Source organism: Bacteroides finegoldii DSM 17565, assembly GCF_000156195.1.
In the GTDB taxonomy this organism is placed as follows: Bacteria; Bacteroidota; Bacteroidia; order Bacteroidales; family Bacteroidaceae; genus Bacteroides; species Bacteroides finegoldii.
This window is the reverse complement of the sequence record NZ_GG688324.1, coordinates 119,030-176,700: the sequence shown is the minus strand read 5'-3', so window position 1 is coordinate 176,700 and position 57,671 is coordinate 119,030. Positions and strand designations below refer to the sequence as shown.

The following is a 57,671-nucleotide window of genomic DNA, read 5'->3' as shown; positions in this document are numbered from 1 at the left end:
GCGCCAGCCTGCCGCATCAGTCAGATGCAGATGAAGCCGGTTTATTTTATAAAAAGCCAATGCGTCTATCTGCTTCTTCACAAATTCTTTGGAGAAGAAATGGCGGGAAACATCGAGCATAAAACCACGATAAGCAAAACGAGGAGTATCCTCTATTTCAACGGATGCGACGGAATAGCCCGTGCCCGAAGGGGTAAGCAACTGTAATAGCGTCTGCATTCCGTAGAATAATCCGGCTCCGGAAGTTGAACAGATAATGATTCGTCGGGGAGTGACGGACAGTGTGTAACTTTCCGGAGAGGGCAACCGGTCATTCTTTTCGGTTATCAGCAGTGAAAGTACTTGGCGTACGTCCTTTTTCGAACCTTTCTTCAACGAAACAGGAAGTGCTTGCAGACAGTTCTCCCAAAGTCTCGCTTCTTCCCCCTCTAAGTTTGTATAAAGCTTTGTCTTTTCTGATAGAAAAAAGTAGTCCGCACCCTGCTCCATTTTCAATGGAACAGGAATTACGGACTGTGCTTTGATGGGATGCACCGCAAGGCACATCCCTAATATCCATAAGAAAAGACAAACTTTAGCGTATCTATTTCTTATATTCATTAATCAATACTGATTTCGTCTACAAACAAGAAACTGTTTTTACCTTTTCCACCATGCCATGCCGGCATTGATTTCTCCGGTGATGCAATAACTCTTACATACTGCGTTTTCACCGGAGTAAAGGTCAACTTATGATCATAGACACCGTCTTTATCATCTTCTTTCATTTCCGGATATTCTTCGGAAGCAACTTTAGTAAAGTTCTTTCCGTCATCCGAAACTTCTACGGTCACAGTTCTCGCATCGAATACCCAATCGCCTTTGGCCACACAAGTAGAGATGGACACGCTTGAAATCTCTACGGGTTGTTGGAGATCAATCGTCATATCCATGTCATTCCCGTTGAAAGCAATCCAACGGCCGGATTTGTAACTACTGTTTCCTTTCAGACCGTCTATCAATGTAGCAGCTCCCTTGAACATGTATTGTTCATTGATTTTCTGATTGGCAACAATCGGCTTCATGCTAGATTTGCTGAAATCAATTTTCTCGGTAAGCACCTTGCTGTCTCCTAAAGGACGAATAGCTTTGGCAGACAAAGTTGCATTTTCCTTGACTTTCAACACGCCTTCATACAAAGGAGAAGCAACGGTAGGTTCCGTACCGTCCAAAGTATAATGAATAGGGGACTTATCAATAGTAGATAACATAATATCCAATGCCCCTTCTGTCGGATTCGGTTCAAATTGGACCTGCACCTCAAAGACGTGTTTAGCATAATTATATCCTTCGGCTTCATACCATTTGATTAACTGAGGAAGCCGAGACAGGAAGTCTGCATAATTCTTCTTATCGGGATTCGTCCACTGAACTTCACACAAAGCAGCCCAACGGGGCAATACCATATATTGCGCATGCGGGAATGTAGCGATATATTCGGTCCAAAGATTAGCTTGTACCCCTTTTATACATTGCTGTTCCTCCGGAGTAAGAGAAGCTGGCATAGGCTCGTAGCTGTATACTCTTTCCATCGGCAGATAACCTCCGATACCGAAAGGTTCATTTTCGATATCTTTAGACTGATAGTAGTCGAAATATAAATAAGTATTCGGAGTCATGATGACATCGTGTTTCTGCTTGGCGGCTTCAATACCTCCTTTTTCGCCGCGCCATGACATCACAGTGGCATTCGGAGCAAGTCCGCCTTCAAGGATTTCATCCCAACCGATAATCTGGCGTCCGTGAGCATTGAGGAATTTCTCGATATGATTGATAATGAAACTCTGCAAACGTTCTTCTTTAGAGTGTTCCTTATCCGATTTCAAGCCCAATGCCTTGGCACGTGCCTGGCACTTCAGACATTGTTCCCATCTTACTTTCGGACATTCGTCACCACCCACATGGATATATTCCGACGGGAAGATTTCAATCAATTCTCCATATACATCCTCGAGGAATTTCAATACCTGATCATTTCCGGCACAAAGCACGTCTTCGGATACTCCCCACTGTCTCCATACTTCGTACGGACCACCGGTACAACCCAGTTCAGGGTAAGCGGCAAGGGCAGCTTGCATATGTCCCGGAAGATCTATTTCAGGAACAACGGTTATGTAACGTTCTGCAGCATATTCTACAATTTCTTTTGCCTGTTTCTGCGTATAAAATCCACCGTAAGGTTTACCGTCATACTCACCGGAGTTGCGTCCGATGACGGTTTCCGTTCTATTGGAACCGATTTCTGTCAGCTTCGGGTATTTCTTGATTTCCAGACGCCACCCCTGGTCGTCCGTGATATGCCAATGCAAACGATTCATGTTGTGCAATGCCTGCATATCGATGTAAGTCTTTATTTCATCTACCGTGAAAAAATGACGGCTGGTATCAAAATGGGCGCCACGATAACCAAAACGGGGAGCGTCTTTGATTTCTACGGCCGGGAGGGCTATATTTGCTCCCACAGCAATAGGCAAAGATTTACGCAAAGACTGGATACCATAAAATACTCCGGCTTCCGTAGAACCGGTAATGGTTACTCCGTCACCGGCAACTTTCAGCTGATAGGCTTCCGGATTCTCATTTTCTGTTCCCAAAGCCAGGATAATGACATTTTTTCCTTCTGTTCCGGCCTCAATGGTAAAGTCTTCTCCCGTAGCCGTCTTCAGATAGTCGGCCAGGAATTTCGCATTGCGCTGCATCTTCTCGTTTCCTTCCGGATAGAGAATCTTTACTCCGCTTTTCAGGATAAAGGGGGCTCCCTGCTCTACAACGATTTCCTGAGGCAAAGGAATTACCTGATAATTAGCTTCTTGCTGAACTGACTGGCAAGAAGCAAAAAGCCCTGCCACCGCCAAGCATCTGGTTAAATTCAACAGTTGTTTCATAAATTAAAAAATTAAGTGTTAAGTTATTAATAAATTTATGGAGTCAAAGATATTATTTTTCTGCCATATTTCACATTTTCCATCATATTCCACGGATAATTTAACAAAATATATTAATCAGGTAAAACACAATAACCCACCAAAAATAGCTTTCTTCATAATATAATTATCTTATTCTTTAATAATATCTGTAAGCTTCACTGCTTGAAATGTCATGTGTGCTACACTACTTTCGTATAAAATGCCTATAGTTTCTTTATCAATCATAGTCAGACAGCTATACCCCCATCCCGAATCTTCATCCAATAAAAGTTGATGTTCCGGCAGCCAAGTAAGTCCTTTATCCAAACTTGCCTTTATTGTAATATGGTCACGTCCTTTTACTGTATTCGGATTTGAAAATAGAAGGATGTCTTTGTTCAACACATTATCCAGTGCTTTGACATTCAGCAAGCTGGCCATACATACGGGCTCATTAAGTGCTTTACGTGAAGAAGCGTGTTCGGTCCAGCTCTTGCCCAAATCTTTTGTAATGGATACCGCCCGGCTACCTCCTCTGTTATCACGCATATTCAACATCAAAACTCCTGGTTCTATTTCTACAACTTGGGCTTCTGTGGTATTGGTACGGGCCATGTTATGCATCTTCCATGTCTTACCTTGATCCTTACTATACATAATTCCGGCATTAGGGATACGTGTCGAATCTATAAACTGGGTCGGAAAAACCAATGTACCGTCACTCATCGTTATTCCCCGTCCCGGTCCTTGAAGTAGAAAGTACCAGGATGGATCTTTCACCTGCTCCGTTATATTGATTGGTTCCGACCACGTTTTACCATCGTCAGTACTCTTTACCATCATCAATTGTGCTGTATGATTCATATCCATTCCCGGATGTGAACTCCACCACGCACGCTGATTACCCATACCATGTGTCCATGCAGCAACTATCCATACAGTATTTGTCTTTGTGTCTACCAGAATAGAAGGATCCCCTACCCCATTTTGGGCTTTTGGCAAACCACCATACTCACCAAATGAAAGAGGAAGACGCATTTTTTCCCATGTCTTTCCTCCATCTGTACTACGGCTCAACCCAACATCAACATATTCTTGCAAATCAACGCTACTATTATAACGAACATCATATACTCCTAACAAAGTTCCTTTATTCGTAGTCACCAATCCCGGAATACGGAAAGCTGCCGATCCGTCATCTCCTGCGTGACGTACGCCGATAGCCATTCGATGAGAGATGTTCTTAGGAGAAAGATATTTACAAGTCAAATCTCTGCCATCTACTTTTACCGCACATAGTTCAGAGTTTATTCGGGTATATAAAGAAGTCCCTTTTTTCATCTGCAAGCTAATCCAAAAAAAATTTACGCCTGGAAATAATTTATAATTACTCTTAAGTACTACTTTATTGGAAGGTCTCACTACTTCCGCACATTTCACCGAATACGACGGATTGGCAGATAAGGTAGTTCCCGGATGAAAACTGGATATATATTCTACAGGAGCCATACACTTTTTATTTCTATGCTGCAATGCCTCCGTGCCTCCATAATAGAGTTTTACTGACTGGATATCGTGCTGTGGCGTGCTTTTGCTGAAATCTAATACGACTTCATTCAGAAACTTACTTTCTTCAGCATCCAAACGAATATAAAACAAAACATTGTCTTGCCGTTCTATCAGAATGGGGATTTGTGTTTCACGGATAAAAACTGTATCTGAAGCTCGGACAGTATCTGAAGCTTGAACACTAAAGAAAAATCCTAATAAAATAAAGAGGAGAAAATAATGATTTCTTTTCATAATGGGGTTATTAGTTAGTTTAACGCGGTAAAGATAGGATTTTTCTTATACAAATTAAGCTTTTTCTTTAAAATACAATATGAGAGCCACAAACTTTCTCTCTATTACCAAGTTCTGGTAGGACTTGTTAATACTTTGACCACCATTTTGGCTCTTGTCATCATTGATAAAGTTGGTCGTAAGAAGCTGGTTTATTACGGAGTTTCGGGAATGGTTGTCTCTTTGATTCTCATCGGCCTTTATTTCCTCTTTGGAGATTCCCTGAATGTCTCAAGCCTCTTCCTTCTTGTTTTCTTCCTGTTCTATGTATTCTGTTGTGCCGTGTCTATCTGCGCTGTAGTGTTCGTGCTTCTCTCGGAGATGTATCCCACCAAAGTTCGCGGGCTGGCCATGTCAATAGCAGGATTCGCTCTCTGGATCGGAACGTACCTGATCGGACAGTTAACCCCCTGGATGCTCCAAAACCTTACCCCCGCCGGAACATTCTTCCTGTTCGCCGTCATGTGCGTACCGTATATGCTGATTGTCTGGAAACTCGTGCCGGAGACCACCGGGAAGTCGCTGGAGGAGATTGAAAGATATTGGACCCGTTCGGAATAGTAAAACAAAAAAGACCTTAATAACTTAATAATAAAAGATGTATGGATTTTAAGAAACTGGCAAATCAATACAAGGATGAACTCTTGGATAATGTTCTTCCTTTCTGGCTTGAAAACTCTCAAGACAAAGAGTTTGGCGGCTATTTCACCTGTTTGGACCGTGAAGGAAAAGTTTTCGATACGGATAAGTTTATCTGGTTGCAAGGCCGCGAGGTGTGGATGTTTTCCATGCTTTACAATAAAGTGGAAAAACGTAAGGAATGGCTGGATTGTGCCGTTCAAGGTGGTGAATTTTTAAAAAAATATGGACATAATGGAGACTATAACTGGTATTTTTCCCTTGACCGTTCGGGTAGACCATTGGTAGAACCATACAATATCTTTTCATATACATTCGCTGCCATGGCTTTCGGTCAGCTAAGTCTTGCTACCGGCAATCAGGAATATGCAGACATTGCCAGGAAAACCTTCGATATCATCCTGTCTAAAGTGGATAATCCGAAAGGCAAATGGAACAAACTTCACCTGGGAACCCGCAATTTGAAGAACTTTGCCCTGCCGATGATTCTTTGCAATCTTGCTATGGAAATAGAGCATATTTTAGGGAAAGATTACCTAGAACAGGCTATGGATACCTGCATCCATGAAGTGATGGACGTCTTTTTTCGCCCCGAACTTGGTGGAATCATTGTTGAGAATGTAGATGTGAATGGTAATCTAATAGATTGCTTTGAAGGACGGCAGATTACCCCTGGTCACGCGATTGAAGCCATGTGGTTTATCATGGATTTGGGGAAACGCCTAAACCGTCCGGAGTTAATCGAAAAGGCTAAGAACATCACTCTTACGATGCTTGAATATGGTTGGGATAAAGAATATGGAGGTATCTATTATTTCATGGATCGTGATGGCTATCCACCACAACAGTTGGAATGGGACCAGAAACTTTGGTGGGTGCATATCGAGACGCTTATTTCTTTATTAAAAGGATATCAATTTGCAGGAGACAAACAGTGCCTGGAATGGTTCGAAAAGGTGCACAACTATACTTGGGAACACTTCAAGGATCAGGAACACCCTGAATGGTTTGGTTATCTGAACCGCCGCGGTGAAGTGTTACTTTCATTAAAAGGAGGAAAATGGAAAGGCTGTTTCCACGTACCTAGAGGCTTGTATCAGTGCTGGAAAACATTGGAAGCAATTAGTCAAAAATAAAGAATAATGAATAAATTAAGAATTATATCAATCCTATTTTTTTGTCTGTTCTTATTCTCTTGTGGAGTGAAGAAGGAGAAGATTGTGTGTTATGGCGATGCACATAGCAATCTGGCTCAGTTGTTGACAGATGAGGGATATCAATTACATTTCTGTACTTCTGTAACAGAGGCTCTTCGGATAGCTTCAGAGCAGGCTCCGGTTTTATTGCTTTGTCCTTCTTATCCAGAACAGGGTACAGTGGTGACAAGCGAGGATTTAGCCTTGATTCAATCGAAGTCTCTGCGTGTTTTCATGGACTTTCCTCAGCAGATCGGTGAACATTTGTGTGTAAAGACGGATACCATGGAACTGGAGCGGATAGTGGTTTGTGATTCACTAACTCCTCAACTTCCTTCTATGGCTTTGATGGCTTTTCACCGATGCGTGTTGAAGGAATTGGATTTAACACCTGATAGTACGTATTTGGTAGCTGCTAGGGTAGCAGGTTTTGATAAAGCGGTATATGGCTTGGCCAATACACCGGTCCATCCATTGTTGTATCAGCAGAATAATCAGTTGATGGTAGCTGCTACTAGTATCAGTAATTTTGCAGTTTGTCGTTATCTTCCTGAGCAGCGTGTGCAGTCTATGTTTGAATATATTATGAACTGGTTGCTGCATAAAGAAGGTGTAACATTTTCTTCTTGGTTGACATATGTGTCACCATCCTATACTGCTACCGAGCCGTTACCAGAGGAGGCTGGAAAACAAAGTATTGCTAAGGGAGTGGAATGGTATTATAATGGTCACTTCTTGGTGCATCCTTCTTGGAAAAAAGATTGGGCAGATCAGTATATGGGTGATGGTTTGATGCCGGTTGGTCCTGAATTGCCAGCTGACATGCCTGATGGTGATGGTTCGTTGGGTGTATTGGAAGGGCATATGTCAGGTATTAAATATGACGGTGCGCAGATGTATCGTTACTGGATGCGTGATGATGTTCAAGGAGAAACTTCGTTCGCTTTTGCTGCTGCCGGTACATTACTGGATAATTCACAATATACAAAGGTAGCTGCCAATTTACTCGACTATTCATTCACTGAATATAGAGATTCAGTACGCAATGATCCAAAATCCCCATCATATGGTCTATTAGGATGGGCTTATACACATAAAGGCACTTATTATGGCGATGATAATGCCCGTTCATTATTAGGTTCTATCGCTTCATCAGCATTGATGAATAACCCTAAATGGGATAAGCAAATTGTTGAGGGCATTGTAGGTAATTTCCGTACTACGGGATTAAATGGATTTAGAGGACAAAATATTCTTGAGTCTGATTTACAGAAACGCGGATGGAAATCATACTATAATGCTAACCTGGTAAATCTGCATGCTCACTTTGAGGCTTGGAATTGGGCTTGCTATCTTTGGCTTTATAATCAAACACATTATCAGCCACTGCTTGAACGTGTGAAACGTGGAATAACTATGATGATGGAAGGATATCCGGAACAGTGGTCGTGGACTAATGGAATTCAACAAGAACGTGCCCGTATGATTCTGCCGCTAGCATGGCTCTATCGGGTGGAACCAACAGAGGAACACTTGGATTGGCTGCATTTTATGACAAATGAACTTCTTAGAAATCAAGTGCCTTGTGGAGGTATTCGCGAAGAACTGGGTGATGAGTCAAAAAGTCTTTTTGGACGTACTCCTTCCAATGCGGAATATGGCAACAACGAAGCACCACTAATTTTTGACAATGGCGATCCGGTTGCTGATATGCTTTATACAACAAACTTTGCCTTTGTGGGTCTGTGTGAAGCAGCTAAGGCAACTCAGGATGCTACTTACATAAAGGCTGTAAATCAAATGCGCGATTTTTTGATTCGTATTCAAGTACGTAGTGATAAATTCAAGAGCATAGATGGTGCATGGTTCAGGGCTTTCAATTACGAAGATTGGAATTATTGGGCTTCGAATGCTGATGCCGGATGGGGGGTATGGAGCACTCTTACCGGATGGATTCAGAGTTGGATTGTGGGTACACAGTTTGTTCTTGAAGAAGATTCATCATTATGGGATATTGCTAACCAAAAAGATGTTTCTACTGTTGCCACTAAAGTAATTGAGGAAATGATAACACGCCAACTTTAAATAAAATATATACATATTATTAATAAACTTCTAACTTATGAAACACAAAGCTATGCAAAAAGGTCGTTTTTGTTCTATGAGAATATTATTCTTCTCATTAACAATACTTTTTGTATGCGCATCGAATAGTTATGCGCAAAGTACAGTCAATGGAGTCGTCATAGATGCGACAGGGTTGCCGTTACCCGGAGTCAGTGTGACCGTAAAGGGGAGCGCAACGGGCACAACTACTGATCTTAATGGTCATTTTACCTTGAATGCACCCAGGTCTGCTACATTAGTACTATCATATATAGGTATGATAACACAAGAGGTAAAAGTTAACAGCCGTTCTATGATCAATGTTACCCTTCAAGAAGACATTAATAGCCTCGACGAGGTGGTAGTAGTCGGTTATGGTACTCAGAAAAAGATCCATCTTACAGGATCAATATCTTCGGTATCTTCTAAAGAATTATTGAAGTCAACAACAAGCAACGTTTCGCAAGCCTTGGTCGGCAAGTTGCCGGGATTGATATCTCAACAAGCCACCGGAGCCCCGGGAGCTGATGATGTTTCATTGTTGGTTCGTGGACATTCTACATATAATGGAGGTGATGGCCCCCTTATTCTGGTAGATGGTGTAGAACGAAGCATGGCGTATATCAATCCCAATGAAGTGGAATCAGTTACTATATTAAAAGATGCCGCCTCGTGTGCTGTGTATGGAATGAAAGCTGCTGCAGGTGTAATATTGGTCACTACCAAACGAGGAACAGAGGGCAAAACTGCCATTAATTATAAAGGGTCGCTCACTTTGTCACATGCTACTACGCTACCCAAGTTTATGAATGGTACACACTATATGCAGTGGTATAACTATGCTCGTCGCATGGATGGTGAGAAAGCCTACTTTACCGATGAAGAAATTGCCATGACTACCAATGGAGATCCTACCGATGGCTTTGAAAATACCGATTGGCAGGAACCTATTTATCGTACTACTTTAATGCATCAGCACAATCTTTCTATCAGTGGTGGCAACGAGAAAACCCGTTACTTCCTCAGTGGCGGATTTATGAAACAGAATGGCTTCATTAAAGGTTTTGAGCTGGAACGTGGTAACTTTCGTTCGAATATCGATACGCAAGTAACCAAAGATATCAGTGTGTCACTTAACGTGGCCGGTAAAATTAACGACTATTATCAGCCAGGTGGCGACAGTTATGAGAATCAAACGACGAATAATGTGGTGGGGGTATTGCTTTATGCCGCTCCGTTTGTTCCACTCGAATATGAAGGGATGCCGACATCTGGTTATCGTGGTGCTTCCAATCCTGAGTATGCAGCTGGACATTCGGGCTATAGTAAAACGCGCACCATGCGTCTGGAGACATCGGCCAAGATAGAATACTCTTTCCCCTTCCTCAAAGGTTTGAAAGCTGGTATGTTTGTGGGTTGGGACTGGCAAGATCGTGATTCACGCAGCTTCAAATACTCTTACGAATTAATGCTTTATAAACCCGAGTCCAAGAAATATGTACGTCAATATGCTTCTAATCTGCAGCCAACAGGGGGGATGTCAGTCGGTGACGAGAAAGAACAGCAAGTAGTATTACGCCCTTCTATCTCATACAACCAAAAGTTTGGTTTACATGATGTAGGTGCACTATTCCTTTATGAACAGACTGAGCGTAAAGGAAATACGCTGACAGGCTATCGCTCCGATTTCGCACTTCTCGATATTGACGAGTTACCCTTTGGCTCTACTATTCATCCCACCGATGGTAACTTTTCCAGCAGCATCCGCCAGGGCTATGCCGGTTATGTTGGTCGTTTCAACTATGCTTATAATAACCGTTATTTGGCTGAATTTACTTTCCGGTACGATGGCTCTTATCACTTTAAAAAGGGTAATCGCTGGGGATTCTTCCCATCGGCTTCATTGGGCTGGGTTGCTTCTGAAGAGGATTTTTTCAAAGAACTCTTTCCTCAAGTGGAACGCTTCAAGTTAAGAGCCTCTTTCGGTATCTTAGGTAGCGACAATGTTGATCCTTTCCTCTATCGCAAACAGTACGCATGGGCCAAAAACAGTACAGTTTTCGGTACTACTCCACAAGCGGTGAATACTCTGTATAATAAAGTATCTTACCCGATGGAGAATCTTACTTGGGAAAAATGTCGTTCTATCAACGTTGGTTTCGAACTTTCGGCATGGAATGGTCTTTTGGGCATTGAGTTCGATGTTTTCTACAAATATACTTACGATATCCTTCGTTCCATTGGCGGTGTATATCCTCCTTCGCTGGGAGGCCATTATCCGAGTATTGAAAACAGTGGTACATTTGATAACCGTGGATTCGAGATGACAGTAAAACACCGTAATCACATTGGCAAATTCAATTACAGCTTGAATGGTAACCTTTCGTTTGCCCGCAATAAAATACTGCGTATGACGCAGGCTGACAATACTAAACCTTGGCAGAACCGTCTGGGAACATCGGTAGGGTCCATTTGGGGGTTGAAATCGCTAGGTCTGTATCAGACACAAGCCGAGATTGACGCAGCTCCATTACCCATCAGCGAAACTCCCCGATTGGGTGACATCCGTTACCTTGATTATAATGGTGATGGACTCATTAGCTGGGACGATGAGGTAAAGATTGCACGCCCCACCACGCCTGAGATGATGTTCTCGTTGATGGCCGACGCCAACTGGAAAGGGTTCGACCTCTCTGTTCAGTTGCAAGGTGCTGCCTTGTGCGACAAGTTGCTTTGTGGCGAATGGAACAACGGTGCACGTGACCAGACTCCACTTACGCGCCCTTTCTATGCCGGATGGGATAACGCGCCTTACTACTTGGTGGAGAACAGCTGGCGTCCTGACAATACCAATGCTGAATATCCGCGTCTCAGTACAGTAGCTTATGCTAATAATGCGCAGGTATCTGACTTCTGGAAGCGTAATGGTGCTTACGTACGCCTCAAGAATGTGACTTTGGGATACACCTTGCCACAGTCATGGGTAAAGAAATCCGGTATCAGCAATCTTCGTCTGTTTGCCAGCGGCCACAACCTTTTTACTCTCACCGAGTTTAAGTACCTCGACCCAGAGTCGGCCAATGTCATTCAAGGTTACTATCCGCAGCAACGCACCTTTACGTTTGGTGTAGACGTAACGTTCTAAACCCTATGTACAACATCTAATAAAATAAATTAGCATGAAAACAAAAAATCTATTACTGGGATTGGCTCTGTCGACCCTCACATTGCAATCGTGTAATGTGCTCGATATCGATCCTACTGACACTTATAGCGAATCTACAGCCTATGCTTCTATAAAGAACCTGGATCTTTATGTCAAAAGTTTCTATAACGTGTTTTATAGCAATGCCGATATCAATGTGGGAGCTAATCTGGCCATGGACGATGGTGTGAGTGACCTCATTAAATATTCTTGGTTCAATGTAGCTGAGGGTAGCGTGAACAAACTTTTTTATTACGACAATATGATGAGTCCTGATGCTAATTATCGCTCTAATTGGGATGACATGTACGAGCAGATTCGCCGGTTTAATGAGTATTTTTACGATGTTCATAGTGGCTTTGCTGATAATTTGGATTCCGATCAGTTAGCCATTCGAACTGCCGAAGTTCGTTTTATGCGTGCTTTTGCTTATCAAGAGCTGGTATTGCGTCATGGCGGTGTAATCCTGCGTATCAACGAAGATCGAGTGGATGATCATAACCAGCGTGCAAAAGCTCGTTCGTCAGAAGAAGATTGCTGGACTTTTATCCTTGACGAATATGAAAAAGCAGCCCAAATCCTACCGGAAGAATGGACAGGATCGGAGGCAGGCCGCCTTACAAAGGGGGCTGCTTATGGCATGAAAGCCCGTGCCGCTCTCTATGCCAAGCGTTGGCAGGATGCTGTTAATGCAGCATTAGAGGTAGAAAAGCTGGAGAAAAAGGGTGTATATCAACTACTTTCAGGAACTTCTAAGGACAGCTATATGCAAATTTTCAATACTGTGAATAATAAGGAGTTAATTTTGCCTGTCTATTTTCAACAGAAGACTAAGCAACACATGTTTAATCATTTCTTCTGCCCACCCTATGACACAGAAAAAGCAGGCTTACAACCTGGTACGTTGGGCGCAGCCGCTACGCCTACCGATGAGTATGCTTCTGCATTTGATATCAAGGTAGGTAAGGACTGGAAATCGTTTGATTGGACTCATTTGAATGAATATTCCGAAGGACCATGGGGAAACCGCGACCCACGTTTCTATGCTTCTATTCTCTATAATGGTGCCAATTGGACAGGACGTCAACTTGAACTTTACGTAGGTGGTAAAGACGGATACATGGATTTCTCTACATCGGCAAGCCAGGACTATGTGCGCACTAGTACCACCGGTTATATCTTCCGTAAATTTATGGATGAAAGCGACAATATCAACTACGTAGACATTGAAAGTACATCCTACTGGATTGAGATGCGTTATGCCGAGATTGTTCTTATCCTTTCCGAGGCCTATGCCCGTTTGGATAAGTTTAAGGAAGCTTACGACTATCTCAACAAAATTCGTACTCGTGTGGGATTGCCTATTTTAGCTCAGCAGTCTACCTGGGACAATTATCTTGAAGATCTCTCGAAGGAACGGGTATGTGAATTGGGACTCGAAGGACATCGTTGGTATGATCTTGTTCGTTGGGATATTGCTCAAAAGGTACTCAATGGGCAACGACTGCATGGTATCAAAATTGAAAAAACCGGTTCAAGCTTTCTTTATACCCGTGTAGAATGTGACACGCAGGATCGTAAGTTCCCCAAGAAATATAATATTTTCCCGATACCTTCCAGCGAGCTTCGAAATAACATAATGTGTGAGCAAACTCCTAGTTGGAAATAATTATGGTTACCATCTAAATAAGTAGATAATATGAAACTAAAACATATCATAAATGGCTTTTGGGCTTTCTCGTTCTGCCTGACGGGATGTGTTGACCCTGACGATTTGGTGAGAACCGAAAGTGAAATCACCGATCAACTCATCATTACCGGACGATTTGCAGGTAATGAGAACACTGAGTATGAAACCGTTATCGATCGTGCCAACGGTACTGCTGTAGTACAGACTCCCTACTACATCTCAGATACAGAACCTATTCAAGGAGATATTACCCGTATGCGACTCAAAGCTACACTTCCTGTGGGTGCCCGTTTTGATCCCCCTTTATCGGGTATTCACAATTTGAAAGAAGGATTCTCTTCTACCTTAATTGAAGCCGATGGTTCCAAGAAGAACTACACTTTTACAGCTATTTATAAAAAATCGGAACGTGCTAATATCATTAAGGTCGAACTAGCCAATGTACGTGCTCAGATTGTAGTGGCTGATCCTGTTGAAGAGGGTAAAAAAGGACAAATTATTATCTATAAGACCTCGTCAAGTATCGACGGAGAATTGCAAAATGCACTTATCACCATTGCTCCATGGGCGACTATTGAATCGGATGCTTACGATCCTGTGACAAAAATCCTCGATTTGAGTGTGATGCCTACTGTTACTATCATTGCACAGGATGGTGTTAAGAAGACGGTATACGAAACAGTGTACAAAACTCCTGAGTTCGTGGAATATGGTGTGGGTTATGTGGCCGGACTCTTTGGTTTCCAGACTTTGAAAGAAAATTCGCATGGGTTTGAAGTGGGTGCCAATCGTACTATGGCTGTAGTAGATGATTATCTCATCCTTAGTAATAGCAATAATTTCGTCAACATGCCGGTGTTTAACCGATATAACGGCAAGTTGCTTGATCAGGTGAAAGTGAATGTGACCGGTATACCATCTAATCGCATCATACGTGCTATTACCTCCGATGATAATGGACACATGGTAGCCATGGCTTACGTGAGTACCCGTACAGGAAGCTATGCCACTCCTTATACGGATGTTAATGTATGGGTATGGAAAAATGGTATAGAGAACACTCCCACATTGATACTTGATAAACCTTTCAGTGATCCAGTTTTCGATCAGGCACCTATGGGAGTTAACTGGAACTATAATATTGATATGGGTAGTTCTATTCACATCACAGGTGACATTACTAGTGGAAAAGCTGTACTCACCACTACGTCTCCTTTCTCATACCGTATGGTATTTATCAGCTTTGTCGATGGCATAATGAGTGGCAAGGCGCATGTTGAATTTGCTAATGTGAGTGGTGCACGTGTAGAAGACTATACGAAGATCCTTACAACTAATACGGAGAAACCTTTCAGCTACATATCTACACCAGCCAATGAAACTAATATGGTGATTTGTGCTCCTGTTGGTGATAGTGCAGACAGAGCTTTTGCTTTTACTGTTCCCGATTCACATTATTGGGGGTGGCAAGGATTCACTAAAGGTATCGATTATGTTGATTTTAACGGCGCGAGATTGTTAGCTGTTCAGAATGGTTCGGGTTCCTTCAATGGACCACAACGCCTTTATGTAGCTGACATCACCAAAAATCCCAATGCTAATTCTATGAGTAATGGCTTCATCTTCGATTCACAGCAAGGCAATACAATAGGAAATGCAGATGTGCCGGGCGGCGTACCGGGGTCAGGTTATACAGCTACGGGATATACCTCTCCTTGGGCGTTCGATGGAGTGAGCAGTGTGCTTGGTGAGAATATTCCTTGTACAGGTGATGTAATTTTTGCCAAAAGTCAGGACGGACTGGCCGTACAGGTATATATGCTTACTACCGATCATGGCTTGATAGCTTTCGAACTCACAAAGTTCAAAGGCCTGTAAACGGTACCTAATGTTATTTTTAATTCCATTTAAACGATATTCAAACGATTATTTAAACATAATAAAACAATGAATAAGAAACGTATGAAAAAGATTGTTCTTACCTTTGTATCACTACTGATGGGAGGCTTATGCTCAGTATTAGTAGCTTGTTCCGATGAGGAACATACCGTTCCTATTTTCCCAGAAGACGGCAGTGGAGAAATTGAAATTAAGCCCGACCAAAAATACGATTGGGAAATCAACCGTCAGTCAATCTTGGCTAATACCGATATGGTACTTTTTTACTCGGGTGGTGACCAACGCCCCATTTGGACGCAGGAACGCGCCCAACCTTATATTACTTATGTAGACGAACAAAACACTTCACACTGGTTCTTTGATAGCTTCCTTATGCTTGAAATCCTCAATACTTCCGACAATTGGCAGACGGTGAGAGAGTATACCAAGGGTATGCGCTATGAATCAGCCACCAAGGCTGAGTGGATGAAACTCATCGATTGTTATTTCAATTCAGAAACTGGTATTGCAGCTATCGAAGCCGGTGTAAAGAAAGCAATGATTACCATTGGGGCGCCTGTGTACAAACGCCAGGTAATAATTGGCATTCCTGAGCCTATTGACGTACAGAATGAATTGGTGCCAGGTTCGTCGAGTGTATATTGGGGTGAGATTGATAATGTGTCGCTCGACTTCTCCAAACCTGCTGACCGTGTGAAGGCTTGTAAGTGGTTCATCGATCAAGTACGTGCCCGTTTCAACGAGAAGGGGTATCAATATGTCGACTTAGCTGGATTCTATTGGATTGCCGAGGATGCTTCACATACCGGAAATATCATTACCCCCATTGCCAACTATCTGAACGAACTGAAATATAGTTTCAACTGGATTCCATTCTTCAATTCCGATGGCCACGAGTCTTGGAAAGAACTGGGATTTCACTATGCTTACTACCAGCCCAACTACTATTTTGACGATAAAATACCTCTTACACGTCTTGATGAAGCCTGCAAAGAAGCTTTGCGTTGCAATATGCAGATGGAGATGGAGTTCGAGGACGATGTGTTGGCAGCTCACGGTAAAGCTTACCGTTTGGAAAACTATATGGCAAAATTCAAGGAGTATGGTGTATGGGAAAAATGCCGCTTGGCTTACTATCAGAGTAATAGCGCATTGCTTACTTTGAAGTACTCTAGTGAGCCGGCTGATGTGGCTCTTTATCATAAGTTCTGCAAGTTTGTTATAGAACGCCCTATCCGTGATTCACATTAACAAGTAAATTTCACATTTGCAATCGAGGGTGTCCAAAGAAGGACACCCTTAAAATTCTTATACAAAACATTTTTCTCGCATTTGAATAGACGATATGCTTATGAACAATAAATACTTTTATCTTATACTACTTTTTTTTATGGTGAGTTGCCAAAGAAATCAAGATCCGGCCACAAATACACTTAGTGAAATGTGCGAACGTTTGTTTCCTCAACATGCTCATTCTTTCCAATTTCAACTTCTGACTGATTCTGTAGATATAGACCGCTTTACACTTGAGTCTGACAATGGGAAGATTCTGATTAAAGGAAACAACCGGAATTCATTGGCCGTAGGACTAAACCATTATTTGAAGTATTACTGTCAGACACATGTCTCTTGGTATGCTTCGGATAGTGTAGTAATGCCTGCTCAACTGCCTGAAGTAGAAACTCCTGTTATTTTACGTTCAAAGTGTAAGAATCGTTTCTTTCTTAATTATTGCACCTTTGGTTACTCTATGCCCTACTGGAAATGGAGTGATTGGGAACGACTTATTGACTGGATGGCTCTGAATGGAGTAACCATGCCGTTGGCTATCACAGGTCAAGAGTCTATATGGTATAAAGTATGGACGGAGATGGGACTGTCTGACGAGGAGGTTCGTACTTATTTTACAGGTCCGGCTCACCTTCCCTGGCATCGTATGTCAAACGTAGATTATTGGCAAAGTCCGTTACCTCAATCATGGTTGGCAGACCAAGAAAAACTACAGAAATTAATTCTAGAACGTGAACGGGCTTTTGATATGACTCCCATTCTACCAGCTTTTGCAGGACATGTTCCCGCTGAACTTAAAGAACTTTATCCGGAAGCTAAAATCTACACAATGAGTCAATGGGGAGGATACGATGAAAAGTATCGTAGTCACTTCATTGATCCCATGGATTCGCTTTATTCAGTCATTCAACATCGTTTTTTAGAGGAACAAACAAAAGTGTATGGCACTAACCACATTTATGGTATCGATCCTTTCAACGAAGTAGACTCACCCAACTGGAACGAGGAGTTTTTGTCCAATGTATCTGATAAAATCTATAAATCGATCCAAAGTGTGGATTCCGCTGCTCAATGGTTACAGATGACGTGGATGTTTTATCATGCCAAAGAGAAATGGACTCAACCCCGTATCAAATCCTTTTTAAATGCTGTTCCCCAAGATAAACTGATTTTACTTGATTATTATTGTGATTATACAGAAATATGGCGTGATACAGAGCAATACTACGGGAAACCTTATATTTGGTGTTATTTAGGAAATTTTGGTGGAAACACTTTTTTAGCTGGTGACCTGAATGATGTAGATTTTAAAATTGATCGACTTTTCAAAGAAGGAGGCGATAACGTATATGGTTTGGGAGTGACGCTTGAAGGTCTTGATGTAAATCCTTTAATGTATGAATTCGTTTTTGAACGTGCATGGGAAAATTCAATACCTGTCCACCAGTGGATTGCAAATTGGGCCCAATGCAGAGGGGGGAATGTAGATAATCATATTATTAAAGCATGGAAACAACTATATGAGAAGATCTATACCTCAGCAGCCCTTTGCGGACAAGCAGTATTGATGAATGCTCGTCCACAGTTAGAAGGCGTAGAAGGATGGAACACACTTCCCGGATACGATTATAAAAATATCGATTTGTGGGAAATTTGGAAGGAGTTGCTGAAAGCTGAAGGAGTATATCATTCTGAATATCATTTTGATGTAATTAATGTGGGAAGGCAAGTTTTAGGCAATCTTTTTGCTGACTATCGTGATAAGTTTGCCGATTGCTATCGGAAAAAAGATTTGGAAGGAACTAAGGTGTGGGGACAGCGTATGGACCAACTTTTGCTTGATGTAGATCGATTGCTCTGCTGCAGTCCTGTTCTCTCAATAGGTAAATGGATAAAAGATGCCAGAGATTTTGCAGTGAATGAACAAGAACAAAAATATTATGAAGAAAATGCACGGTGCATTCTTACGGTGTGGGGACAGAAAGATACCCAGCTTAACGATTATGCCAATAGAGGATGGGGAGGATTGACACGTACATTCTACAGAGAACGCTGGAAACGTTTCACAGAAGAAGTAATTGCCGCTATGACCAGGCATAAAAACTTTGATGAAGAGAAATTTCATCAGGATATTACACAGTTTGAGTATGAATGGACATTGAAAAATGAAGATTTTCCAATCACTTCTGGAGAAAATCCAATTTCTTTGGCTAAAGAACTAATATTGAAATATGATGATGACTTCCACTCATTATATCCGTAATTGTTAACTAATTTTTCGTAACTATGAAATTTATAATTAAAGATATTCTGATCATATGTTTATTTTGTTGTGCCTCTTCATTGAATGCACAGCATGCATTTCCATACAAGAATCCATTACTTCCCACTGAAGAACGGGTAAACGATCTGTTGAACCGTATGACGTTACAGGAAAAAATAGCTCAAATCAGCCATTTGCAATCGTGGGATGTATTTGACGGACAAAAGCTCAATACCGCCAAGTTAGCAAAGATGTGCGGTGATAAAGGGTATGGCTTTTTCGAAGGCTTTCCACTCACGGCAGCGCAATGCAGGAAGAACTTCCGCATTATTCAAACCTATTTACTGGAGCAGACACGTCTGGGTATTCCGGGTTTTTCGGTAGCGGAGTCACTTCATGGAGTGGTGCATGAAGGTTCTACTATCTATCCGCAAAATATAGCTATAGGCAGTACATTTAATCCTGCATTGGCTTATGAAATGACAAAACATATTGCGGGTGAACTTAATACAATCGGGGTAAAACAAGTGTTAGCTCCTTGTATAGATGTAGCTCGTGAGTTGCGTTGGGGCAGAGTGGAGGAATCGTTTAGTGAGGACCCCTTCCTTTGTGCTCGTATGGCTGTAGCAGAGGTTAAAGGATATATGGATCATGGCATTTCACCAATGGCAAAGCATTACGGACCGCACGGCAATCCATTGGGCGGCTTAAATCTGGCATCAGTGGAGTGTGGCATTCGTGATTTATTTGATGTCTATCTGAAACCTTTTGAAGCCATACTGGCTGAAACCGATATTTTAGCAGTTATGTCAAGCTACAATGCCTGGAACCGTGAACCCAATTCAGCTTCAAAATTCATGCTGACTGATATTTTACGTGACCGTTTTGGCTTCCGGGGCTATGTTTACTCTGATTGGGGAGTTATTGATATGTTGAAGAACTTTCATAAAACAGCTGATAATGATTTTGAAGCTGCCAGTCAAGCACTTACGGCCGGTTTGGATGTTGAAGCGTCGAGTCTCTGTTTCAAGTCGCTTGAGAGTAAAGTGCTGGCTGGTGAGTTTGATGTACGCTACATCGACCGGGCGGTGAAACGTGTGTTACGTGCTAAATTTGAATTAGGTTTGTTTGAAGACCCTTATCTTGAGAAAAATTCATATCGTTGGCCGTTACGTTCCAAAGAATGCATTTCACTTTCACGTCAGATTGCTGATGAATCGACAGTACTTCTGAAAAATGAAGGTAATTTGCTTCCATTGGATATAAAGAAACTTCGGTCGGTGGCAGTAATTGGTCCTAATGCAGACTGTGTGCAATTTGGCGATTATACATGGAGTAAAAACAAAGAAGATGGTATCACACCGTTACAAGGCATCTGTCGTTTGGCAGGCAAAAAGGTGAAAGTGAACTATGCCCAAGGCTGTTCTATCTCTTCGTTGAATCAGTCAGGTATTGAAGAAGCTGTACGTGCGGCTCAACAGAGTGATGTTGCATTACTATTTGTTGGCAGTTCAAGTACCGCTTTTGTACGCCACAGCAATGCCCCTTCTACCAGTGGCGAGGGAATTGACCTTAGTGGTGTTGAATTGACTGGTGCTCAAGAGGAACTGATTGAAGCGGTCTGTGCAACAGGTAAACCGGTAGTCCTAATATTGGTAGCCGGTAAACCGTTTGCTATACCTTTCGCTAAAAAAAATGTCCCTGCTATTTTAGTTCAATGGTATGCCGGAGAACAAGCAGGTAATTCCATTGCCGATATTCTTTTTGGTAAAGTAAATCCATCAGGGAAAATTAGTTTTTCCTTTCCTCAAAGTTCCGGTCACCTTCCCGCTTTTTACAATCATTTGACCACTGATAAGGGATTTTATAAAGAGCCCGGAACTTATGAATTGCCGGGACGAGATTATGTGTTTTCTTCTCCGAACCCTCTTTGGGCTTTTGGTCATGGATTGAGTTATACTACATTTGATCTGGTTTCAGCGATTGCCGACAAAACTCACTATCAGGCTCATGACACCATAGCCGTAAAAGTAAAGATTGCAAACAGTGGAGAAGTTGTCGGCAAAGAAGTCGTTCAACTTTACATACGTGATGTTGTCAGTACTGTTATGACACCAATAAAGCAGCTGAAAGCTTTTGAGAAGGTAAGTTTGAACCCGGCCGAAACGAAAGAAATCACATTGAAAGTCCCCATACACGAACTCTACCTGACCGATAATATCGGTAATCGCTACTTGGAACCCGGGACTTTTGAGATAAAAGTGGGCACTGCATCAGATCGCATAACCCATCGCATTTCTATCGAAGTAGGGCGTGAACCTGAGAAGACTCCTGTAATTGATTCTCCTCAAATCATTAAAGTCACGCCTAGTGGCGAGTTTATTACTGTACAGGGATTTGTACGTGATGCACAAGCTACTCCAGTAGCTTATGTCACGGTTCGTGCCATTTCATCCGGTCAGGAAACTCAAACTGATGAAAAGGGATTCTATTCTATAAACCTTAGGACTGATGATTCCATAGCTTTTGTCAAAGCAAGATTCATCACTCAACAAATGGAGGTGAAAGGACGCAAAAATATTAATATCAGATTAGTGAAGTAAAGAACTTTAATTATATATACTATGTCATTTTCAGTTTATAGGAAGATAGCAAACCTTATTTTATTACTTGTGGCAAGTAATCTGTCAGCTCAGGTAACCTACTATGATGCGGCTGAATTCCAACTATTGGGAAAGGCTACCGCTGCTACCACAGAGCGGTATGTACGTTTGCCTGATTCATTGGAACATGTTTCTCGCTTACCGTTGTGGCAACTAAGTCGGAATTCATCGGGTATGGCAGTGCGTTTCCGAAGCAATTCGACTCAAGTTGCAGTAAAATGGGAATCGTTGGTTAATTTCCATATGGATCATATGACTGATGTAGCAGTGAAAGGACTTGACCTCTACTGTCTGGAAGGAAAGAACTGGTATTTTGTGAATAGTGCCCGTCCCATAGGAAAAAGTACGGAATCTAGCCTCATCAGCGGTATGGAAGCCAAAGAACGGGAGTTTATGATTTATTTACCGCTATACGACGGACTAGTTTCTTTGTCGATTGGAATCGATGCTGGCGCTAGTATCAATCAGCCCGCAATAGAAAGTCCTGTACGTGAAAAACCTGTAGTATTTTATGGAACCAGCATTCTTCAAGGCGGATGTGCCTCCCGCCCAGGCATGGCTCACACCAATATAATCTCACGCCGTTTGAATCGGGAATGTATCAATCTCGGGTTTAGTGGCAACGCTTTTCTTGATCTTGGAGTAGCTCAAGTGATGGCTGGAGTAGATGCCGGTGTTTTCGTGCTTGATTTTGTACCTAATGTCACGGTTGAGCAGATGAATGAGCGAATGGAGAAGTTTTACCGTATACTTCGTGACAGGCATCCTCATACACCTGTTATCTTTATTGAAGATCCACAGTTCATGGACTCCTACTACAATAACGCCAATGCCCGGAAAATTAAGACTTTGAATGACACCTTGCGTCGTATATTTAATGAGTTGAAAAAAGGAAAAGAGAAAAACATATACTATATATCCTCAAAGAGGATGCTTGGAAGCGATCGTGAGGCAACAGTAGATGGCATTCATTTTACCGATGTGGGTATGATGCGTTATGCTGATTTGGTGACTCCAGTGATTAAAAAGCTACTTAAAAAATAGTGGTTTTATGGCTCATTCACTATTAATTTTGTCTGACAACGAACTATATGGGAAAGAGTAATGCACATTATTATGATCTTTGCATCAAAGCTAGAGATACGGGGTATCATGGTATTATTTGAGAAATCGATAATCAATATGACTGTCTTATGTTGAATAGAATGTCTTTATGCTATTTTTCTTCACTTTCGATAACTGATGCTTTTGATAAATAGATGAAACTAGAGCGAGGAACTACTAAAATATAGAATTTATTTACAGAATTGTGCATAAAATAGCTGTTGTTTGCATATGAATTACCGTATTATTTGTTCAAAACATAAGGTTGATTTTAAAGGAACGTCCAACGTCCCATTAGGTTTAAAAAAAATGCTAAGTACGTTTAAAAGGAACGTATTTTAGCCCTGAAATAGGGAGTGTTTCATTTATTAACCCCTTACTAATCATAATGATGCAAAGTAACATTAAAAATTAAGATGTATTACAGAATAGTGTGAGAAATAACGTAAAAAGAACATATACATGGATATATCTGCAACAAAGTGATTTCTTATAATGGCAAATCTCTGCCATTTTATCCTCTATTCTGTACAATGGATGGAAATACGTCCGGCAGAGAATTTATAATTATCAAAATGAAAAATGCCATTTTGATAATTATATGGATAAGTCTTAATAACAATACTTCGTTAAACATTGAATTAACAAATAAAAAGTAGATCAAGTCCTACCGATTCATTATATTAAGGGTCACCACATCTTTAATAATGATGAATAGAAACGAACTTGACCAATATTTGGAGATAATAAAACGCGTACTGCTAAATTCAGCAGTAAAGATAAATGAATGGCGTGAGAGTTTTATGCATGAAATGCTACTTTTATATCTGATTATTCCTGGGAGAATAAATTTCCTCCAATTAGGGTGTTACGGCCGTTTGGATGAACAGCGTTACCGTCAGCAGTTCGAACGTAAGTGTGACCGGTTGTCTTTTAATGCCTGCTTGGCTGATTCACATACCGACAATCTGGTTGCTATCGCTTTTGATCCGAGCTATATCAGCAAATCGAGTAAATGCACGCCCTATCTGGGGCGTTTCTGGTCCGGTTGTGCTAAATCGACTAAACATGGTCTGGAAATTTCCGGCATTGGATTCATTGATGTAGATCTTCACAACTGCTTTCATCTAGAAACTGTTCAAACACTACCGGCAAAAATACTGGAGCAAGTCAGGTGGACACTAACAGACTGGTATTTGCATGTGTTACGAAGCCGCAAGGAAATACTTCAACGGTTGACTAGCCATGTGGTGGTCAATGCCTATTTCTCCAAATCATCTTTTGTGGCTGGCGTCCTGGATATGGGATTATATGTAATCAGTCGTTTTCGCGATGACGCTTATTTTCGTTATCTGACCAAGGATAAACCTACCGGTGGCAAGATGCCCCAAACTGTACGATGGGAAAATGGACATGAAGCATCTCGAAGAAAACCGTTTTGAAATTATTCCATAAAAAATGGGCAGGAGGGACGAATACTCTCGACAATCGTACATTCCCGTTCCCTCAAAAGAAATATTCGATTATGCATTTGGGAGAGTGAGGACGAGAAAGTACGTAAACAGTATGTCTCTACTGACACGCAGATACAGGCAATAGATGTAATGGATTATTATGGGACGCGTTTTCAGGTCGGATGCTGCTTTCGCGACTCAAAGCAGTTTACAGGGCTGACCGACTGCCAAAGGCGGGAGCTGGATAAACTGAATTTCCATTTTAATGTAGCATTGAACGCCGTGAATCTGGAGCTTCGAAAAAGGGGACAGCCTTATCAATGGCATCTGTAAAAGTGCTATGTCACAACATTTTGCTCATGCAACGATTTATTTCCATATCAGGGATTAGGCCTGACAAGGAAACAAATCGGAAGCTATGGGAAAAGGAAATTAAATTTGCCGCTATTGCTGCATAAATGTTAATTCAATGTTTAACAAAGTATTATTATCATAATATTGTATTTTATTAATTCAACCCGTTGGCGGAATTAAAATTATAAAAGATTTGTGACTAAAAAGTTGTGCATAATGCTGATTATTAACATATGTGCTAATGTAATTCTGCCAACGGGTTAATTCAATTTCGGTACATAAAGATCACCTACCTAAGTTTATTCCTATTTTTTTCTTTTAATTTTTTAGTAAAAGTCTTGGCTTTTTCCATACTATTGGCTTCTTCTTCCTGAGTAGCATAAGCGTGTTTGTAACCTTGTATTTTGTTCCATTCACCACGGGTAAAATCTGGAAATGCGACAGATGCACAATTGTTGTCCATTGACAATTCACCTAATTCTGCCAAGCAACACCATTCAGCCAAATCATAGACATCCATATCTAATGGTAATCCATTCTGTAAACAATAAATCAGACGGCTATCCATTATAAAATCCATGCCGCCATGTCCACCTACTTCTTTAGCCATCTCACCATATTTTTTTAAAATAGGATGTTGATACTTTTCTACTAACGTTTTCATCTCATTTTCAGGCAAAAAGTTATGTGAGGTCAAGTTATCCACTTTGGGCTTCATTCCGGATGCACTCATCTGATTAGAATCTAACGCATATCCTTCTACCGGATATTTATTAGCCAGTCCCTTAGTGCCTGTAAGCTGATATAAACGGTTGTAGGGTTGTGGGGTCATTACATTATGTTGTATTTCAATAACTTTCCCGTTTTCTGTACGAATAAGTGTAGTCGTATGGTCACCATTGCGGAAGTCGTTACACGTTTCCCCTGTTCTTTTTTCAACCAGATCTTTGCCAATGACAGATTTTGTATCCATTGCAATCAATGTTTTCATACGATCTCCGCGATGGATATTTAAGGCTTGAGCCACAGGCCCCAGACCATGAGTAGCATATACATCTCCGCGATGTTTCATGTTATATTCCAATCTCCATCCGAGTTTGTCATCTTTTCCTTTTTTCCAATAATAATCCCAAAATTCATCGAGGTTATGAATATAAGCTCCTTGTGCACGAATGACCTCACCGAATACCCCTTGTTGAGCCATATTTAAGGTATTCATTTCGAACCAGTCATAACAACAGTTTTCTAAAATCATACAATGTTTACGGGTCTTTTCTGACATATCAATCAAAGCCCAACATTCTTTTAAACTCATAGCGGAAGGCACTTCAATAGCCGTGTGCTTGCCATTCTCCATTGCACACATAGCTACAGGAAAATGATGTAACCAATCCGTTGCAATATAAACTAAATCAATATCATCCCGTTTGCATAATTCTTCATATCCTTTTTCACCTGAATAAACAGTAGCCTCGGGCATAGAAGCCTTCTTTAATAACTTTTGACATTCTTCCGCACGTTCTTTCTCATAATCACATAATGCTACAATCTCCACACCCGGAATATAAGTGAAACGTTCTACCGCTGCCGGACCACGCATCCCTAATCCAACGAATCCTACACGAACAAATTCCATTTTGGGAGCTTTTAAACCTATTACACTAGTTTGTCCGGTAGGACGTTCAGGAGTTTCAATGACAATAGTCCCTTTATCCCAATGCCATTTTGTTCCGAGATTTGAGACTTGTGTATCAGAAGAAGATTGTGAACATGAAATGGCCAATATAGCCACAAGCATTACTAGTAAAAAATTGTATTTTCTCATTTTATTTAGTAGATTAATTTTAAAAGTTTTCTTTCATCATTTGTATGTTGATCTTATGTTGTCCGTTTGTCCGTACTTTTTGGCTCGCATAGCCTTTTTTGGAGAACAAGAGAATATCATCTGAATGTGCTGGTAAGGAATAAGATCCCTTTGCATCAGTCATAACTTCCTCTTCAGAATTTATAGTTTTTACTTTCACTCCGGCTATTGGTGTAGCTTGGACATCGCGAACAATTCCTTCTATGCGTATAATTTTACCAGTGGTTATTACGGGGGCTTTTGACAAACTGTTTTCCTCTAAAGAAATAGGCTTATTGCCTACCCATACTGGTAATTTATAATATATTTCGTCTGAAGAAGTGCCTACTTGGATTTCGAACTTTCCAGGTTCCAAATATCGGTCTCCGAAATTACTAGTCAAGTAAAGTTCATGTACAGGTACTTTTAGCTGCACCAGCTTTTCCTCGCCTGGTTGTAGTTCTATCTTTTTAAACCCCTTCAGTTGTTTGACCGGTGTCATGACCGTACTAACCACATCGTGAATATATATCTGAACAACTTCTTTTCCTGCTAATTTCCCACTATTCTTTACTTTTACGGATATGCGTATTGTGTCATGAGGCTGATAGCTTGTTTTATCAGTAGTAGCTTGCACGTATTCAAAGCGGGTATAACTTAATCCATGTCCAAACGTCCATAAGGGGGCAGGACTTGAAAAAACATAATCTCGTCCCGGAGAGGTGTATGTGCCAGGTTCTTTATAGTATCCTTTGTCAGTAGGAAGATAATTATAATAAGCAGGCAAATGACCTGTACTTTGAGGAAAAGAGAATGGCAGTTTTCCAGAAGGATTAACTTTGCCAAACAGAATATCAGCAATGGAGTTTCCAGCCTGTTCTCCAGCATACCATTGAGCCAATATAGCGGGTACTTTTTCTTTTATATAGGGTATGGCAAATGGTTTACCGGCTACCAAAACCACAACAACAGGTTTGCCTGTCGCGCATACGGAACGGATGAGTTGTTCCTGCGCTCCTGTTAGGGAAATATCACTAAGGTCTATTCCCTCTCCACTTGTCGAGGGTTCATTACTGTGGCGCACAAATGCCGTACTGGAACTTCCTACAAATACTAGAGCAATCTCACTATCGTGAACAGCTTTAACAGCCTCCGTTATCAATGTCGTATCCATTGACGCTAACGAACATCCTTTTGCATAATTTATTTTCACCCGTTTTCCGAGCAGATTTCGTATGCCTTGGAGTGGCGTGATGCCGTCACTTTTGTTTTTACTCCATGTATAATCTCCGAATTGCACACAATCGGCATTAGGTCCGATTATCGCGATAGATTTTAGTTTTGTGCAATCCAAAGGTAGTAAATCTCCTTCGTTCTTCAACAATACTGTAGATTCATCAGCTATCTGACGAGAAAGCTGTATACTTTCTTTTGCACGCAACGGAAGATGATAGGAAGCTTTCTCTTGAAAAGGGTCCTCAAACAAACCTGATTCAAATTTAGCCCGTAATACGCGTTTTACAGCTTGATTTATGTAACGAATGTCAAAGTTTCCATTCTTCACCTGCTTTGCTAATGTTTCAAAACAAGGACTGGAGGCCTCCACGTCAAGACCTGCTTCTAAAGCTTGACGGGCAGCTTCAAAATCATCACCTGCAGTTTTATGGAATGATTTTAACATAGCCACTACTCCCCAATCAGAATATACATACCCTCGAAAACCAAATTTGTTTCGAAGAATTTCCGTTAACATGAAATGTGAAGCTGAATTGGGAACTCGGTTCCAAGCGTTATAGCTTGACATGACTGCCATCACGCGGGTTTGTGCAAGAACCGTTTCAAAAGGTTTCAGATATATGTCGAATAAATCACGAACCCCACAGTCAACAGAAGCTAAGTTTAATCCTCCTGATGGATTGCCATGAGGACCGTAATGTTTCAGCATAGGGGAGATTCCATGATCCAAGTACCCTCGCACCTCCGCTACTGCCATAGCAGAACAAAGAAAAGGATCTTCTCCGAAAGATTCCTCAACTCGTCCCCAGCGTAATTCACGTGCTACATCAATACAGGGGGAGAGTACTTGTTTAACTCCCATCGTGTTCAGCTCACCGGAAATATGTTTGGTTTTCGCATACGCCAATTCAGGGTTAAAAGTGCTTCCCAATGCAATATTCTGCGGATAGATAGTAGCCCCTTCATGGACTACTCCATGAAGAGACTCCGCAACCGAGAATCCGGGAATGCCTAAACGTGTGTGCTTTATCAGATATTCTTGTATCCGGCGGAAGTTCTTGCGGCAATGTGAGGCTGTGAGTGGAAACCCCTCAAAGAACCCGTATCCTATGTTGCCACATGCTACTTCCAACTTATTCGGATTCAGTTCTTGTCCGTCAAATACTTTGTACGAATGGAGATGGGTAATCTGCCCTATTTTCTCTTCCAAAGTCATCCGACCTAACAAGTCGTTCACTCGTTCTTCTACGGACAGTTGCGGATTTTGATAGGGAAGCATTTGCTGTGCTTTCACTATCAGAGTCGTGAAGAACGGGATACTGACTATAATCAATGTACGAATATGCTTTCTTATACGTCTCATCCTAATTGATCTGATAATTATTATTTGGAACGAATGGGACGGGTAATCACAAATTGGCAAAATTCATGATACAGTTCTTGATCAGCTTCATTGGCAGAGTTCTTTAATGAAAGAAGGTTTCCACCGCCTTCATAATATGCCAAGCGTTTAGTGTCCCATATTTGATGAGCTTTAAATGCTTTTATATAGTCTTTCATACGGGGATAATAAATATTGTGTTCCGAATTACTTGCCAACACCCGGTAATCAAACTCAAATTCCATATCCAGATTTTCCCTTTTCGCAGTTTTACAAGTTTCTTCCAAGACAGCGTATGACTGTTCTGTATTGAAGAAATAGTTAGGCTGGTAGTAGGCATTGTTGAATCCCAAAGTTTCCCATTTATCATGTCCTTCTGCACCACGGTAAGGTATCCAGTTGAAACTATATTTGAATTGGTTGACGTAAGCTCCTACTTTGGAAATAATATCTCTGGTAGTTCCAGCTGTTTCCGCCAACCAATAAAAGCCTGCCAATTCTATATTCTGGTACTGCATCTCGTTGAATTTGCTGCGGACATAGTCTATGTACCATTTACAAGCATCTACCCGATCCTGTGCGATGGAAAAGTCCATGATATGTCCATCCAAGCTTCCCCAATATACGGTAGTCGAATTTTCATTTGCCGGTGTCTTGTGGGCTATGGGTTCCGGAATGGCAATGACTACTCTATGTTTCGTTTTTGGGTTTTCCAAACGCTTTTGTGCATTTGATATGGCACGATTCAATGCTCCCAGTCCGGTACTACTTGCAAAATAATAATCAACCAATCTTTTCCAATCCTTTTGATTGGCTGCATCCAAACCTTCTTGATTTTCGTAAGTGTAGGTTTTATTGGTTCCTCCATTACCTGTGTCTTTCAATTCCAGAAACAAAAAGGCGTCGAAGAGCCAGTGCTCTGTTCCAGCCTTGTCTTTATAAGTTACATAAGAACTTATTCTGTCTACATCCCAATTATAAGGTTCCCTGTGATGTCCTCCTCCATAAATAAGAACCATATCAGTGGAATTCAAAAGTGCTGTGCGATTCTCTTCCCATGGATAGAGCTCACCCGGATTTACCGGAGGAGTAGGGGGAACTTCTTTATCGTCTGATGGACCGTCGGAAGAAGAACATGAAACACATAATGCCATCAAAGAGCATAAAAAAAGTACACTGAATTTGATAAATTTTCTCATAATCAATTTTGTGAAGTTATGTAGTTTATGAAATGTAATTAGATGGCTGATAGTATTATACAGCTCTACCAACCATCTAAAAGTTATTGAATGTTATTTATATTCCCAGAATTGGAATTCGGTGAAAGTATAAACGTGTTCTCGCCATTCTGGCGTATGAGTATAACCAAACCAATTTTCTCGTGCTACAATTCGATAATACTGAGCTTGTTTTGTGCTATTCTTATCTATATTTATACAGTCACCCTCTGCAAAGTTTATATGTGTATCAGGATTATATTTAAAAGTGCCTAATTTAATCCATCCATCCCAATTTCCATCTTGGGCGGGTTGTCCCTCTTGGCAATATCCAAATATATCAAAATTTGTAACATGAGTTAACTCTTCACTACGATAACGGTGAGCACTAAACTTTGCTAAATATATAATTTTCCCTACATTAACTGTGATCCAAGCGGAACCATCTGGATTATTATTAGGTTGGAAACCACATGAGCCTGCACTCCAACCTACTTCACCCCATTGATTTGCTGCTGACATAAATTTACCATCAAATAATTTGGCTGTTGTACGATCACCAAAAGCTCCAGGTAAATCTCCGGTTAATGGATTTGCGTCATTATCTAATTTGTATTCTTTTAGATTTTCTCTAGCCACTTCCACGGCCTCTAGTTCAGTTTGAGTTACCACTAAATTGTAAGTAACATCTTTCTGCACATCATTTACGATGATAGATTTCGTTTTAGTTTCACTAAAATTGCATACCGTTTCCAAAGTAATAGGATCTACTAATTTCACATGTGGTTTCACTTCAATAGTCAGTGTCGTTTCTGACAAATTCACCCAAGGACCAAAATTTAATTTAATTGTATGATTAGTATGATCAATTTCTCCTGTAGCAGTTTCACCGCCTGCTTTTGCCACCAGACTTACAATCGGGTTTTCAATAAACTCCGCCTTTTTCTTAGCCGTTACTGTATAAGTCACATCTCTTTCAATATTGTTTATCACAACATTTACCGGTTGGGTTAAGTCCCATACACCTTCCGGGCTTGACGGAGATATAAGTGTAGCTCGTTTCGGTATATTCAAATTAACAGTCATATTTGACAAATCAGTCCAAGCTTCGACTTCCAATTTAATAGTACGTTTATTATCATCAATGACACCTTCAAAAATATCTTCCTGTTCCATTGCCGTCAAGCTGATGATAGGACGCATTACAGGATTCACGGGAACTTCTGTTTCAAACTCCGCATCCGCATCACAAGAAGTCAGCATTGACATACTTGCAAATGTAGCGAGTATTGCGTATAAATATATTTTCTTCATAACTATATACTTTTTTATTAATTAGCAGTATTACCACTCCACCATGGATTCTGAACCAATCCCGGACACTTATCCATTTCTTTTTGCGGAATGGGGAATAAATAGTACTCTTTCTTGAATTCCCTTATTTCAAAAACAGCACGTTTATAGAAACCTTCAAAATTGAAATCATTTGAACCTACATCACCGGCATCAACATTCATTCCCCACATACTGCCTCCATCACCATATATTCGACCGTCTTTTTCTTCACCGGTCACAGGATCTGTTACAATTTTATCCGGTGTGTGGGCTTTCCAAAGACGACGAGTAGTGAAATAACGGTCACCTTCAAAACAAAGCTCAATCTGACGTTCACGAATAATGTATTCATGCATTAAAGCCGGATCAGAAGCTATTTCAGGAGTAGCGACAAACGCGCTTTCTACACCTGCTCTTTTACGAATTTGATCCCAATATTTACGAATGTCCGCATTGGTAGGATCATAATTGCTTAACGCTTCTATATAGTCTAACAAGATTTCAGCATAGCGTATGTAAGTACAAGCATAGTTTTGAGGATAAGCACGGTTATACATGTCTGCCTGCGGGTCGTTGCGCTTGAATACTAACATACCCGTTTTAGAGTAGTTCGCATAATTAATAGATGGACGAGCTGCTCCTCCTAAATATAATTCTGCGCGTCCGAAACCATCTTTCTGTCTTCCAGTACTCCATTCGTTACGAATGTTTTTATCATCCGACAGACTAGGTATCACTCTGTGATTATATAGGATAGCTGCATAGAAACGAGGCTCACGATTGCAGAACATATTCCAGTCACCTTTCCAATGCCCCCATGCCTTACTATCACGGATATCTGCTATGATACCTTTACGACCTTCTTCGGAAGCAATGTCATGTCCGTTGGGATTCCAATTATCTCCACCGTCAGCCGCAAATCCTTTTTCAACATAACCGGAACCGGCCACATCGATAGGCTTTCCGTTCTTCATCAGAAAAGCATCTACCAGTCGTAAAGTAGGACTTACTCCTCCCAAACAGTGCGGGCCGGGTGTATTGTGTACCATCCATGACCGTTGAAATGTATCATCATATTGTCCTTCTGACCTAGCCCATATTACCTCACAATTCCAAGCCTTTAGTTGAACATCCACACATGATTTATACGGATTAAACTCTGTATCCCCATTCTCATCATTCCGGTATAGTTTCAAACGAGTGTCCGGATATTTCTCTGCCATATCTATGACGGCTTTTGCTGCGGCTGCCGCATCTTTCCATTTTTGTTCACTGTAAGTGGTATTAATAAGTGGGGTACCATCATGATTTTTGAAGTTGGCATATTCCGTATTACCATTAAATTGAGGAGAGGCGGCCAGATTACGTACAATTGCTTTTACTGCTAGACAAACCAATTTGTTCGGTCGTCCCAAACGGGTCTGGTCATCCCAATAATGCATCGGAAGGTCATAAGCTGCTAAGTCCATCATTTGGCAAATATATTCTACACATTCATCATAGGGGGCACGCTGCATATTTGCAAAATCTGTTTCAGAAGGGAGCAATTCTTTAATTAACACTACCGGACCATATTGACGAAGAAGAAGATAATAATAATATCCACGTAGAAAACGGACCTCGGCTTTATAACGCGTTTTCAATTCGCTACTTAGTTCGCCGCAACGATCCACATTGTTCTCAAATGTCAAAGTAGCACGAATAGCTTGATAAAAACGAGCGTATCTATCACACACCAATTCACTGGAAGGGGTCCAGTCACCTCTGTTGAAGTTATCCGCCTGATAGAAATTCCAGGTTATATTACATTCATCGGCTGCTCCAACCCAAGGTTCATGTTGATGCAAATGCCCTGTGGGGATTCCTCCGTAACAATTGGCCAGATACTTCTCCGTTTCCATGCGGGAACTCCAAACCATTTCATCTGTTTTCATATCATCGGGCTGTTTGTCCAAGTAGTCAGTACAACTAGTCGACAATGCCAACAAACTAAATAAAACTATAATATATTTTTTCATATTCGATGTGTTTTAAAAAGAAGCTCTAATTCCAATATTAACTTTTCTCGGGAGAGGATATTTGCTACCATTAAATGAAGCTGTTTCCGGGTCCCACATATCCCATGGTGCAAACAATGCGACATTATTCGCCAAGCAATAGATGCGAAGAGATTTCATGCCAATTGGAGCAATCCAGTTTTTCTTGAAAGTATATCCGAGTTCCAGATCGGCCAAGCGCAGCAAACGGCCATTATAAATGGTACGCGTAGATGATTGCCAGTTGTTGGATGAAGCTCCATTGGACAGACGGGGATAGAATGCATTGGGATTAGGATTATCTTCCGTCCAACGGTCAAGTGCTTTTTCAAATAAGTTACCTTTCCCTACTCCTTTATTGAATGGAATGAATGTATCCCCCCCTAGACCGTAAGTAACATGTGCCTGTCCTCTGAAGAAAATACCGAAGTCGAATCCTTTCCAGAAAAGCTGAGCTCCAAAACCATAAACAATTTCCGGAACACTTGAATAACCGATCGGACATTTATCATCTTCATCTACTACGCCATCTTCGTTATAATCCAAATATTTTACATCACCTGGACGTACATCACCGAATTTCTGTTCAGGACTTTCATTGATCTCTTTTTGGTCTTGAAATAATCCTAAGGCAATTAGCCCAAAATGCTGTCCGTAACGATGTCCCGTTTGCATACGGTATGCATATTTTTTCTGAGCTTCATCCATTTCTTTAATTTCATTATGAGTGTAGGTGAAGTTTCCATAGAGTTTATAACGGAAATCTCCAATTGAATGGTTAAATTCCAACGTACCGTCTATACCTTGATTCACCATTACACCCATATTAGCAAAGGGCTGTTTGATGACTCCCATGGTTGCAGGAACAGACTGACGTTGAATAAGAATATCGGAACGTTTTTCGTGGAAGTAGTCAAGATCCAGAGAAACCATGCTATCGAACATTTTCAGTTCAATACCGATATCTTTCTTAAAACCTTTCTCCCAAGTCAGATCAGCTACTCCGATTTGGTCTTCTCCGATACCTTCGTGAAAGCTAGGGGCCATACCGAAATAGTATCCTCCTAAACCTTCACCAAAATATGACAGATAACCGAAACGCATATTGTCAGGCAATGATTCGGAACCTACCAGACCAACAGAGCCTCTGACTTTTAATACATTTATAGCTTTAAAAGGCCAGAAAGACTCATTGGATATCAAATACCCTAATGCTCCTGCCGGAAATAGACCAAAACGTTTTCCTTTCGGAAAGTTCTCCGAGCCATTATATCCCATATTAAATTCAGCAAAGTAACGGTCTTTGAAAGCATAAGTTGTTCTTAAAGCCAGACCTTGCTTTTTATAGGGCAATGATTTAATAGACGATCCGGCAGTCTGGTCTACGTAGTCACGCTGATAATACATCGCCATTGCACCGATGCGGTGTGTTTCATTGAAAATCTGATTATAATTCAATTGCACTTTCAGTTCTTCGGCGCGGTTACTGGATGGAGTTACATTGTATCCCAAGAATTCATTTCCTTTGGTAATTTCCGCTACTTGAAATTCTCCGGTTTCATCGTCAACTCCCGTTATGTTATAGGTAGAAGAATTTTTGCGTCTGTTCTGTATGGTCTGATTATTGGCATCGAAAGAGAAAGAAGCTTGTATGTCAAGGCCCTTTAATAAGAAACTCAAGTCTTGTTTTAATGTAATCTGGCTCATGATTTGTGAGCGGAATGATTTATTATATCCAGAGCCAAACAAACGTTCTGCCGGATTCACTTCACCGACCTGTGATGGTGCTCCCCAACCCCATTCTGTATTACCAAACGCATCTTTTCCGATAGGTACCCGAACCGGAGCGGATAATGGATTGGATAAATAGGAATAGTAATAAAGTAATTCAACAGGGCTGAACCATCTGTTGTCTACATACTCATTTCCTAAACCGGGTTGATGCATATCTGTCATATTGGCACCTATTTCTAATGATAAATTGGTTGTTTTAGTCAATGTCAAATCAATGTTTGATCGAAAGTTATATCGACGAAGTGAAATGTTTGATTTGTAATCCGCTTCCGGATTATTTTTCAAGTTACCGTTATCTTCTATAAAACTGGCACTAATATAATAACGTGCTCTTTCGCCACCTCCACGAATATTGATGGCTGCATTCGTATTAGTTGAATACTTGCGGAAAAGTTGATCCATCCAGTTTACATTCGGATATAGAAAAGGATTGGTTCCACTTCTCAAATTGTCTATGTACTCCGGAGTATAATTTTCAGTACCCAATGCTTCATTGGCTAGCAATGCGTAATTGACCCCGTCCAATAACTTCGGCATTGTCGGGAGATCGGAGAAACCTGTTTCCAATTTTACTTCTATGACCGGTTTTTGGGCAACCCCCTTACGGGTAGTTACCAATACAACTCCATTGGCTGCGCGCACACCATATACTGCCGTTGCCGATGCATCTTTCAAGATAGAAATGGATTCTACTTCTTCAATTGACAAATCAGACATATCCCGTTCCACTCCGTCAACTAATACTAATGGTTTTTGATTAGCTCCGAACGAAGAGATACCACGTACCCAGAAATCAGCATTGTCTTGTCCTGGTTCACCTGAACGTTGTACGACCACTGCACCGGCAATACGTCCGGAAAGAGCGTTAGTCAGATTTCGTTGCGGTACTTCCAGTTCCTTTATTGAAACAGAAGAGATAGAACCTATAACGCTGGCTTTCCGTTGTTTACCCATACCGACAATAACCGTTTCTTCCAGTTCGTGTACATCTTCTTTCATTACGATGTCAAGAGCCGGTTTCTTACCGACTGTGATTTCTTGCGATTTGAAGCCTACAAACGAGAATACTAGAATATCTCCTGCTTTTGCGTTAATAATGTAATAACCATTAATATCTGAAATCACACCAGTGGATGTGCCTTTAATTGCAACACTGACACCGGGTAGAGGAACACCTTTTTCATCAATAATTGTTCCACGAACAGAATTGTCAATTGGAGAAACGTTTGATGTCTCTTTCATCATTGACAAAGGTTGTGTTACTTCATAGAATGATTTTTGCTCGTTCCCTACATTTGTACTTGCTGTAGCATAGCTAGGTGCTAATAATGCAATACACAGCATCATACATTGTAGTCCTTTTTTTGAGTCTAAAATTCCGCGATGGTATTTAGACATGTTTAAGGTCCATTGTTTCATAATTTTGAATTTAGTAAATAGATTTAAATTGTGTTTCAGCAATATTTAATAATCCGGGAAATGTTTGTAGCGAAATAGTTTCTAGTATTTTCCAGCATTGAAACAGTCCTCTAGGTACATGAAAACATCCTTTCCATTTACCACCTTTCAAGGGTAACAATACTTCGCCTCTTCTATTCAAGTATCCGTACCATTCCGGATATTCAGCGTCCCTAAAGTGTGCCCATGTATAATCATGTACTTTTTCAAACCAATCCAAACACTGTTTGTCTCCTGTCAACTGATAGCCTTTTAACAATGAAATTAAAGATTCGATATGTACCCACCAGAGTTTCTGGTCCCATTCCAATTGTTGGGGAGGAAAACTGTTACGATCTAAAAAGTAAAAGATACCGCCATGCTCCTTATCCCAACCGTATTCAAGCATGGTAAAAGTCGTGTTTTTTGCTTTCTCTATCAGTTCCGGACGATGCAGACGTTTACCCAGATCCATGATAAACCACATCGCTTCAATCGCGTGACCGGGAGTAATCTGGCGACCCTCAAAACAATCCACAAGATTACCGTTTATATCTACATTTTCGACAATGATTCCACCAAGTTCGGGACGATAAAAGACGTCCATAACTTCATGGATGCAAGTGTTCATAGCTCGTTCCAAGTAGTCTTTACCTAAAATATGCTCTATTTCCATAGCGAGATTGCATAGAATCATCGGCAGAGCAAAATTCTTTAGATTGCGTGTATCAGGATGAAGCTTGTTCCATTTTCCTTTAGGATTATCAACTTTGGACAAGATAATATCGAATGTCTTTCTGGCAATATCGGCATACTCCTGATTACCGGTTGCCAAACTCAATTGTCCGAAAGCCATTGTCGCAAAAGTATAGGAGAAAATGTTATACGGTTCTACCAACGGTCTACCCGAACGGTCGAGGGAAAAGTACCAGTTGTAATTTCCGTCATGTCCGTATTTCTTTAAGAATTCGCCACCTTGAACGGCACAGTCCAGCCATTCCTGGCGTTTCTCCACCTTATTGTAAAGCATGGAGAACATCCATACCTCACGCCCTTGCAGCCAGATAAACTTGTCTGTATCGAATACTTTGCCTTCACGATCCAGACAGGTGAAATAGCCGCCAAACTCTTTGTCTTGAGAGTTTTGAAGCCAAAAAGGAAGAACATTGTTCAACAATTCATCCCTGTATTGGTCCGATAGTTTTTTAAAATCCATATATCTTTAAAGTGTTAAGTTAATATGATCTTTTTTACTGTTCCGAACGGTTCCAGTATCTTTCAATTTCCTCCAGTGACTTCCCGGTCGTTTCCGGGACTAGTTTCCATACGATGAGCATATACGGCACACACATGAGCGCGAACAGGAAGAATGTTCCGGTGGGGGTAAGGTTCTGGAGCATCCAGGGGGTTAACTGTCCGATCAGGTACGTTCCGATCCAGAGAGCGAATCCTGCTATCGACATGGCCAGTCCGCGAACCTTGGTGGGATACATCTCCGAGAGGAGTACAAACACCACGGCACAGATGGATACGGCACAGCAGAATACATAGAACAGGAAGAAAACAAGCAGGAAGAGGCTGGATACTCCCAGGGAATCTCCGAAGAGGAAGTACAGGCCGATGAGAATCAGAGAAACAACCATTCCCGAAACTCCATAATAAACCAGCTTCTTGCGGCCCACCTTATCGATTATGACAAGAGCCAGAACCGTGGTCAAAGTATTGACTAGTCCTACCAGAACTTGGTAAAAAAGAGAATCACCTCCTGAAAGTCCTGCATTCTCAAAAATAGAAGGACCATAATAAAGCACCGCATTGACTCCCATAAATTGTCCCAAAATAGCAATGCATACACCTATAATTACTGCCTTCAAAATGCCGGGTTTCATCAATAACGACCATTCTGAGCTTGTTTCAGCAGTCAAAACTGATTGAGTTTCTTTCAATTGGTTCGTTGCTTCTGTAATCGAATTATAGATTCTCTCCAGAATATTTATAGCCTTTCTCTCCTGCCCTCGTACAATTAACCAACGAGGACTCTCCGGTATGAAAAATATGATTATAAAGAATAATATCGCAGGTAACGTTTCCATACCTAACATACCTCTCCATACCTCAGTTATAAATATCTTATTTAATAGAGGAACACCCAATAAAGCACCACTTTCCGACCAAGCCAACAACTGATAATTAACCAGATAAGCTCCTAAGAAGCCAACGGTCACAGCCAGTTGATATAAAGAGACTAAACGCCCTCTATACTGTGCTACTGAAACTTCCGAAATGTAAAGAGGAGACACTATGGAAACAACGCCTATCCCGACACCCCCAATTATACGATACACCACTAATTGCGTAAAATCCGTACAGAGAGCACATCCTAAAGCCGATGCGGAGAAGAGAATAGCAGAAATAACCATAGTCAATTTTCTCCCTAATTTATCACTCAAAATACCGGCAAAAAGGACTCCAATGATTGAACCGACCAACGCACACCCTACATACCATCCCTGCTGCAATGCATCCAGTTGAAAAAGCTGAGTAACCTGAGCAATTGTACCGGATATAACTGCCGTATCATATCCGAACAAAAAACCGCCCAAAGCAGCCACAACAGAAAGGAATATAAGATAGCCAAAATTAATAGTAGATTGCATAATATTATTTTATTTCAAAATATTCTATATATCTGTTATACAAATTCCCTGCTTGCAAGTAAGCAGATTGCGGACTCATAAAATGAGAAAATTCAAAGGTTATAGCCTTATCATATCCGGCACGCTTGGCAGCTTCCAATTTCATCCGAAGTTTATCAAACTTAATGGGTAGAAAACGAATAGGCATATCACGATCAAAAGATTCGGCATTTGTCCAGCATTGCATCCCATACTTATCTGCTAATTTTTTATTGACAGAAAAGAAAGCATCCAATTCATCATAATCAATATGTCCATCTTGAAAAGCACATGCATCTACCACCTCATGAATACCATCAAAAATTTCATTCCATTCTTTTTCGTGTTGTTGTACAGAAACTGCATCTTCTTTTGTCAGTTTACCTGTTCCCATAATCGCCTTCTTGCCATCAATCCAAGGAGAAATAAAAGTAGGAAGCCCGGCCGAAACATCTTTACATTGCTTTCCCATTGTATAAAATGAATCGATTGCGCCTTTGGTTGCCCGGCTAATTTCTCCGCTAATGTACCAGCCTCCAAAACTTTTATACTTCTCTCCATACATTTTCCAGACTTCGTCTATCACATATTTATTATCCTCAATCTCCCAACTTAAATCACCCGTATCCCAATATCGTCCTGAATCATATAAACCAAAATAAAACTTCATATTATATTTAGCAGCAAGACGCAAATACATATCTACCAAATCAACTGATGGCATATAGCATCCTTTTTTTAATAAATAAGGTGAAGGATAAGTTATAAATTTCCGATAACCGGAACGAATCATTACCACCGTATCTATTCCAATCTTTTTCATGTGTTGGAAATCCATATCCCATTCTTTTTCTCCCCAATTCTGATGAGGAATGTCATGGGAGATTTCATCCAGAAAAGTTCCTGTTATTTTCAGACCATTATTTTTAGGAACAATTAAATTATTCTCCAAACCATTCTCCTCATTTTTAAGAATAGATATTTCACTCCCCTCTTCACCGGTAGCAAATAAAGAAGGAGCCACCAAAGCTGACGCTCCGGCCAAGGCCGCCTTTTTTAGAAAATCTCTACGATTATTTGTTTCCATAGCTTTAATTTTTTGGTTTTTCTACTTTGTATATATGTTAACCTATTGAAGTCACAATGTGTTTTAATTAATATCACGCTACAAATATAGGCATATTTATTAAATAAACAATATATAATAAAATATTTTATTAATAAAGTTGCATTTAAACATATAATTCACAAATATAAGTTCAAAAACGATCAGAATAAAAGATAATAGAGACTCTATACACTTGATATACAAAAGTAAATAATGAATCGTGAATCCTATACCTTATTATATGCATAAAGCAATAAAGAGAACATCGCCCACTTGATTCTAATTTTTTCCACACAAAACGCCACATTTAATAAAAAAATTAATTATCTTTGTAGATATTACCAAATAACCAAACATATGAACCAACAATTCTTGAAAGAAATAGAAAAGGGCTCTAAAAGCGCTCTCGTCAAAAAGAGAATTATTACACATTATATATATAATGGCAGTTCTACAATTCCCGATCTTTCAAAAGAGCTGGATTTGAGTGTACCAACCGTCACCAAATTTATTGGCGAAATGTGTGATGACGGATATATTAATGATTATGGAAAATTGGAGACCAGTGGTGGGCGCCATCCGAACCTTTATGGACTTAATCCCGAATCCGGTTACTTTTTAGGTGTAGATATCAAAAGATTTGCAGTCAATATCGGCCTGATAAATTTTAAAGGCGATATGGTAGAACTGAAAATGAACATACCTTATAATTTTGAGAATTCAATTGAGGGAATGAATGAATTATGCAAGCTGATTATCAATTTTATAAAAAAGCTCACCATCAACAAAGAGAAAATCTTAAATATTAATGTAAATGTATCGGGACGCGTGAATCCTGAATCTGGATACAGTTTCAGTCAGTTCAATTTCGAAGAAAGACCATTGGCAGATGTGTTGTCTGAGAAACTGGGCTACAAAGTTACTGTCGATAACGATACGCGGGCTATGACTTATGGAGAGTATATGCAAGGCTGCGTAAAAGGAGAAAAAGATATTATCTTTGTAAACGTAAGTTGGGGATTGGGAATCGGAATTATCATAGATGGCAAGATTTATACAGGTAAATCAGGATTTTCCGGTGAATTCGGTCACATGAGTACTTATGATAATGAAATTATCTGCCACTGCGGCAAAAAAGGGTGCTTAGAAACCGAAGCTTCCGGTTCTGCCCTTCACCGTATCCTTTTAGAACGCATCCGGAACGGAGAAAGCTCTATATTATCAACTAGAATCGCTGCCGAAGAAGATCCCATAACCCTTGATGAGATAATTGCGGCAGTAAACAAAGAAGATCTACTCTGTATCGAGATTGTAGAAGAGATCGGACAGAAGCTAGGAAAACAAATTGCAGGACTGATCAATATTTTTAATCCGGAATTGGTTATTATAGGTGGTACTTTGTCGTTGACTAGTGATTATATAACCCAACCTATAAAGACTGCGGTACGTAAATACTCTCTGAATCTGGTCAACAAGGATTCAGCTATTATCACATCCAAGTTGAAAGATAAGGCTGGTATTGTTGGTGCATGTATGCTGGCACGTAGCAGAATGTTTGAAAGCTAATTAAATTGAAGAACCAGTAAATAAAAAAGGAAGTCTAAATAACTAAATACAAGATAGTTAATAGACTTCCTTTTGAGAGCCGCTAGCCAGACTTGAACTGGCGACCTACGCGTTACGAATGCGTTGCTCTACCAACTGAGCTATAGCGGCGTTTGTCTCTCGTTTACAGCGTGCAAAATTACAGCTTTATTTGAAACTACAAAAAGAATCCGCCTATTTTTTGAGCTATTTTTATAACAACTTTTGTTTTCGATACTTTTTGTCCCAATAATCAATGATAATTCCGCCTGTGAATAAATTATAAAGTGTTGCATGGTATGACAAAATATATACTAACTTTACCGCATGAAAAAGAAATTCCAACTCGAAGTTCCGGGAGGAGCCGACAAAATCTTACTTCATACTTGTTGCGCTCCTTGTTCGTCAGCTATCATCGAATGTCTGATGCAACACAATATAACCCCTGTCATTTACTATTGCAATCCCAATATTTTCCCACAGGAAGAATACAACATAAGAAAAGATGAATGCACCCGTTATGCGCAATCATTAGGACTGGAAATTGTAGACGCCGACTATGACCACGAAGCCTGGCGTTGCCAAATGGCAGGAATGGAACAGGAACCCGAAAGAGGAGGACGTTGCCTGCGTTGCTTCAAGAGCCGCTTGTTGGAAACAGCCCGTTATGCCCACGAGCATGGTTTCTCCGTAATTACCACTACCCTTGCTTCCAGCCGTTGGAAAAGCCTGGAACAGATAAATGAAGCCGGACGATATGCCATGACACATTATCCTGATGTCACATATTGGGAACAGAATTGGCGTAAAGGCGGATTAAGTGAACGACGCATCGCAATCATCAAAGAATATAATTTCTACAATCAGCAATATTGCGGTTGCGAATTCAGCATGAGAAAAGAAGAATAAAAACAATCCCATCATCACCTGCAAACCAATGAATCGAAGAAAGAAAGGCAAAAACAGAAAAATATTCAAAAAAGAATCACGTTCCAATTATAAATTGGGATGTATTATCACCATCATTATACTTATACCTATTCTTTACGGCGTTTATTTATATTGTCAGGGAATTGATACTTCTCAAAAAGAAAAGCCACAGACCAGCACATCATTTCAAACTTCATCTGACCAAAAGCCGGAGAACAAGAAGCCAGAAGGTAAAAAAACAAAAGGTACGAAGTCGGAGAACAATAAGTCGGGAGGTAAAAATCCGACAACAAAAGAGTTGGAAATACCGGTGTCACTTACCCGACGTCAAGAACAGATCATCCATCACACCGGATACACCGTTTCTTACAATAAAGATTTAAAACTCCCCAATTGGGTTTCATACGAATTGACTCGTAAAGAGACAAAGGGAAAGGAGAAAAGAAGTAACCGTTTTATTACCGACCCACAGGTCAGAGGCTTGATAGCAACCAATACAGACTATGCACATTCAGGATACGACAAAGGACACATGGCACCGGCTGCAGATATGAAATGGAGTCCGCAAGCTATGAAAGAATCATTTTACTTCAGCAATATGTGTCCGCAACACCCGCAACTAAACAGAAGAGGGTGGAAAAATCTGGAAGAGAAAATCCGGGATTGGGCGATAGCAGACAGCGCCATTATCATTATATGCGGACCTATTATAACCAGACAACCCAAAACGATCGGAAAAAATAAAGTTGTAGTGCCCCAACAGTTTTTCAAGGTAATCCTCTCCCCTTTCGTAAAGCCTATGCGGGCTATCGGTTTCTTATTCAACAATAAACAGTCAGTAGAGCCACTTTCTACATACGCAGTGACAATAGATAGTATTGAACATCTTACAAACATGGATTTCTTTGCGGCCCTTCCCGATGAAATAGAAAATAAAATAGAAGCAGAAGCAGATTATTTCCAATGGCCGAATTAATCAGAAATACCGTATTATATCTTAAAATCATGCAGTGAACCGATTGATTTCTTCTTTACCAATAAATAAAATCCGGTGGTATATTAATAAAACCTTGCGGCATATTAATAAAACCTGCCGAGATATTAAGGCTGTTACTGTTGAGCAACCAGCGTGATACTATTGTGCAACCTGTCAATTACACTTGTCCTTCTCCACAGTTGTTCAACTATAACCCAATAGAACAGTATTAATAGCTACAAAATCATATAAGTAACTCAGTGACAAAGCATTGCAGAAAAAATGCATTTTTTGTTCTCAAAAAGCTAAAAACATCTAGACGTTTTTTGTAAACTTATCTTAATTTAGCCCTATTTTTACCCATAAACATCTAATTATCAACAATGTGACATTTTTGTTTTTCCGGGTATAATACTTAATATAAAGACAAAAATATTGCAGAAGAAAGATTCATCTCAGAAAGAAACCACTCCTATTCAAATTCTTCTTATCTTTGACGCTGCAAAAATAACGTCTCATAAGATGAAGAAAAAAAAGAGAACTATTTTATTATCCATTCTGATTGGAACATTTTTACTTTGCGCTATTGCAGGAGGGACTATTTATTACTGCCTGTTTGCTCCCCAATTCCATCCGTCCAAAACCGTATACATTTACGTAGACCGGGACGATACGGCCGATTCTATTACCAATAAAATAAAAAAGTTCGGATATGTCAACAAACTCACCGGATTCCATTGGATGGCCAAATATAAAAATCTCGAACAGAATATACACACGGGACGTTATGCCATCCGTCCGAACGACAATGTATACCATGTATACAGCCGTTTTTCCAGAGGTTACCAAGAGCCGATGAATCTCACAGTCGGAAGTGTCCGTACTTTAAAACGACTGGCACGAAGTATGGGCAAACAGTTAATGATCGATTCTGCCGAGATTGCTCGCCAGTTGTTTGATTCCACCGTTCAAGCCCAACTAGGATACACAGAAGCAACCTTGCCCGGTCTTTTCATTCCCGAAACCTACCAAGTATACTGGGATATGAGTGCGGATGAATTAATCGAACGTATGAGAAAGGAGCATGAACGTTTCTGGAACAAAGAACGGTTGGCACAAGCCACTGCGATCGGTATGACACCGGAAGAAGTCAGCACACTTGCTTCCATCGTTGAAGAAGAGACCAATAATAATGAAGAAAAGCCAATGGTAGCCGGATTATACATCAACCGCCTGCACAAAGATATGCCCCTGCAAGCAGACCCGACAATCAAATTTGCCCTACAGGATTTTGGTCTGCGACGTATTACGAACGAGCATTTGAAAATCGATTCGCCATATAACACATATATAAATACCGGATTACCTCCCGGGCCTATCCGTATCCCCTCTAAAAAAGGGATAGACAGTGTATTGAATTATACCAAGCACAACTATATTTATATGTGTGCCAAAGAGGACTTTTCCGGGACTCACAATTTCGCATCCAATTATGCCGAACACATGGCAAATGCAAGAAAATATTGGAAAGCGCTGAATGAAAGAAAGATTTTCAAGTAAATTTGTGATAAAACGAACTGAAAAGTCTATCTTTGCCCGATAGAATAACAAACTGTGATCAACACTAAATAAAAAGAAATATATGAGCAAGCAACTCTTACTTGGCGATGAAGCCATTGCACAAGCTGCATTGGATGCCGGACTCTCAGGTGTTTATGCCTATCCCGGTACTCCTTCAACTGAGATTACGGAATATATTCAGATGGCCCCGATAACGACCGAACGGAATATACATAACCGTTGGTGTGCCAACGAAAAAACAGCGATGGAGGCTGCTTTAGGTATGTCTTTCGTCGGCAAGCGGGCCTTAGTCTGCATGAAGCATGTAGGTATGAATGTGGCCGCTGACTGTTTTGTCAACTCTGCCATCACCGGCGTGAAAGGCGGACTGATTGTGATAGCGGCAGATGATCCTAGTATGCACTCCTCACAGAACGAGCAAGACAGCCGTTTCTACGGAGATTTTTCCCTCATTCCTATGTACGAACCCAGCAATCAGCAGGAAGCGTATGACATGGTGTACAGCGGTTTTGAATTCTCCGAAAAAATGGGAGAACCTATCTTAATGCGTATGGTAACCCGTCTTGCGCATTCCCGTTCCGGAGTAGAACGCAAGGAACAGAAACCACAGAATGGAATATCATTCAGCAACGACCCGCGTCAATTCATCCTGTTGCCGGGAAATGCCCGCAAACGCTATAAAGTATTACTTTCACGTCAAGATGAGTTCATAAAGGCCTCCGAAGAATCACCGTACAACAAATATACAGATGGCCCTAACAAGAAACTAGGAATCATCGCATGTGGTATCGGTTACAATTACCTGATGGAAAACTACCCCGAAGGCTGTGAATATCCGGTACTCAAAATCGGACAATATCCACTGCCGAAAAAACAACTCCATCAGTTGGTAGAATCTTGCGATGAGATTCTTGTTTTGGAAGACGGTCAACCTTTTGTAGAAAAACAACTGAAAGGTTATCTGGGTATTGGTATAAAGGTAAAAGGGCGTTTAGACGGCACTTTGTCGCAAGACGGAGAACTGAATCCTGACTCGGTAGCCCGTGCGGTAAGCAAAGAGAACAAGTCCGAATTTGGCATTCCGTCTGTGGTAGAGATGCGTCCGCCCGCACTTTGTGAAGGTTGCGGCCATCGCGATATGTATACCACATTGACTGAAGTGCTCAGAGAGGAATATCCCGCACATAAAGTATTCAGTGACATCGGCTGTTATACACTGGGAGCAAATGCGCCATTCAATGCTATCAACTCATGCGTAGATATGGGTGCTTCTATCACTATGGCAAAAGGTGCAGTCGACGGAGGCTTGTTTCCGGCCGTAGCCGTCATCGGTGACTCCACATTCACTCATTCGGGAATGACGGGATTATTAGACTGCGTAAATGAAAACGCCAATGTGACAATTGTAATATCCGACAACGAGACTACCGCTATGACAGGCGGGCAAGATTCTGCAGGAACCGGACGTATCGAAGCAATCTGTGCAGGTCTCGGTGTAGAGCCCGCCCATATCAGAGTGGTTGTTCCTTTGAAGAAGAATTACGAAGAGATGAAACAGATCATACGCGAAGAAATCGAATATTGTGGCGTATCTGTCATTATTCCACGCAGAGAGTGTATCCAGACATTAGCACGTAAAAAAAGAAGCAAGTAAACCATGAAAAAAGATATTATATTATCAGGAGTAGGCGGACAGGGTATTTTGTCCATTGCTACCGTAATCGGTAAAGCCGCTTTAAAGGAAGGACTTTATATGAAACAAGCAGAAGTGCACGGAATGAGCCAGCGCGGAGGAGACGTTCAATCCAACCTCCGCATCAGCGATCAGCCGATTGCTTCCGATTTGATTCCTTCCGGCAAATGTGATCTTATTATCTCACTGGAACCTATGGAAGGCCTTCGATATCTTCCTTACCTTAGCCCTGAAGGGTGGCTGGTAACGAATGAAACTCCTTTTGTCAATATTCCCAACTATCCGGAAACGGACAAAGTAATGGCAGAAATCAACAAACTACCTCATAAGATAGTATTGAATGTAGATAAAGTAGCCAAAGAAGCCGGTTCCGCACGGGTAGCCAATATCGTCCTGTTGGGAGCAACAATTCCATTTCTTGGCATTGACTACGCAAAAGTGCAGGACAGCATTCACGAGATTTTCCAACGTAAAGGGGAAGCAATTGTAGAAATGAATCTTAAAGCATTGGCTGCCGGCAAGGAAATTGCGGAAAAGCTTATGTAATAATAGAGACTGCCATGAGTACACAATACTGGGAAGAAGAAATAGAAACCATGAGTCGGGAGAAGTTGCAGGAATTGCAGCTTCAACGCTTGAAGAAAACAATCAGTATCGCTGCAAACGCTCCATACTATAAGGAGGTTTTCAGTAAACATGGTATTACCTCAGACAGCATACAATCGCTGGATGATATCCGTAAAGTACCGTTCACGACCAAAGCCGATATGCGTGCCCACTACCCTTTCGGACTGGTGGCGGGAGATATGAGGAATGATGGTGTGCGTATTCACTCTTCCAGTGGTACTACCGGAAATCCGACAGTTATCGTTCACTCACAACACGACCTTGATTCTTGGGCTAATCTGGTAGCCCGTTGCCTATATACGGTAGGAATCCGTAAAACAGATGTTTTTCAAAATAGTTCAGGATATGGAATGTTTACAGGAGGACTAGGGTTCCAATATGGCGCCGAACGTCTGGGCTGTCTTACCGTTCCTGCCGCAGCCGGTAACAGCAAGCGGCAGATTAAATTCATCAATGACTTTAAGACAACCGCTCTGCATGCTATACCAAGCTATGCCATTCGTCTTGCAGAGGTCTTTCAGGAAGAAGGACTAGACCCAAGAGGCACCACACTGAAAACTTTGGTAATCGGTGCAGAGCCCCATACAGATGAACAACGTCGGAAAATAGAGCGGATGTTGGGTGTAAAAGCATACAACAGCTTCGGTATGACGGAAATGAACGGTCCCGGTGTTGCTTTCGAATGTCTGGAACAGAACGGAATGCACTTTTGGGAGGATTGCTACTTAGTAGAAATCATTGATCCAGAAACAGGCGAACCTGTTCCTGAAGGAGAAACCGGAGAATTAGTACTCACTACCCTTGATCGGGAAATGATGCCGCTCATCCGTTATCGTACCCGCGACTTAACCCGTATTCTTCCGGGAAAATGTCCTTGCGGTCGTACACATATCCGTATTGACCGGATTAAAGGACGTAGTGACGATATGTTTATCATCAAGGGAGTCAATATTTTCCCGATGCAGGTAGAGAAAATTCTAGTACAATTCCCCGAATTGGGCAGCAACTATTTAATTACGCTGGAAACAATCAATAATCAGGATGAAATGATTGTTGAAGTGGAGCTGAGCGATCTTTCTACCGACAATTATATTGAATTGGAGAAAATACGCAAGGATATTACCCACCAACTGAAAGACGAAATCCTGGTTACTCCCAAAGTAAAACTGGTTAAGAAAGGTTCTCTACCTCAAAGCGAGGGGAAAGCCGTTCGTGTGAAAGATTTAAGAGATAACAAGTAAGACTAAAATAGTTCATGTGCTAATATGCCGTCCTTTGTTTCATCATCCGGAATGGCATATTAGCACATTATTAATTAATATCAGATTATATGCAATTACTCAAAAAAAGAATTCTGCAAGATGGAAAATGTTACGAAGGAGGTATTCTGAAAGTGGATAGTTTTATCAACCACCAGATGGACCCTGTTCTGATGAAATCAATCGGAGTCGAATTTGTCCGCCGTTTTGCAGCCACAAACGTAAATAAAATCATGACAATAGAAGCCAGTGGCATTGCTCCGGCTATCATGACAGGTTACCTGATGGATTTGCCTGTTGTATTTGCCAAAAAGAAATCTCCCAAAACGATTCAGAATGCACTAAGTACCACCGTCCACTCGTTTACAAAAGACCGTGATTACGAAGTTGTTATCAGCTCCGATTTTCTGACTCCAAATGACAACATACTTTTTGTAGATGACTTCCTTGCATACGGAAATGCGGCATTAGGTGTTCTTGATCTCATTAAGCAGTCCGGAGCAAATCTGGTAGGAATGGGATTCATCATTGAAAAAGCATTCCAAAACGGACGCAAAGTGCTGGAAGAGCAGGGTGTCAGAGTAGAAAGCCTTGCAATCATCGAAGACCTATCTCATTGCAGCATTAAAATCAAAGATCAATAGCCGGAATTGGGGTTGAAATACTGCCCCTTTCCTTTTGTTCTTTTCCCATATTGCACCGCTTGCCGGGGACATACATGGTAACATGCCAGGCATGAGGTGCAATTCATTCCCCAGACCGGCTTCCCTTCTGACATAGTAATATTCTCCATCGGACAATTCTTCTCACAACGCCTACATCCGATACAGCCATCTGTTACATAGAAATGCTTAGGTGACATTTGAAAACGATTGAATAAAGGATTGATTATTCTCGTTTTAATAAAAGGAATACTGCCTTCGTGACAGGAAAACAAGTGTTCTCTTTTACTGATCAAAGTATTTATCCTTTTAAGTTCCGCGACGCTCTCTGCCAACTTCTTCCTCTCCAGTTCCTCGCTATCCACATCAAATCCCGGAAGCAATACATAATTGTTAGGCATGGTGACTGAAAAGCCGACATGACATTCCCATCCCTTATGTCTGAACGCTTTCATCAGAACCTGTTGAGTCAAGCCGATATCATCTCCACAAGAACATACAAAGAACAAATACTGCCCTCTGTACCCCTTCAGCGAGAGTTTTTGGATAAAGTTCAATACAATCTCAGGAGGCGCCCACGAGTAAATAGGAAACACGAATCCAATCGTTTCTTCCTCTTTAAGACAAAACTCCAACACTCCACTCCTCAATGCGTCGGGAATGAAAACTAAATCCTCTTTTTGTTCCTTAGACAGCTGATTAGCGATCCACTTTGAATTACCTGTACCTGAGAAATAAAATATCATAGAAAAGTATATAAGAAAGCCGTACCGACGATGTGATGAAACTCTGATAGAACAAGATTTGAGCGCTCGTCCTCTTTGTAATCCACCGGCTTAAAGCTGTCCCGAAGGATGTGGCCCGCCATTGAAGAACGAAGCTTTCTCGGTGCATCAGATTAATTTGAAGAGTTTCCCGATCCAGTCGATACGGCTAATATTTTTGTATCACAAATGTAATAAGAATCCTTGATATTAGCAAGAAAAAAAAGGATTTTGTTTACCTACTAACATTTTTTTATTCTGTTTTCACTGCCGTGCAAAGAAAAAGTGCCAGTTACTAGCCTAGCAACTGACACTTTGTAATTCATAAACTGTTGAGTCTTAAGCAGCTTTTGCTTTAGCAACCACAGCTTTGAAAGCTTCCGGGTGATTCATAGCTAAATCAGCCAAAACCTTACGATTTATTTCAATACCGGCTTTGTGCAGACCGCCCATCAATTTAGAATAAGACATTCCTTCAAGACGTGCTGCTGCATTGATACGCTGTATCCAAAGAGCGCGGAAGTTTCTTTTCTTATTTCTACGGTCACGAAACGCGTAAGTCAAACCCTTTTCCCAAGTGTTTTTAGCTACGGTCCATACATTCTTTCTTGCACCAAAGTAACCTCTGGTTAATTTCAAAATTTTCTTTCTTCTTGCTTTTGAAGCAACATGATTTACTGATCTTGGCATAGTTTTACTTTTTTTGAATGTTAGCGCCGCTACTTCACGCAGCGAACTTCAGGCTAATGCATTCGGTTAATACTTTAATAATACTTTTACGCTTTTGATTACTTCATTGCTAAGAGTTCCTTAACCTGGCTTACATTTGTTGTATCAACAGTTGTAGAGTAGCACAGATTTCTTTTTCTCTTCTTAGTTTTCTTAGTCAAAATGTGACTGTGAAAAGCGTGCTTTCTTTTGATTTTACCTGTTCCGGTAAGGGTAAACCTTTTTTTAGAACCGGAGTTAGTCTTCATCTTTGGCATCTTACTTATTTTTAAATTATTAAATATATAATGGCAACGCACTATACCTGCGCGTTACGCATTTTCTCTTATTCTTCCTCAGCTTCCGGCTTTTCAGCTTTCTGCACAGGAGTGGCAGGTTTCGGTGCTGCTGGCTTTTTAGCTGCCTCTTTCTTTTTCGGAGAAAGTTGTATAGTCATACGCTTTCCCTCAAGTATAGGCATCTGATCTACTTTTGCGTAATCTTCAAGGTCGTTGGCAAAACGAAGCAAAAGAACTTCACCTTGCTCCTTAAAAAGGATGGAACGTCCCTTAAAGAACACATAGGCCTTCACCTTATCTCCATCTTCCAAAAAGCCCTTAGCATGCTTCAACTTGAAGTTGTAATCATGATCGTCTGTCTGAGGTCCGAAACGGATCTCTTTTACATTGACCTTAACCTGCTTCGCTTTTTGTTCCTTCTGGCGTTTCTTTAATTGATAAAGAAATTTAGAGTAATCAATAATACGACAAACAGGGGGTTGAGCATTAGGAGAAATTTCCACTAAATCCAATTCTTTCTCTTCGGCCATTTTCAAGGCTTGAAAGATAGGATATACTTTCGGTTCAATATCGTCGCCTACAATGCGGACTTCTTTGGCACGAATCTGTTCGTTGATTCTGTATTGCCCTTTAAAAGTGTCATTCTTCATTAAAAACGTTTACTTCCTAGTTTGATCTTTTTATTGTTCTACTAAATATTTATCATGAAACGGCTGCAAAGTTACCATTTATTTATCATATTCTGAACTTCTTCGTTCAAAATTTTAGCAAATTCTTCAAATTTCATGGTCCCCTTATCTCCTTCGCCTTGTCTACGAACAGAAACTTCACCATTTTCTGCTTCTTTTTCGCCGACAATCAGCATATAAGGAATACGTTTCATCTCATTATCACGGATCTTGCGACCTATTTTTTCGTTGCGGTCATCTACAATCGCACGGATTTCGTGAGTTTTCAGATACATCTTCACTTGTTCCGCATATTCATTGAACTTCTCACTGATCGGCAGAATAGCAACCTGGTCGGGTGTCAACCACAATGGGAACTTACCGGCGGTATGTTCAATCAGCACGGCAACAAAGCGCTCCATTGATCCGAACGGTGCACGATGGATCATAACCGGACGGTGTTTCTGATTATCAGATCCCATATATTCCAGTTCAAAACGTTCCGGCAAGTTATAGTCTACCTGGATAGTACCCAACTGCCAGCGACGACCGATTGCATCTTTCACCATAAAGTCGAGCTTAGGACCGTAGAAAGCCGCTTCACCATATTCAATCTTAGCAGGTAATCCTTTTTCTTCACACGCCTCGATAATAGCCTGTTCTGCCTTTTCCCAATTATCATCGCTACCAATATATTTTTCGCGGTTTACTTTATCGCGCAATGATATCTGAGCCTCAAAATTCTGGAAATTCATAGAACGGAACACAATAGAGATGATATCCATTACACGAAGGAATTCATCTTTTACCTGATCCGGACGGCAGAAAATATGAGCGTCATCCTGCGTAAAGCTACGTACACGAGTTAAACCGTGCAACTCACCACTTTGTTCATAACGACAAACTGTTCCAAATTCAGCAATACGCAATGGAAGGTCTTTATATGAACGCGGGAAGTTCTTATAAATCTCACAATGGTGAGGGCAGTTCATCGGTTTCAAGAAGTACTCTTCTCCTTCTTCCGGAGTATGAATAGGTTGGAAAGCGTCTTTGCCATATTTTGCATAGTGACCGGAAGTCACATATAGTAACTTGTTGCCAATCGGCGGGGTGATTACTTCCTGATAGTCATAGCGAGTCTGGATACGACGCAAGAATTCCTGCAAACGCAGACGTAATGCAGTACCTTTCGGCAGCCACATCGGAAGTCCCTTTCCTACCGTCTCCGAGAACATGAACAACTGCATCTCTTTGCCGATCTTACGGTGGTCACGTTTTTTGGCTTCTTCCAACAATACCAGATACTCATCCAGCATTTTCTTCTTCGGGAACGTGATACCATAAATACGTGTCAACATCTTACGGTCTTCCTGACCACGCCAATATGCACCGGCTACCGTAGTCAGTTTGATAGCTTTGATCGGAGCAGTCGTCATCAAGTGAGGACCACGGCAAAGATCAGTAAATGCCCCTTGCGTATAAGTAGTAATATGTCCGTCTTCCAATTCGGAAATCAACTCACATTTATAAGTTTCCCCACGATCGCCAAACATCTTCAATGCATCCGCTTTGGCAATGCTCTCTCTGACTACATCTTCTTTCTTGGCAGCCAGTTCCTGCATCTTAGCTTCAATAGCAGGCAGATCACTTTCCTTGATTACCGCTTCTCCCGGATCTACATCATAATAGAATCCGTTTTCAATGGCCGGACCGATACCGAACTGAATACCCGGATAAAGTTCCTGCAAAGCTTCAGCCAACAAGTGAGCACTTGTATGCCAAAAAGCATGTTTGCCTTCTTCATCATCCCATTTATAAAGCACGAAATCAGCATCTTCATTAATAGGACGTCCTAAATCATAAGTCTCGCCATTCACGCCACAAGCCAAAACATCTTGTGCCAAACGCGAACTGATACTTTCTGCAATCTGTAAACCGTTCACTCCTTCATTATATTCACGAACAGAGCCATCGGGAAATTTTATCTTTATCATAATAGATGATGTTATATTTTCACAATTTGAACGCAAAAGTAAGTAAATCTTTTGAGTTTTCCATTTTTTATCAAATAAATGTTATTCCGTCTGATCCGTAAAACGTTTGATTACGTTATAAGCAGAAACAATGCCCAACTCACCGGCTTTACTTAAATCAGAAATGCCCAGCTTGTTATTACCTAAAAATATATGGGTAAGGCCTCTATTAAAGTAAGCATCCGCAAAATCAGGATTCAGCTCGATCGCCTTGTCATAATCGGCAATAGCAGCCCGGTAGTCCTTCAGCATAGCAGAGACATTCGCACGGTTATAGTAAGCATAAACAAAGTCCGGCGCCAGATTGATCACCTTGTCCAGGTCTTTCCTTACTACTTCATAATCAACCGCAGTAATCTCTTTACGTTTATCACCCGGAATATTCGTTTCGGCGGCTTGTTCCGCCTTCTGATATTCCAGTTGCTTACAGCGGATAAGCGCACGCATAAAATAAGCCGGGAAGAAATCACCGTCCAACAGAATCGTCTGTGTCAAGTCAGCCACAGCACTTGAGAAGTCCTGCACCAGATAGAAGTCAATCGCACGGGCAAAACGCTTCGAAGCGCTCTTTTCATCAGCCACGATAGCGGACGTATGTGTATCGATCAAAGCAAAATGGAATTTCACCTGTTCTTCTGTCAACGGAGCTTCCATATTCGTAATACGAAGACGTTTAGAGAGGATTCCCGTACGGTTCAAGTCCTCAATATACTTGTGAAAATTCACCGAACGCTTCACGTCACTCATTTTCTCATAATAAGTCAAAGCAAACATGGGCTCCAGTGTGATATTTACATTCTTGTCCTGCACACGTCCACGATAATCACTCGTATAACGCTGTTCGGCTTCAGAGTCATCGGCAATTACTATCTTACGATAGTTATTCATATTCTTATCCGACTTCTTGCGTGTTTTTTCTCCATCTTCATCTCCACTTCCGTCCGCTTTATCTTTATTCTGGGCAACATCCTTATTAGTCGTCACACCGTTCTGCTTGTCAATCTGGGCTTTCATGACCTTAAACTCATCTTGTTCCGCTCCTTTCTTATCCCCAATTTTTCTACGGGCTTCCGAACGCTGATAATATCCGGCCAGAAAGTTAGGATACTGATTGATAACAGTCGTATAGTCTTGTATGGCCCCACGATAATCACCTGTCTGCGCACGGAGTAAACCACGGTTAAAGACAGCCATCATATTATCCGGTTCCATTTGAATGACAAAATCAAAGTCCTCAATTGCCCGGTTGTCATCCCCTACCCGTGCACGAAGCAGACCACGATTATAATGTCCGATAAAGTTATTGGGATCAATATCCAATGCCAAATCATAGTCACTCATAGCCCCCCTCAGATTATTCTGATGGAATCTTGCCAATGCACGATTAATATAGTTTCCGGCATTCTTCGCACTTAAATGAATAGCCCGGTCAAAATCCGATTCCGCCTCCGCATATTTGGATTGCTGCAATTTCACAATTGCCCGTGCAGCCCATGCGTCCGGATCATATTTATCCAATTCAAGCGCCTTATTGAAATCGGTCAAGGCAGCAATGGTGTCCTTCTGCTGCAAAGACACTTCCCCCCTCATTAAATAAGCACGTGTATAACGGGGAGACACTTTCAGCAAACTTTCCAGATCCTCTTTTGCTGAATTATAATCCTTTTTCTGAATATGAGATAACGTTAAATTATGCCACAGAGTGATATTCTCCGGATCATAATGCAAAGCCTTCTGATAATCTTCAATAGCCCCGTCAAATTTGCTCTGACGGATTCTGGCAAGGCCACGAATCTGATAAGCACCTACCACAAACGGATTGCGTTGGATAGCCGCATCACAGTCTGCTTCCGCACCTTGAAAATCTTCCAGATTCAGTTTGGCCAAAGCCCTGAAAAAATAAGGCTCATACAAATAAGGTTTAGCGTTAATTACCTGGTTGAAGTACTGAATGGAAAGTACATAATCCTCAAAATAAAGAGCGTTTCGGGCGATAGTCATCACCCGATCCGTATTTATCTGAGCACATACCAGTGTGGGAAACAGTAATAATACTGTTAATATTCTCTTTATCATCGACATTTTATACTTGTAAACGAAGCAAAAATAATGTTTTTCGTTTACTTAACAGGGATATAAACGTTTTTTATCTTTATTTTACCTGTTTCATCTTATAAGAACTACGAGCTTTCCCCTTCAACATCGTATTCAGTTTTCCCTTAATCATTTGCTTACGAAGTGGAGAAATATGATCAATAAACATCTTACCGTCCAAATGGTCGAATTCATGTTGCATTACGCGAGCCAGATAGCCTTCTACAACTTCCTCGTATTCCACAAAATTCTCGTCCATATATTTCACGCGAATCTTATCTCCTCTTTTCACCGTCTCATGGATACCCGGCAGACTCAGACATCCTTCTTCCATACTTACTTCTTCTCCCCCGACCTCTAGTATATGGGGATTGATATAAGCTTTATTAAAATCTTTAAATTCAGGATAATCCTCCGAGAGCGGATCTAATGTAATGGTAACAACACGAATTGGCAAACCGATTTGCGGGGCAGCCAATCCTACACCATCCGCATGCACCATTGTTTCAAACATATTTGCAATCAACTCTTTCAGATTCGGATAATCCGGAGTTATATCCTCTGCCACCTTTCTTAAAACAGGCTGGCCATATACATAAATAGGTAAAATCATATCTGATATTCTACTAAAAAATTAAGTTATTCTTTGTCTATATTAAAAACGTTTACTTTCCAAATATGTTTGCAGAATAATTGTAGCGCTAATCTCATCTACCAAAGCCTTGTTCTGCCGGTCTTTCTTTTTCAGTCCTGCCTCCAGCATAGTCCGATGTGCAAGAACGGAGGTAAAACGCTCATCCACATACTCCACAGGAAGCTCAGGAAAACGTTTTTTCAGTGAACGGACAAAAGGTTCTATATTTTTCATATTCTCCGAAACTTCATTATTCATTTGCTTAGGCAATCCAATAATAATCCGCTCTACCGGTTCCTTAGCGATGTAATCACCGATAAAATTCAAAAGCTCATGTGTAGGAACTGTCGTCAAGCCATTGGCAATCAGCTGCATGGTGTCGCTGACAGCTATTCCTGTACGTTTTCTTCCGTAATCTATTGCTACTATTCTGCTCATGGGGCACAA

40 protein-coding genes and 1 tRNA gene (1 of these 41 cut by a window edge) are annotated in these 57,671 nt (G+C 40.9%); 20 read left to right on the top strand and 21 right to left on the bottom strand.

The features are described 5' to 3' along the window. The 3 genes from BACFIN_RS09030 to BACFIN_RS09040 form a co-directional block, all read right to left on the bottom strand. Positions 1–600: the start of a glycoside hydrolase family 20 protein gene (locus BACFIN_RS09030; RefSeq protein ID WP_007753878.1), read on the bottom strand. The gene continues 1,473 nt to the left of window position 1, outside the view; only the first 600 of its 2,073 coding nucleotides appear in the window; its start codon is at positions 598–600; its stop codon lies beyond the left edge, outside the window. Continuing rightward, complete coding sequence (locus BACFIN_RS09035; RefSeq protein WP_007753876.1) at positions 600–2,924, bottom strand: glycoside hydrolase family 20 protein; 2,325 nt, start codon at positions 2,922–2,924, stop codon at positions 600–602. The genes BACFIN_RS09030 and BACFIN_RS09035 overlap by 1 nt, the downstream gene beginning before the upstream one ends. A gap of 171 nt (positions 2,925–3,095) precedes the next feature. Then, on the bottom strand, positions 3,096–4,748 hold the full coding sequence (locus BACFIN_RS09040; protein WP_007753875.1) for a sialidase family protein: 1,653 nt from the start codon (positions 4,746–4,748) through the stop codon (positions 3,096–3,098). A 33-nt stretch (positions 4,749–4,781) separates the two neighbouring features. On the opposite strand from BACFIN_RS09040, the gene BACFIN_RS09045 reads away from it, so the two are divergent. From BACFIN_RS09045 to BACFIN_RS23010, 12 genes are all read left to right on the top strand, one after another. Next, the gene (locus tag BACFIN_RS09045; RefSeq protein ID WP_081449088.1) at positions 4,782–5,348 is read left to right on the top strand and encodes an MFS transporter; all 567 of its coding nucleotides are present in this window, start codon (positions 4,782–4,784) and stop codon (positions 5,346–5,348) included. A gap of 41 nt (positions 5,349–5,389) precedes the next feature. Beyond that, positions 5,390–6,562 (top strand): AGE family epimerase/isomerase, encoded by a 1,173-nt coding sequence (locus BACFIN_RS09050; protein ID WP_007753873.1) that lies wholly within the window; start codon positions 5,390–5,392, stop codon positions 6,560–6,562. A gap of 6 nt (positions 6,563–6,568) precedes the next feature. Continuing rightward, positions 6,569–8,707 carry a hypothetical protein gene (locus tag BACFIN_RS09055; protein WP_007753872.1) on the top strand — a complete coding sequence of 713 codons (2,139 nt, stop codon included), beginning with the start codon at positions 6,569–6,571 and terminating at the stop codon, positions 8,705–8,707. 37 nt (positions 8,708–8,744) lie between these two features. Further along, positions 8,745–11,873, top strand: coding sequence for a SusC/RagA family TonB-linked outer membrane protein (locus tag BACFIN_RS09060; RefSeq protein WP_007753871.1), 3,129 nt, complete (start codon positions 8,745–8,747; stop codon positions 11,871–11,873). Positions 11,874–11,907: 34 nt separating this feature from the next. Then, positions 11,908–13,602, top strand: a complete 1,695-nt coding sequence (locus BACFIN_RS09065) for a RagB/SusD family nutrient uptake outer membrane protein (RefSeq protein ID WP_007753870.1) — start codon at positions 11,908–11,910, stop codon at positions 13,600–13,602. A gap of 30 nt (positions 13,603–13,632) precedes the next feature. Continuing rightward, the gene (locus BACFIN_RS09070) at positions 13,633–15,501 is read left to right on the top strand and encodes a DUF5018 domain-containing protein (protein WP_007753866.1); all 1,869 of its coding nucleotides are present in this window, start codon (positions 13,633–13,635) and stop codon (positions 15,499–15,501) included. A gap of 84 nt (positions 15,502–15,585) precedes the next feature. Beyond that, complete coding sequence (locus BACFIN_RS09075) at positions 15,586–16,773, top strand: DUF4855 domain-containing protein (RefSeq protein ID WP_229091165.1); 1,188 nt, start codon at positions 15,586–15,588, stop codon at positions 16,771–16,773. 100 nt (positions 16,774–16,873) lie between these two features. Next, on the top strand, positions 16,874–19,075 hold the full coding sequence (locus BACFIN_RS09080) for an alpha-N-acetylglucosaminidase (RefSeq protein WP_032839630.1): 2,202 nt from the start codon (positions 16,874–16,876) through the stop codon (positions 19,073–19,075). Positions 19,076–19,098: 23 nt separating this feature from the next. Then, on the top strand, positions 19,099–21,678 hold the full coding sequence (locus BACFIN_RS09085) for a glycoside hydrolase family 3 N-terminal domain-containing protein (protein WP_007753841.1): 2,580 nt from the start codon (positions 19,099–19,101) through the stop codon (positions 21,676–21,678). A gap of 21 nt (positions 21,679–21,699) precedes the next feature. Then, the gene (locus BACFIN_RS09090) at positions 21,700–22,782 is read left to right on the top strand and encodes an SGNH/GDSL hydrolase family protein (protein WP_007753839.1); all 1,083 of its coding nucleotides are present in this window, start codon (positions 21,700–21,702) and stop codon (positions 22,780–22,782) included. Between the two features lie 770 nt (positions 22,783–23,552). Beyond that, positions 23,553–24,284, top strand: a complete 732-nt coding sequence (locus BACFIN_RS23315) for a transposase (RefSeq protein ID WP_232281655.1) — start codon at positions 23,553–23,555, stop codon at positions 24,282–24,284. A 162-nt stretch (positions 24,285–24,446) separates the two neighbouring features. After that, on the top strand, positions 24,447–24,629 hold the full coding sequence (locus tag BACFIN_RS23010; protein ID WP_007753832.1) for a hypothetical protein: 183 nt from the start codon (positions 24,447–24,449) through the stop codon (positions 24,627–24,629). Positions 24,630–24,939: 310 nt separating this feature from the next. Here BACFIN_RS23010 and BACFIN_RS09095 read toward each other — a convergent pair whose 3' ends face one another. The 9 genes from BACFIN_RS09095 to BACFIN_RS09135 all read right to left on the bottom strand — a co-directional run bounded on the left by BACFIN_RS09095 (position 24,940) and on the right by BACFIN_RS09135 (position 40,691). Then, positions 24,940–26,475 (bottom strand): Gfo/Idh/MocA family protein, encoded by a 1,536-nt coding sequence (locus BACFIN_RS09095; protein WP_007753828.1) that lies wholly within the window; start codon positions 26,473–26,475, stop codon positions 24,940–24,942. 19 nt (positions 26,476–26,494) lie between these two features. Beyond that, positions 26,495–29,092, bottom strand: a complete 2,598-nt coding sequence (locus tag BACFIN_RS09100) for a glycoside hydrolase family 3 N-terminal domain-containing protein (protein ID WP_007753826.1) — start codon at positions 29,090–29,092, stop codon at positions 26,495–26,497. Between the two features lie 20 nt (positions 29,093–29,112). Next, a complete protein-coding gene (locus BACFIN_RS09105; RefSeq protein WP_032839610.1) occupies positions 29,113–30,309 on the bottom strand; it encodes a DUF4855 domain-containing protein in 1,197 nt (398 codons plus the stop codon). A gap of 93 nt (positions 30,310–30,402) precedes the next feature. After that, the gene (locus BACFIN_RS09110; RefSeq protein WP_007753821.1) at positions 30,403–31,641 is read right to left on the bottom strand and encodes a DUF5000 domain-containing lipoprotein; all 1,239 of its coding nucleotides are present in this window, start codon (positions 31,639–31,641) and stop codon (positions 30,403–30,405) included. Between the two features lie 17 nt (positions 31,642–31,658). Further along, a complete protein-coding gene (locus tag BACFIN_RS09115; RefSeq protein ID WP_007753817.1) occupies positions 31,659–33,680 on the bottom strand; it encodes a RagB/SusD family nutrient uptake outer membrane protein in 2,022 nt (673 codons plus the stop codon). Positions 33,681–33,692: 12 nt separating this feature from the next. Beyond that, positions 33,693–36,839: a SusC/RagA family TonB-linked outer membrane protein gene (locus BACFIN_RS09120; RefSeq protein WP_050761269.1), complete on the bottom strand. Its 3,147-nt coding sequence runs from the start codon at positions 36,837–36,839 to the stop codon at positions 33,693–33,695. Between the two features lie 82 nt (positions 36,840–36,921). Beyond that, positions 36,922–38,145, bottom strand: coding sequence for an AGE family epimerase/isomerase (locus tag BACFIN_RS09125; protein WP_007753811.1), 1,224 nt, complete (start codon positions 38,143–38,145; stop codon positions 36,922–36,924). 34 nt (positions 38,146–38,179) lie between these two features. Further along, positions 38,180–39,586 carry a sugar porter family MFS transporter gene (locus tag BACFIN_RS09130; RefSeq protein WP_007753808.1) on the bottom strand — a complete coding sequence of 469 codons (1,407 nt, stop codon included), beginning with the start codon at positions 39,584–39,586 and terminating at the stop codon, positions 38,180–38,182. Between the two features lie 4 nt (positions 39,587–39,590). Continuing rightward, on the bottom strand, positions 39,591–40,691 hold the full coding sequence (locus BACFIN_RS09135) for a DUF4434 domain-containing protein (protein WP_007753807.1): 1,101 nt from the start codon (positions 40,689–40,691) through the stop codon (positions 39,591–39,593). 378 nt (positions 40,692–41,069) lie between these two features. On the opposite strand from BACFIN_RS09135, the gene BACFIN_RS09140 reads away from it, so the two are divergent. Beyond that, the gene (locus tag BACFIN_RS09140) at positions 41,070–42,278 is read left to right on the top strand and encodes an ROK family transcriptional regulator (protein ID WP_007753806.1); all 1,209 of its coding nucleotides are present in this window, start codon (positions 41,070–41,072) and stop codon (positions 42,276–42,278) included. Positions 42,279–42,355: 77 nt separating this feature from the next. Here the strand turns inward: BACFIN_RS09140 and BACFIN_RS09145 are convergent. After that, a tRNA-Thr gene (locus tag BACFIN_RS09145) sits at positions 42,356–42,428 on the bottom strand. A 195-nt stretch (positions 42,429–42,623) separates the two neighbouring features. Between BACFIN_RS09145 and BACFIN_RS09150 the strand changes: the two genes are divergently transcribed. The 7 genes from BACFIN_RS09150 to xpt all read left to right on the top strand — a co-directional run bounded on the left by BACFIN_RS09150 (position 42,624) and on the right by xpt (position 50,006). Continuing rightward, a complete protein-coding gene (locus BACFIN_RS09150; RefSeq protein ID WP_007753805.1) occupies positions 42,624–43,205 on the top strand; it encodes an epoxyqueuosine reductase QueH in 582 nt (193 codons plus the stop codon). Between the two features lie 28 nt (positions 43,206–43,233). Continuing rightward, entirely contained in the window at positions 43,234–44,202 is a 969-nt protein-coding gene (locus BACFIN_RS09155) for a DNA/RNA non-specific endonuclease (RefSeq protein WP_007753804.1), read from the top strand. A gap of 522 nt (positions 44,203–44,724) precedes the next feature. Then, positions 44,725–45,762: an endolytic transglycosylase MltG gene (gene mltG, locus BACFIN_RS09160; RefSeq protein ID WP_032839622.1), complete on the top strand. Its 1,038-nt coding sequence runs from the start codon at positions 44,725–44,727 to the stop codon at positions 45,760–45,762. A gap of 82 nt (positions 45,763–45,844) precedes the next feature. After that, complete coding sequence (locus BACFIN_RS09165; RefSeq protein ID WP_007753798.1) at positions 45,845–47,437, top strand: thiamine pyrophosphate-dependent enzyme; 1,593 nt, start codon at positions 45,845–45,847, stop codon at positions 47,435–47,437. A gap of 3 nt (positions 47,438–47,440) precedes the next feature. After that, a complete protein-coding gene (locus BACFIN_RS09170; RefSeq protein WP_007753795.1) occupies positions 47,441–48,022 on the top strand; it encodes an indolepyruvate oxidoreductase subunit beta in 582 nt (193 codons plus the stop codon). A 14-nt stretch (positions 48,023–48,036) separates the two neighbouring features. Further along, on the top strand, positions 48,037–49,344 hold the full coding sequence (locus BACFIN_RS09175; protein ID WP_007753778.1) for a phenylacetate--CoA ligase: 1,308 nt from the start codon (positions 48,037–48,039) through the stop codon (positions 49,342–49,344). Positions 49,345–49,433: 89 nt separating this feature from the next. Beyond that, positions 49,434–50,006 (top strand): xanthine phosphoribosyltransferase, encoded by a 573-nt coding sequence (xpt, locus tag BACFIN_RS09180; protein WP_007753774.1) that lies wholly within the window; start codon positions 49,434–49,436, stop codon positions 50,004–50,006. On the opposite strand, the gene BACFIN_RS09185 is transcribed toward xpt, so the two are convergent. The 8 genes from BACFIN_RS09185 to ruvX form a co-directional block, all read right to left on the bottom strand. Continuing rightward, positions 50,000–50,770, bottom strand: a complete 771-nt coding sequence (locus BACFIN_RS09185; RefSeq protein ID WP_007753771.1) for an EFR1 family ferrodoxin — start codon at positions 50,768–50,770, stop codon at positions 50,000–50,002. The genes xpt and BACFIN_RS09185 overlap by 7 nt on opposite strands. A gap of 357 nt (positions 50,771–51,127) precedes the next feature. Further along, positions 51,128–51,478: a 50S ribosomal protein L20 gene (rplT, locus tag BACFIN_RS09190; protein ID WP_004297540.1), complete on the bottom strand. Its 351-nt coding sequence runs from the start codon at positions 51,476–51,478 to the stop codon at positions 51,128–51,130. Between the two features lie 98 nt (positions 51,479–51,576). Beyond that, the gene (rpmI, locus tag BACFIN_RS09195; RefSeq protein ID WP_004326827.1) at positions 51,577–51,774 is read right to left on the bottom strand and encodes a 50S ribosomal protein L35; all 198 of its coding nucleotides are present in this window, start codon (positions 51,772–51,774) and stop codon (positions 51,577–51,579) included. Between the two features lie 68 nt (positions 51,775–51,842). After that, positions 51,843–52,445: a translation initiation factor IF-3 gene (gene infC, locus BACFIN_RS09200; RefSeq protein WP_007753757.1), complete on the bottom strand. Its 603-nt coding sequence runs from the start codon at positions 52,443–52,445 to the stop codon at positions 51,843–51,845. Between the two features lie 71 nt (positions 52,446–52,516). Continuing rightward, on the bottom strand, positions 52,517–54,457 hold the full coding sequence (thrS, locus tag BACFIN_RS09205) for a threonine--tRNA ligase (RefSeq protein ID WP_007753754.1): 1,941 nt from the start codon (positions 54,455–54,457) through the stop codon (positions 52,517–52,519). Positions 54,458–54,538: 81 nt separating this feature from the next. After that, positions 54,539–56,572, bottom strand: coding sequence for a tetratricopeptide repeat protein (locus BACFIN_RS09210; protein ID WP_007753751.1), 2,034 nt, complete (start codon positions 56,570–56,572; stop codon positions 54,539–54,541). Between the two features lie 76 nt (positions 56,573–56,648). Continuing rightward, the gene (gene def / locus BACFIN_RS09215) at positions 56,649–57,203 is read right to left on the bottom strand and encodes a peptide deformylase (RefSeq protein ID WP_007753748.1); all 555 of its coding nucleotides are present in this window, start codon (positions 57,201–57,203) and stop codon (positions 56,649–56,651) included. 42 nt (positions 57,204–57,245) lie between these two features. Beyond that, positions 57,246–57,662 (bottom strand): Holliday junction resolvase RuvX, encoded by a 417-nt coding sequence (ruvX, locus tag BACFIN_RS09220; protein WP_022276045.1) that lies wholly within the window; start codon positions 57,660–57,662, stop codon positions 57,246–57,248. Positions 57,663–57,671: the final 9 nt, after the last annotated feature.

Coding starts and splice junctions, on each gene's coding strand:
- BACFIN_RS09110 (WP_007753821.1), bottom strand. CDS start 31,641: ATGAAGAAAATATATTTATACGCAATACTCGCTACATTTGCAAGTATG.
- BACFIN_RS23010 (WP_007753832.1), top strand. CDS start 24,447: ATGGATTATTATGGGACGCGTTTTCAGGTCGGATGCTGCTTTCGCGAC.
- BACFIN_RS09050 (WP_007753873.1), top strand. CDS start 5,390: ATGGATTTTAAGAAACTGGCAAATCAATACAAGGATGAACTCTTGGAT.
- rplT (WP_004297540.1), bottom strand. CDS start 51,478: ATGCCAAGATCAGTAAATCATGTTGCTTCAAAAGCAAGAAGAAAGAAA.
- BACFIN_RS09095 (WP_007753828.1), bottom strand. CDS start 26,475: ATGAGAAAATACAATTTTTTACTAGTAATGCTTGTGGCTATATTGGCC.
- mltG (WP_032839622.1), top strand. CDS start 44,725: ATGAAGAAAAAAAAGAGAACTATTTTATTATCCATTCTGATTGGAACA.
- BACFIN_RS09125 (WP_007753811.1), bottom strand. CDS start 38,145: ATGGATTTTAAAAAACTATCGGACCAATACAGGGATGAATTGTTGAAC.
- BACFIN_RS09070 (WP_007753866.1), top strand. CDS start 13,633: ATGAAACTAAAACATATCATAAATGGCTTTTGGGCTTTCTCGTTCTGC.
- BACFIN_RS09085 (WP_007753841.1), top strand. CDS start 19,099: ATGAAATTTATAATTAAAGATATTCTGATCATATGTTTATTTTGTTGT.
- BACFIN_RS09080 (WP_032839630.1), top strand. CDS start 16,874: ATGAACAATAAATACTTTTATCTTATACTACTTTTTTTTATGGTGAGT.
- BACFIN_RS09035 (WP_007753876.1), bottom strand. CDS start 2,924: ATGAAACAACTGTTGAATTTAACCAGATGCTTGGCGGTGGCAGGGCTT.
- BACFIN_RS09140 (WP_007753806.1), top strand. CDS start 41,070: ATGAACCAACAATTCTTGAAAGAAATAGAAAAGGGCTCTAAAAGCGCT.
- BACFIN_RS09115 (WP_007753817.1), bottom strand. CDS start 33,680: ATGAAAAAATATATTATAGTTTTATTTAGTTTGTTGGCATTGTCGACT.
- rpmI (WP_004326827.1), bottom strand. CDS start 51,774: ATGCCAAAGATGAAGACTAACTCCGGTTCTAAAAAAAGGTTTACCCTT.
- def (WP_007753748.1), bottom strand. CDS start 57,203: ATGATTTTACCTATTTATGTATATGGCCAGCCTGTTTTAAGAAAGGTG.
- BACFIN_RS09130 (WP_007753808.1), bottom strand. CDS start 39,586: ATGCAATCTACTATTAATTTTGGCTATCTTATATTCCTTTCTGTTGTG.
- xpt (WP_007753774.1), top strand. CDS start 49,434: ATGCAATTACTCAAAAAAAGAATTCTGCAAGATGGAAAATGTTACGAA.
- BACFIN_RS09210 (WP_007753751.1), bottom strand. CDS start 56,572: ATGATAAAGAGAATATTAACAGTATTATTACTGTTTCCCACACTGGTA.
- BACFIN_RS09065 (WP_007753870.1), top strand. CDS start 11,908: ATGAAAACAAAAAATCTATTACTGGGATTGGCTCTGTCGACCCTCACA.
- BACFIN_RS09120 (WP_050761269.1), bottom strand. CDS start 36,839: ATGATGCTGTGTATTGCATTATTAGCACCTAGCTATGCTACAGCAAGT.
- BACFIN_RS09090 (WP_007753839.1), top strand. CDS start 21,700: ATGTCATTTTCAGTTTATAGGAAGATAGCAAACCTTATTTTATTACTT.
- BACFIN_RS09185 (WP_007753771.1), bottom strand. CDS start 50,770: ATGATATTTTATTTCTCAGGTACAGGTAATTCAAAGTGGATCGCTAAT.
- BACFIN_RS09175 (WP_007753778.1), top strand. CDS start 48,037: ATGAGTACACAATACTGGGAAGAAGAAATAGAAACCATGAGTCGGGAG.
- BACFIN_RS09060 (WP_007753871.1), top strand. CDS start 8,745: ATGAAACACAAAGCTATGCAAAAAGGTCGTTTTTGTTCTATGAGAATA.
- BACFIN_RS09040 (WP_007753875.1), bottom strand. CDS start 4,748: ATGAAAAGAAATCATTATTTTCTCCTCTTTATTTTATTAGGATTTTTC.
- BACFIN_RS09155 (WP_007753804.1), top strand. CDS start 43,234: ATGAATCGAAGAAAGAAAGGCAAAAACAGAAAAATATTCAAAAAAGAA.
- BACFIN_RS09105 (WP_032839610.1), bottom strand. CDS start 30,309: ATGAGAAAATTTATCAAATTCAGTGTACTTTTTTTATGCTCTTTGATG.
- BACFIN_RS09075 (WP_229091165.1), top strand. CDS start 15,586: ATGAAAAAGATTGTTCTTACCTTTGTATCACTACTGATGGGAGGCTTA.
- BACFIN_RS23315 (WP_232281655.1), top strand. CDS start 23,553: ATGAATAGAAACGAACTTGACCAATATTTGGAGATAATAAAACGCGTA.
- BACFIN_RS09150 (WP_007753805.1), top strand. CDS start 42,624: ATGAAAAAGAAATTCCAACTCGAAGTTCCGGGAGGAGCCGACAAAATC.
- BACFIN_RS09165 (WP_007753798.1), top strand. CDS start 45,845: ATGAGCAAGCAACTCTTACTTGGCGATGAAGCCATTGCACAAGCTGCA.
- BACFIN_RS09055 (WP_007753872.1), top strand. CDS start 6,569: ATGAATAAATTAAGAATTATATCAATCCTATTTTTTTGTCTGTTCTTA.
- BACFIN_RS09100 (WP_007753826.1), bottom strand. CDS start 29,092: ATGAGACGTATAAGAAAGCATATTCGTACATTGATTATAGTCAGTATC.
- ruvX (WP_022276045.1), bottom strand. CDS start 57,662: ATGAGCAGAATAGTAGCAATAGATTACGGAAGAAAACGTACAGGAATA.
- infC (WP_007753757.1), bottom strand. CDS start 52,445: ATGAAGAATGACACTTTTAAAGGGCAATACAGAATCAACGAACAGATT.
- BACFIN_RS09170 (WP_007753795.1), top strand. CDS start 47,441: ATGAAAAAAGATATTATATTATCAGGAGTAGGCGGACAGGGTATTTTG.
- thrS (WP_007753754.1), bottom strand. CDS start 54,457: ATGATAAAGATAAAATTTCCCGATGGCTCTGTTCGTGAATATAATGAA.
- BACFIN_RS09135 (WP_007753807.1), bottom strand. CDS start 40,691: ATGGAAACAAATAATCGTAGAGATTTTCTAAAAAAGGCGGCCTTGGCC.